At 70.2% G+C, this 56,159-nt stretch carries 52 protein-coding genes, 1 tRNA gene and 2 pseudogenes (1 of these 55 running past the window's edge); 31 read left to right on the top strand and 24 right to left on the bottom strand.

What is annotated here, in order from left to right; genetic code table 11:
- Window positions 1-19 carry the beginning of a TIGR03557 family F420-dependent LLM class oxidoreductase gene (locus FF096_RS06220; protein ID WP_155215474.1) on the bottom strand. It extends 944 nt beyond the left edge of the window, so the window shows 19 of its 963 coding nt (coding positions 1-19); it begins with the start codon at window positions 17-19; its stop codon lies off the left edge, out of view.
- A gap of 337 nt (window positions 20-356) precedes the next feature.
- Here FF096_RS06220 and FF096_RS06215 point away from each other — a divergent pair, with 337 nt between their 5' ends.
- Complete coding sequence (locus FF096_RS06215) at window positions 357-1,745, top strand: cellulase family glycosylhydrolase (protein WP_155215473.1); 1,389 nt, start codon at window positions 357-359, stop codon at window positions 1,743-1,745.
- A gap of 315 nt (window positions 1,746-2,060) precedes the next feature.
- Window positions 2,061-3,098, top strand: a complete 1,038-nt coding sequence (locus FF096_RS06210; protein ID WP_155215986.1) for a sporulation protein — start codon at window positions 2,061-2,063, stop codon at window positions 3,096-3,098.
- 138 nt (window positions 3,099-3,236) lie between these two features.
- Here FF096_RS06210 and FF096_RS06205 read toward each other — a convergent pair whose 3' ends face one another.
- Window positions 3,237-3,611 carry a hypothetical protein gene (locus FF096_RS06205; RefSeq protein WP_155215472.1) on the bottom strand — a complete coding sequence of 125 codons (375 nt, stop codon included), beginning with the start codon at window positions 3,609-3,611 and terminating at the stop codon, window positions 3,237-3,239.
- A gap of 477 nt (window positions 3,612-4,088) precedes the next feature.
- On the opposite strand from FF096_RS06205, the pseudogene FF096_RS06200 reads away from it, so the two are divergent.
- Window positions 4,089-4,370, top strand: a pseudogene (locus FF096_RS06200) (hypothetical protein); the annotation flags it as partial.
- An 88-nt stretch (window positions 4,371-4,458) separates the two neighbouring features.
- On the opposite strand, the gene FF096_RS06195 reads toward FF096_RS06200, so the two are convergent.
- The 3 genes from FF096_RS06195 to FF096_RS06185 all read right to left on the bottom strand — a co-directional run bounded on the left by FF096_RS06195 (window position 4,459) and on the right by FF096_RS06185 (window position 9,325).
- On the bottom strand, window positions 4,459-6,759 hold the full coding sequence (locus tag FF096_RS06195) for an ATP-binding domain-containing protein (RefSeq protein ID WP_155215471.1): 2,301 nt from the start codon (window positions 6,757-6,759) through the stop codon (window positions 4,459-4,461).
- Window positions 6,760-6,842: 83 nt separating this feature from the next.
- Window positions 6,843-8,795, bottom strand: coding sequence for a tetratricopeptide repeat protein (locus FF096_RS06190; protein WP_309222783.1), 1,953 nt, complete (start codon window positions 8,793-8,795; stop codon window positions 6,843-6,845).
- A 68-nt stretch (window positions 8,796-8,863) separates the two neighbouring features.
- On the bottom strand, window positions 8,864-9,325 hold the full coding sequence (locus tag FF096_RS06185) for a MarR family winged helix-turn-helix transcriptional regulator (protein WP_155215470.1): 462 nt from the start codon (window positions 9,323-9,325) through the stop codon (window positions 8,864-8,866).
- Window positions 9,326-9,373: 48 nt separating this feature from the next.
- On the opposite strand from FF096_RS06185, the gene FF096_RS06180 reads away from it, so the two are divergent.
- Together FF096_RS06180 and FF096_RS06175 are read left to right on the top strand one after the other, a co-directional pair.
- On the top strand, window positions 9,374-9,892 hold the full coding sequence (locus FF096_RS06180) for a VOC family protein (protein WP_155215469.1): 519 nt from the start codon (window positions 9,374-9,376) through the stop codon (window positions 9,890-9,892).
- A 90-nt stretch (window positions 9,893-9,982) separates the two neighbouring features.
- Window positions 9,983-10,837, top strand: a complete 855-nt coding sequence (locus tag FF096_RS06175) for a hypothetical protein (RefSeq protein ID WP_155215468.1) — start codon at window positions 9,983-9,985, stop codon at window positions 10,835-10,837.
- Window positions 10,838-10,960: 123 nt separating this feature from the next.
- Here FF096_RS06175 and FF096_RS06170 read toward each other — a convergent pair whose 3' ends face one another.
- Window positions 10,961-11,134 (bottom strand): DUF4236 domain-containing protein, encoded by a 174-nt coding sequence (locus FF096_RS06170; protein WP_155215467.1) that lies wholly within the window; start codon window positions 11,132-11,134, stop codon window positions 10,961-10,963.
- Between the two features lie 241 nt (window positions 11,135-11,375).
- On the opposite strand from FF096_RS06170, the gene FF096_RS27455 reads away from it, so the two are divergent.
- The 7 genes from FF096_RS27455 (at window position 11,376) to FF096_RS06140 (ending at window position 16,805) form a co-directional block, all read left to right on the top strand.
- Window positions 11,376-11,453: a putative leader peptide gene (locus FF096_RS27455; protein ID WP_373306315.1), complete on the top strand. Its 78-nt coding sequence runs from the start codon at window positions 11,376-11,378 to the stop codon at window positions 11,451-11,453.
- A gap of 136 nt (window positions 11,454-11,589) precedes the next feature.
- Entirely contained in the window at window positions 11,590-12,606 is a 1,017-nt protein-coding gene (locus FF096_RS06165; RefSeq protein WP_155215466.1) for an ABC transporter substrate-binding protein, read from the top strand.
- On the top strand, window positions 12,603-13,439 hold the full coding sequence (locus FF096_RS06160) for an ABC transporter ATP-binding protein (protein ID WP_309222782.1): 837 nt from the start codon (window positions 12,603-12,605) through the stop codon (window positions 13,437-13,439). The genes FF096_RS06165 and FF096_RS06160 overlap by 4 nt, the downstream gene beginning before the upstream one ends.
- A complete protein-coding gene (locus FF096_RS06155) occupies window positions 13,432-14,280 on the top strand; it encodes an ABC transporter permease (protein WP_155215465.1) in 849 nt (282 codons plus the stop codon). The genes FF096_RS06160 and FF096_RS06155 overlap by 8 nt, the downstream gene beginning before the upstream one ends.
- 28 nt (window positions 14,281-14,308) lie before the next feature.
- A complete protein-coding gene (locus FF096_RS06150) occupies window positions 14,309-15,643 on the top strand; it encodes an LLM class flavin-dependent oxidoreductase (RefSeq protein ID WP_155215464.1) in 1,335 nt (444 codons plus the stop codon).
- Window positions 15,640-16,203 carry a flavin reductase family protein gene (locus FF096_RS06145; RefSeq protein ID WP_155215463.1) on the top strand — a complete coding sequence of 188 codons (564 nt, stop codon included), beginning with the start codon at window positions 15,640-15,642 and terminating at the stop codon, window positions 16,201-16,203. The genes FF096_RS06150 and FF096_RS06145 overlap by 4 nt, the downstream gene beginning before the upstream one ends.
- Entirely contained in the window at window positions 16,200-16,805 is a 606-nt protein-coding gene (locus FF096_RS06140) for a malonic semialdehyde reductase (protein WP_309222781.1), read from the top strand. The genes FF096_RS06145 and FF096_RS06140 overlap by 4 nt, the downstream gene beginning before the upstream one ends.
- 21 nt (window positions 16,806-16,826) lie before the next feature.
- On the opposite strand, the gene FF096_RS06135 is transcribed toward FF096_RS06140, so the two are convergent.
- Both FF096_RS06135 and FF096_RS06130 read right to left on the bottom strand, forming a co-directional pair.
- Window positions 16,827-17,282, bottom strand: coding sequence for an Rrf2 family transcriptional regulator (locus FF096_RS06135; protein WP_309222780.1), 456 nt, complete (start codon window positions 17,280-17,282; stop codon window positions 16,827-16,829).
- 82 nt (window positions 17,283-17,364) lie between these two features.
- Window positions 17,365-18,264, bottom strand: a complete 900-nt coding sequence (locus FF096_RS06130) for an AraC family transcriptional regulator (RefSeq protein WP_155215462.1) — start codon at window positions 18,262-18,264, stop codon at window positions 17,365-17,367.
- Window positions 18,265-18,538: 274 nt separating this feature from the next.
- Between FF096_RS06130 and FF096_RS06125 the strand changes: the two genes are divergently transcribed.
- Window positions 18,539-19,315: a glucose 1-dehydrogenase gene (locus tag FF096_RS06125; RefSeq protein WP_155215461.1), complete on the top strand. Its 777-nt coding sequence runs from the start codon at window positions 18,539-18,541 to the stop codon at window positions 19,313-19,315.
- A 103-nt stretch (window positions 19,316-19,418) separates the two neighbouring features.
- Here FF096_RS06125 and FF096_RS06120 read toward each other — a convergent pair whose 3' ends face one another.
- A complete protein-coding gene (locus tag FF096_RS06120; RefSeq protein WP_007457244.1) occupies window positions 19,419-19,850 on the bottom strand; it encodes an SsgA family sporulation/cell division regulator in 432 nt (143 codons plus the stop codon).
- A 365-nt stretch (window positions 19,851-20,215) separates the two neighbouring features.
- Here FF096_RS06120 and FF096_RS06115 point away from each other — a divergent pair, with 365 nt between their 5' ends.
- Both FF096_RS06115 and FF096_RS06110 read left to right on the top strand, forming a co-directional pair.
- Window positions 20,216-20,824 (top strand): TIGR02611 family protein, encoded by a 609-nt coding sequence (locus tag FF096_RS06115; RefSeq protein WP_375335298.1) that lies wholly within the window; start codon window positions 20,216-20,218, stop codon window positions 20,822-20,824.
- 50 nt (window positions 20,825-20,874) lie between these two features.
- Window positions 20,875-20,946, top strand: a tRNA-Val gene (locus FF096_RS06110).
- 75 nt (window positions 20,947-21,021) lie between these two features.
- On the opposite strand, the pseudogene FF096_RS06105 reads toward FF096_RS06110, so the two are convergent.
- Window positions 21,022-21,282, bottom strand: a pseudogene (locus tag FF096_RS06105) (tyrosine-type recombinase/integrase); the annotation flags it as partial.
- Between the two features lie 4 nt (window positions 21,283-21,286).
- Window positions 21,287-22,366, bottom strand: coding sequence for a helix-turn-helix domain-containing protein (locus FF096_RS06100; protein ID WP_155215459.1), 1,080 nt, complete (start codon window positions 22,364-22,366; stop codon window positions 21,287-21,289).
- Window positions 22,367-22,622: 256 nt separating this feature from the next.
- Between FF096_RS06100 and FF096_RS06095 the strand changes: the two genes are divergently transcribed.
- Window positions 22,623-23,813 carry a helix-turn-helix domain-containing protein gene (locus tag FF096_RS06095; protein WP_309222779.1) on the top strand — a complete coding sequence of 397 codons (1,191 nt, stop codon included), beginning with the start codon at window positions 22,623-22,625 and terminating at the stop codon, window positions 23,811-23,813.
- Between the two features lie 567 nt (window positions 23,814-24,380).
- Here FF096_RS06095 and FF096_RS06090 read toward each other — a convergent pair.
- Entirely contained in the window at window positions 24,381-25,559 is a 1,179-nt protein-coding gene (locus FF096_RS06090; RefSeq protein ID WP_155215458.1) for a polysaccharide deacetylase family protein, read from the bottom strand.
- A 249-nt stretch (window positions 25,560-25,808) separates the two neighbouring features.
- Window positions 25,809-26,282 (bottom strand): hypothetical protein, encoded by a 474-nt coding sequence (locus tag FF096_RS06085; RefSeq protein WP_155215457.1) that lies wholly within the window; start codon window positions 26,280-26,282, stop codon window positions 25,809-25,811.
- A gap of 273 nt (window positions 26,283-26,555) precedes the next feature.
- On the opposite strand from FF096_RS06085, the gene FF096_RS06080 reads away from it, so the two are divergent.
- A complete protein-coding gene (locus FF096_RS06080) occupies window positions 26,556-28,889 on the top strand; it encodes an MMPL family transporter (RefSeq protein WP_309222778.1) in 2,334 nt (777 codons plus the stop codon).
- A gap of 236 nt (window positions 28,890-29,125) precedes the next feature.
- Window positions 29,126-29,950 carry an SDR family NAD(P)-dependent oxidoreductase gene (locus tag FF096_RS06075; RefSeq protein ID WP_309222777.1) on the top strand — a complete coding sequence of 275 codons (825 nt, stop codon included), beginning with the start codon at window positions 29,126-29,128 and terminating at the stop codon, window positions 29,948-29,950.
- 48 nt (window positions 29,951-29,998) lie between these two features.
- On the opposite strand, the gene FF096_RS06070 is transcribed toward FF096_RS06075, so the two are convergent.
- The 3 genes from FF096_RS06070 to FF096_RS06060 all read right to left on the bottom strand — a co-directional run bounded on the left by FF096_RS06070 (window position 29,999) and on the right by FF096_RS06060 (window position 32,388).
- Window positions 29,999-30,694, bottom strand: coding sequence for a proteasome protein (locus FF096_RS06070; protein WP_155215455.1), 696 nt, complete (start codon window positions 30,692-30,694; stop codon window positions 29,999-30,001).
- A 134-nt stretch (window positions 30,695-30,828) separates the two neighbouring features.
- Window positions 30,829-31,671 (bottom strand): trans-aconitate 2-methyltransferase, encoded by an 843-nt coding sequence (locus FF096_RS06065; protein ID WP_155215454.1) that lies wholly within the window; start codon window positions 31,669-31,671, stop codon window positions 30,829-30,831.
- A 135-nt stretch (window positions 31,672-31,806) separates the two neighbouring features.
- Window positions 31,807-32,388 carry a helix-turn-helix domain-containing protein gene (locus tag FF096_RS06060; RefSeq protein ID WP_155215453.1) on the bottom strand — a complete coding sequence of 194 codons (582 nt, stop codon included), beginning with the start codon at window positions 32,386-32,388 and terminating at the stop codon, window positions 31,807-31,809.
- 137 nt (window positions 32,389-32,525) lie between these two features.
- Here FF096_RS06060 and FF096_RS06055 point away from each other — a divergent pair, with 137 nt between their 5' ends.
- Window positions 32,526-33,239 carry an SDR family oxidoreductase gene (locus FF096_RS06055; protein ID WP_155215452.1) on the top strand — a complete coding sequence of 238 codons (714 nt, stop codon included), beginning with the start codon at window positions 32,526-32,528 and terminating at the stop codon, window positions 33,237-33,239.
- A gap of 242 nt (window positions 33,240-33,481) precedes the next feature.
- Here FF096_RS06055 and FF096_RS06050 read toward each other — a convergent pair whose 3' ends face one another.
- A complete protein-coding gene (locus tag FF096_RS06050) occupies window positions 33,482-34,141 on the bottom strand; it encodes an FMN-dependent NADH-azoreductase (protein ID WP_155215451.1) in 660 nt (219 codons plus the stop codon).
- A 107-nt stretch (window positions 34,142-34,248) separates the two neighbouring features.
- On the opposite strand from FF096_RS06050, the gene FF096_RS06045 reads away from it, so the two are divergent.
- The gene (locus tag FF096_RS06045; RefSeq protein ID WP_196222476.1) at window positions 34,249-34,734 is read left to right on the top strand and encodes a MarR family winged helix-turn-helix transcriptional regulator; all 486 of its coding nucleotides are present in this window, start codon (window positions 34,249-34,251) and stop codon (window positions 34,732-34,734) included.
- Here the strand turns inward: FF096_RS06045 and FF096_RS06040 are convergent.
- From FF096_RS06040 to FF096_RS06030, 3 genes are all read right to left on the bottom strand, one after another.
- Window positions 34,731-35,405 (bottom strand): GntR family transcriptional regulator, encoded by a 675-nt coding sequence (locus tag FF096_RS06040; RefSeq protein ID WP_155215450.1) that lies wholly within the window; start codon window positions 35,403-35,405, stop codon window positions 34,731-34,733. The two genes, FF096_RS06045 and FF096_RS06040, sit on opposite strands and share 4 nt — an antisense overlap.
- Before the next feature lie 42 nt (window positions 35,406-35,447).
- Window positions 35,448-37,421: an acyl-CoA dehydrogenase gene (locus tag FF096_RS06035; RefSeq protein ID WP_155215449.1), complete on the bottom strand. Its 1,974-nt coding sequence runs from the start codon at window positions 37,419-37,421 to the stop codon at window positions 35,448-35,450.
- 171 nt (window positions 37,422-37,592) lie between these two features.
- The gene (locus tag FF096_RS06030) at window positions 37,593-39,662 is read right to left on the bottom strand and encodes a UvrD-helicase domain-containing protein (RefSeq protein WP_309222776.1); all 2,070 of its coding nucleotides are present in this window, start codon (window positions 39,660-39,662) and stop codon (window positions 37,593-37,595) included.
- 363 nt (window positions 39,663-40,025) lie between these two features.
- Here FF096_RS06030 and FF096_RS06025 point away from each other — a divergent pair, with 363 nt between their 5' ends.
- Genes FF096_RS06025 through FF096_RS06015 form a run of 4 tightly spaced genes read left to right on the top strand, consistent with a single transcriptional unit; the run spans window position 40,026 to window position 43,921 of the window.
- The gene (locus FF096_RS06025) at window positions 40,026-41,267 is read left to right on the top strand and encodes a glycosyltransferase 87 family protein (protein ID WP_309222775.1); all 1,242 of its coding nucleotides are present in this window, start codon (window positions 40,026-40,028) and stop codon (window positions 41,265-41,267) included.
- Window positions 41,264-42,301, top strand: coding sequence for a glycosyltransferase (locus FF096_RS26300; RefSeq protein WP_196222493.1), 1,038 nt, complete (start codon window positions 41,264-41,266; stop codon window positions 42,299-42,301). The genes FF096_RS06025 and FF096_RS26300 overlap by 4 nt, the downstream gene beginning before the upstream one ends.
- A complete protein-coding gene (locus tag FF096_RS26295; RefSeq protein WP_196222492.1) occupies window positions 42,298-43,263 on the top strand; it encodes a lysylphosphatidylglycerol synthase domain-containing protein in 966 nt (321 codons plus the stop codon). Before FF096_RS26300 ends, FF096_RS26295 begins: the two co-directional genes overlap by 4 nt.
- A 28-nt stretch (window positions 43,264-43,291) precedes the next feature.
- Entirely contained in the window at window positions 43,292-43,921 is a 630-nt protein-coding gene (locus FF096_RS06015) for a trans-aconitate 2-methyltransferase (protein ID WP_155215447.1), read from the top strand.
- Window positions 43,922-44,047: 126 nt separating this feature from the next.
- Here FF096_RS06015 and FF096_RS06010 read toward each other — a convergent pair whose 3' ends face one another.
- From FF096_RS06010 to FF096_RS06000, 3 genes are all read right to left on the bottom strand, one after another.
- Complete coding sequence (locus tag FF096_RS06010) at window positions 44,048-44,854, bottom strand: BTAD domain-containing putative transcriptional regulator (RefSeq protein ID WP_196222475.1); 807 nt, start codon at window positions 44,852-44,854, stop codon at window positions 44,048-44,050.
- A gap of 190 nt (window positions 44,855-45,044) precedes the next feature.
- Window positions 45,045-45,761, bottom strand: coding sequence for a polysaccharide deacetylase family protein (locus FF096_RS06005; protein ID WP_230462344.1), 717 nt, complete (start codon window positions 45,759-45,761; stop codon window positions 45,045-45,047).
- On the bottom strand, window positions 45,758-46,768 hold the full coding sequence (locus FF096_RS06000) for a glycosyltransferase (RefSeq protein ID WP_375335308.1): 1,011 nt from the start codon (window positions 46,766-46,768) through the stop codon (window positions 45,758-45,760). The genes FF096_RS06005 and FF096_RS06000 overlap by 4 nt, the downstream gene beginning before the upstream one ends.
- A 266-nt stretch (window positions 46,769-47,034) precedes the next feature.
- Here FF096_RS06000 and FF096_RS05995 point away from each other — a divergent pair, with 266 nt between their 5' ends.
- From FF096_RS05995 to FF096_RS27225, 6 genes are read left to right on the top strand one after another with little or no spacing between them, the layout of a single operon-like run.
- The gene (locus FF096_RS05995; RefSeq protein WP_230462356.1) at window positions 47,035-48,345 is read left to right on the top strand and encodes an aspartate aminotransferase family protein; all 1,311 of its coding nucleotides are present in this window, start codon (window positions 47,035-47,037) and stop codon (window positions 48,343-48,345) included.
- Complete coding sequence (locus tag FF096_RS05990) at window positions 48,339-49,358, top strand: NAD-dependent epimerase/dehydratase family protein (RefSeq protein WP_309222774.1); 1,020 nt, start codon at window positions 48,339-48,341, stop codon at window positions 49,356-49,358. Before FF096_RS05995 ends, FF096_RS05990 begins: the two co-directional genes overlap by 7 nt.
- Window positions 49,359-49,371: 13 nt before the next feature.
- On the top strand, window positions 49,372-50,340 hold the full coding sequence (locus tag FF096_RS05985) for a UbiA prenyltransferase family protein (protein ID WP_155215443.1): 969 nt from the start codon (window positions 49,372-49,374) through the stop codon (window positions 50,338-50,340).
- Window positions 50,340-51,353, top strand: coding sequence for a glycosyltransferase family 2 protein (locus FF096_RS05980; RefSeq protein WP_155215442.1), 1,014 nt, complete (start codon window positions 50,340-50,342; stop codon window positions 51,351-51,353). The genes FF096_RS05985 and FF096_RS05980 overlap by 1 nt, the downstream gene beginning before the upstream one ends.
- A complete protein-coding gene (locus tag FF096_RS05975) occupies window positions 51,350-52,387 on the top strand; it encodes a glycosyltransferase family 2 protein (RefSeq protein WP_155215441.1) in 1,038 nt (345 codons plus the stop codon). Before FF096_RS05980 ends, FF096_RS05975 begins: the two co-directional genes overlap by 4 nt.
- Window positions 52,384-53,511 (top strand): endonuclease/exonuclease/phosphatase family protein, encoded by a 1,128-nt coding sequence (locus tag FF096_RS27225; RefSeq protein ID WP_155215440.1) that lies wholly within the window; start codon window positions 52,384-52,386, stop codon window positions 53,509-53,511. The genes FF096_RS05975 and FF096_RS27225 overlap by 4 nt, the downstream gene beginning before the upstream one ends.
- Before the next feature lie 26 nt (window positions 53,512-53,537).
- Here FF096_RS27225 and FF096_RS05965 read toward each other — a convergent pair whose 3' ends face one another.
- On the bottom strand, window positions 53,538-54,443 hold the full coding sequence (locus FF096_RS05965; RefSeq protein ID WP_155215439.1) for an SMP-30/gluconolactonase/LRE family protein: 906 nt from the start codon (window positions 54,441-54,443) through the stop codon (window positions 53,538-53,540).
- Between the two features lie 198 nt (window positions 54,444-54,641).
- Between FF096_RS05965 and FF096_RS05960 the strand changes: the two genes are divergently transcribed.
- Window positions 54,642-55,745, top strand: coding sequence for a glycosyl hydrolase 53 family protein (locus FF096_RS05960; RefSeq protein WP_155215438.1), 1,104 nt, complete (start codon window positions 54,642-54,644; stop codon window positions 55,743-55,745).
- Window positions 55,746-56,159: the final 414 nt, after the last annotated feature.

The raw sequence follows: 56,159 nt of genomic DNA, 5'->3' as shown, positions 1-56,159 counted from the left end.
TGTAGCCGATGTTGACCATTGACCTCTCCTCACCGGGCCTGGGCGGATCATTTCCGGATACCCCGGGCCGCACCGGTCAACCCTGCTGACCGGCTTGACGGTCTGTCCGGCCCGCGCCGACCGCTGTCTGAACCGGTTCAGGTGTCTGCGCGGTTGGCATTCTCTGGCGGGAATGTCCGCTCCCGTAGGGACTCGGTCGTTGCTGGTGGCCCGCTCACTGAACCGGTTGCTTTCGATATTCCATCGGCATACGCTGATGCCTCGTCGGGCCTGGACGCGGCTGTCGGGCTGGAGCCGCTCACCTGTCACTCACCGCACCCCCTGGGCACGGGGGAGACATCTCCTGCGAGGAATGCATGAGAAAACTGTTCGCGGCCGTTGGCGCCATCCTGTTGGCGACCGTCGCCGCAGTCTTCGCCTTCGGGCCCTCGGCTCACGCCGCCGCCGGTTTCACGGTCAGCAACGGCCGGCTCTACGACGCCAACGGCAACGAGTTCATCATGCGCGGGGTCAACCACGCGCACACCTGGTACGTGAACCAGACCAGTTCCTTCGCCGACGTCAAAGCCCTCGGCGCCAACTCCGTACGGGTCGTGCTCTCCAGCGGCGACCGGTGGACCCGCAACAGCGCCGCCGACGTGTCCAACGTGATCGGGCTCTGCAAGGCCCAACGGCTGATCTGCGTGCTGGAGGTGCACGACACCACCGGGTACGGCGAGCAGAGCGGGGCTATCACGTTGGACCGCGCGGTGGACTACTGGCTCAGCATCGCCAGCGCGCTCGACGGCCAGGAAGCGTACGTGATCGTCAACATCGGCAACGAGCCGTACGGCAACCAGAACTACTCGTCGTGGGCCACCGACACCTCGAACGCGATCCGTCGGCTGCGCGACGGCGGCATCGCGCACACCATCATGGTGGACGCTCCGAACTGGGGCCAGGACTGGTCCTTCACCATGCGCGACAACGCGCCGACGGTGTTCGACGCCGACCCGGCCCGCAACACGGTCTTCTCGGTCCACATGTACGGCGTCTTCGACACCGCCGCGGAGATCAGTGACTACCTGGGTCGCTTCCGCAGCCGGAACCTGCCCATCGTGGTCGGCGAGTTCGGGCACTACCACTCCGACGGCGACCCCGACGAGGACGCCATCCTCTCCTACACCCAGGCCAACGGGATCGGCTGGTTGGGCTGGTCGTGGAGTGGCAACAGCGGGGGGGTGGAGTACCTCGACATGGCCACCAACTTCAACCCGAACCAGCTGACCAGTTGGGGCGAGCGGTTGTTCAACGGCACCAACGGCATCCGGCAGACCTCGCGGCAGGCCAGCGTCTACGACTCGACCCCGCCGACCTCGCCGCCCCCGTCAAGCCCGCCCCCGTCAAGCCCACCCCCGTCAAGCCCACCGCCCTCCTCCCCGCCGCCGTCGAGCCCGCCGCCGAGCGCTGGGTGCACGGCGACCTACTCGATCAGCAACGAGTGGCAGGGCGGTTTCCAGGGCGAGGTCCAGGTGACCGCGGGCACCAGCGCCATCGACGGTTGGACGGTGCGCTGGACGTACGCCAACGGCCAGACGGTGACCCAGTCCTGGAACGCCACCGTCACCAGCAGCGGATCCACCGTGACCGCCCGCAACGTCGACTACAACGGCCGTCTCGGCGCCGGGGCCAGCACCACCTTCGGTTTCCTCGGCAGCTGGAACGGCACCAACCCGGCTCCCACGGTGTCCTGCACCGCGAGCTGAACCGCGCCGCCGGTGGCCGGGCCCGCACGGGCCCGGCCACACACGGCCGGCGCCGCCGTGAGCCTCCGTCGGCCTCCGGTGATCTCTTTCGGCCTCCGGCGGGCCGTCGTCGAGCCGGCTCCGGAGGTCGTCGACCGGCCGGCTCCGGCTCGGTAGGCGTGCCGGACAACCAAGACGGCAGCCGCGCGCATCCACAGCGACACGACGCCGCAACGGTGCGTTTTCAGCCACCTCACAGCCCCGCTCGATAAGGTGCATCGGTCCCCGTCCGCTCCCACAATGGAGTTCGGGCACCAGACCCCGCAGGAGTACCGAATGGTCTTCAAGAAGATGTTGAGCGCGTTGGGCGTGGGCGGTCCCAGTGTGGACACTGTCCTGGCCAACCCGAACACCAGACCCGGACTGGCACTCGACGGTCAGGTAAACCTGCTCGGCGGGGACGCCCAGGCGGACATCGAACACATCGCCATCGGTCTGGTCGCCCGGGTCGAGGTCGGTGAGCAGGCCGGTGTGATGGAGTTCCACCGGCAGGTGGTCAGTGGGCCCCTCCAGCTCGCGCCGAAGCAGGCGTTGTCGATCCCGTTCCAGCTGCCGATGCCGTGGGAGACCCCGATCACCGCGGTGTACGGCCAGCGTCTGCACGGCATGTCGCTCGGGCTGCGTACCGAGCTGGCGATCGCCCGCGCGGTCGACAAGGGCGATCTGGACGAGGTCAGCGTGCATCCGCTGCCGGTGCAGGAACGCATTCTGGAGGCGTTCCTCCAGCTCGGGTTCCGGTTCAAGAAGGCCGACCTGGAACGCGGCATGATCTACGGCGTCCAGCAGACGCTGCCGTTCTACCAGGAGATCGAGTTCTTCGCCGCACCGCAGTACGCGCAGACCATCAACGAACTCGAAGTGACCTTCGTGGCCAACCCGCACGGCGTCGACGTGGTGCTGGAGTGCGACAAGCGCGGCGGCTTCCTGACGCCCGGCCACGACGTCTTCGGGCGTTACCAGGTCCCACACACCGACGCGGAGCGCTCCGACTGGGTGCAGGTGGTCGACGGCTGGTTGCAGGAGACGATCGGCCGCTTCGGGGCCCTGCGCGCCCAGGCGTTCGGACCGCAGGGCTACGGCGCCCCGCAGGGCTACGGTGCCCCGCATGGGTTCGGCCACCCGCACCAGCGCCGGGGTGGGGTCGGCATGGGCGGGGTGGTGGCCGGTGCCGCGCTGGGCGCCGCCGGTGGCATGCTCGCCGGGCACATGATCGGTAACGCCTTCGAGGGGGCCGAGGAGGAGGTGGCCGAGGCCGCCGGTGACTTCGGTGGCGACTTCGGCGGCGATGACTTCGGCGGCTTCGAGGAATTCTAGAGCCCACCCTGCCCATCACCGGCGCAGCCGGGCACGGTGAGGCACCGTCCGGGTACGACACAACGGTGGCCCTTCGGGAGTGAGTCCCGAAGGGCCACCGTGCGTACACGGGCCGGTTGCGGCTCCGCCTAGCCGGCGTCACCGTCCTCGCCGACGCTCCTCACCGGAACGCTTCGGGCTACCGGCCTTGGCCAGACCACGGCTACCCAGGTAACCGAGGGTCAGCAGGGTGATGAACATCCATGCCTGGCCCGGGTTGTTCAGATTCAGTCCGTACGCGGTGGTGCCTCGCCAGAAGGCGGCGATGACCACGGCGGTGACGGCGGCAGCGTAGATCCAGAACTCCGTCGTCAGGAACGACTGCTTCGTCTCGGTACCCGGTGCCGGCATCTGCTCCCGGTGCCCGTCGTGCATCATCGGCATCTGACGGGTGGCCGTGTCCTGCATCGAGCGGTTCTGCACGTCCTGCGCCGGGCGGTTCGTCGGCCTGGTAGATGCAGCCTGCGTGCTCATCTGTCCTCCTCAGGATTGATGAGTCGTAACCTGCGACCCTCGCCCCGCTACCGCGTGTCGGCCACGGCACGGTTCGCGTACTTGGCGGGGGCACCCTGGGTCTACCCCCTGCCGTCAGGGCAGTAACGCCAGCCCATGCCGCGATTTTCAAACCGCCCGGGACTGGGCGCAGCCCAGGGCCGCGAGTCGGCGTGGCCCGCAGTGCCGAGACCTCCGGCGGTAACGCGGGAGGCGACATCGACACCCAGCGGGCGGGACCCGGGTCATGTGCGTCGCGAACCAGGCCCGTCTGGGTGTCGATGTCCCGACCGGCCAGGTACGTGCCGCACCGGGCCTGCTGGCCCGGATGTCCCGATCGGCCCCGGCGGGGGTACGGACGGTGCCGGGCGGCCCGATGCGCGGGTTTGCCGTGCTGGTCACCGGGCACGCAGCGAGACCGACCTTCTTGCGAGGTGATGGATCGTGCGTGAGGACGAGATGCGACGCGACGCCGCCCGTCGAGCCGAGGAGCGGATCGCCGGCGGCGTGTACGGCGAAGGCGCGCTCGACGAGGTGACCGTACCGCCGACCGATGTGGAGAGTGAGTTGCAGCGGGAGGATCCGGACGACCCGGCCGACGTGCCGATCGACCCGACCGTGCTGCGCGACGGCGGCCCGACCCGCGGTCAGGGCGCGATCACCACGACCGGCGGCACCGCCGGTCCGGCGAGTTCCCGCCGGGTGCCGCGCGACCCCGAACGCCACCCCGGCAAGGTGGCCCAGCCCCCACCCGCCCCACCCAGTTGATCAAGAAGTTTTGGTCAGAATCGAGAGATCAAAGTGTCCAAAACTTCTTGATCAACGTGGATCAGGGGGTGGGGGTGAGGGTGGTTAGGCGTTGGGTGGCTCGGGTGAGGGCCACGTAGAGGTCGCTGCGGCCTCGGGGGGACTCCGCGATGATGCGGTCGGGGTCGACCACCACGACGGAGTCGAACTCCAGGCCCTTGGCCTCCGCGACGGTCAGCACCACCACCCGGCTCTCCAGCTCCGGCTGCTCACCGACGGCCGCCTCGGGCAGGGCCCCGGTCAGCGCGGCACCGAGATCGTCGACCCGACCGGCCGGGACGATCACCCCGAGCCGCCCGTCGGTCAGCCGCGCCGCCTCGGCCGTGGTCACCGCCACCAGCTCCGGGGCGAGGGACTCGGCCGGCACCGTGCGCTGCTGCGGCGGGAAACCGCTGGAGCGTACGGCGCGGGGCGGCCGTAGCGCCGGATCGATCTCGGCCAGCACGTCGGCGGCGACCTCCATGATCTCGGCCGGGGTGCGGTAACTGACGGTCAGCTCGGTCAGCCGCCACCGATCCGCCACGTACGGTGCCAGCGCCTCCGCCCAGGACGGTGTGCCGGCCAGCGCTCCGGTCTGCGCCACGTCACCCACGATGGTCATCGACCGGCTCGGGCAGCGGCGCATCAGCAGCCGCCAGGCCATCGGCGACAACTCCTGCGCCTCGTCGACGATCACATGCCCGAAGGCCCAACCACGGTCGGCCGCCGCGCGTTGCGCGGTGGTGAGCCGGTCCGCCTCCTCCTGCCGTTCCAGCAGCCGGTCGGCGTCGAGCAGGTCGGTCACGCCGAGGATCTCGCCGCCCTCGGCCTCGTCCTCCACGTCGATCGACCGCGAACCCCGGGCGATCTCCAGCACGCCCTCCGCGTACTCGCGTTGCATGGCGCGGATCCGCTCCCGGCGGGCGGCGGCGGCCCGGTCGTCCTCACCGAGTAGCTCCGCCGCCTCGTCCAGCAGGGGCACGTCGGCCGCAGTCCAGCCGCCCGGCTCGCGGTGCAGCGCGGCCCGCTCGTCGTCGCTGAGCATCGGCGCGGCGGTGGCGATGCGCTCGGGTGCGGCGTACAGGTCGGCGAGCAGGCGCTGGGGCGTGAGCACCGGCCACAACTCGTCCAGTACCGCCCGGACCTGCGGTTCCTCGCGCAGTTCGCGGCGGATCTCGGCGCGGTCGGCCTCGTCGAGCAGGTTCTCCCCGCCCAGCGGGTCGGTGCCGATCCGGTCGGCCACCTGGTCGGCCAGCGCGTGGACGACCTCGATGTCGAAGACGGCGCGGGCCAGATTGTGCGGCCGACCGCTGCGCCGGGCCCGGTCGCGTGCCGCGTGCACGGTCGCCGGGTCGAGGGTGAGGACCTCCTGCTGCGGCAGTTCGATCTCCACCGGCACGTCGGGGACCCGCTGCCGGTCGCGTACGGCGTTGGTCAGCACCTCCACCATCGCCAGGCGGCCCTTCAGGGCGGCGGTGGTGGCGGGCTCGGTCCGGCGGGCGCTCACCCCCGGGAAGAGGTCGCCCTGGGTCCGCAGCAGCACGCCCGTCTCGGCCAGCGCGGGCAACACCTGCGAGATGTAGCGCAGGAACGTCACGTTCGGGCCGACCAGCAGCACACCACGGGTCGACAGCTCCCGTCGGTGGGTGTAGAGCAGGTACGCGGCGCGGTGCAGCGCCACCGCGGTCTTGCCGGTGCCCGGCCCGCCCTGCACCACCAGCACGCCCGGCAGGTCGGCCCGGATGATCCGGTCCTGCTCGGCCTGGATGGTCTCCACGATGTCGCGCATCCGGCCGGTCCGTCCGGCGTTGAGCGCGGCCAGCAGGGACGCCTCCCCGGTCAGCTCCTCGTGGGCGGTGGGGGAGGCGGTGGCCAGGTCGAGCACCTCGTCGTTGAGGCCGACCACCTTCCGCTGCCGGGTACGCAGGTGCCGACGCCGCCGGATGCCCTGCGGGTTGGCGGCGGTGGCGAGGTAGAAGGCGCGGGCGGCCGGGGCACGCCAGTCCATCAGCAACGGCTCGTAATCACCGTCACTGTCGAAGATGCCGATCCGACCGATGTAATGGCGTTCGCCACTGTCGGTGTCCAGGCGGCCGAAGCAGAGACCATTCTCCACCGCCGAGAACTGCTCGACCTGCTCGGCGTACATGCGTACCGAGCTGTCGCGCTGTGACCGGGCCTGCAACGTGCCACCGGTCGCCCGCAGCTGCTCGGTCAACCGAATCTGTGCCTGGTCACGCAGGTCGTCGAGGCGCTGGTAGAGCATCGAGACGTACTCCTGCTCGCGGCCGATCTCGTCGTCGGACGGCGAACCGCCGGAGTGCCTTGACAATCCGTCTCCCATTTAGCTGGAATTCGCATTCAGGACGGCTTTCGAGCCGTTCTTTTTTCATGCCTGAACTGCCAAAGATAGCGCGTGTTCGACGGTCAGCGCCGCTTGGTGCAGACCTCGTCGGAGCGGGCGATGGTGTCGGCGGACCACGCGACCGCGACCGTGAAGCAGTAGTCGAGGCTGCGGTTGAGGCCGTACACCACGAAGCTGTCGCTGCCGGCCGGCAGATCCGCGAAGGGGTTCTGCGGCTGGCCGTCCCGACCACCCGAGACGATCACCGGTCCCTCCGCCCCGGCCGGGTACGTCCACCGCAACGTCACGCTGTCCCGGTTGTCGCGCAGCGACAGCCCGGTCGGCGCCGCGCCGGGCGACGGGGGAGGAGCATCGCCGGTGGTGGCGGAGGCCGCTGGTGCGCTCGGGCCGCCGCTCGCCGTCGGGGGCGTCGGATCGCCGCCGCCCACCCGGGACACCCCGGCGATGACGGCCGCCGCGCCGAGCAGCACCACGGCGACACCGGCCGCGACGATCAGCACCAGCCGGTTCGGCTGGGCGGTCGGTGGTGCGGCGGTACGGCGTACCGGCACCGGCAGCAGGGGCGACGGCGGACCGGGCCGTTCCGGCTCGACCCGGCGCAGCCGGTACACCCCGGGTGCCTGTGGCGTGCCGGTCAGGCCGATCACGGTCGGCGGTACGGCGGCACCGGCTGCCGGTGGCACCTCGGGCTGCGGGTCCGGCGCGGCCCACCAGTCCTCGGGCGGTCCGGCCGGGCCGTCGACCGGCTGTCGAGGCGTGGGTACCGGCGACGTGCCCCCGGCCGCCGACGAGTCGGCGGGATACCCGTGGCTCGGGTGGTAGCCCTCGGCCGGATGCTCCTGCGGGTCGGTCGGGTGGGACGAGGACCACGGCTGATCGTCCTGCTGCGGCTCCGCCGCCCAGGACGGCTCGCCGCGTGGCGGTTCCTCCGCTGCCGTGGCCCACGCCGGGGGCCAACCGTCCGGCGGTGGCGTGGCCGCTCCCGTCTCGGGGGTCGTCCACTCCGACGCTGCCGCTTGCGTACCGGCCGTGGCCGCCTCCGGCCAGCCGGCCGAAGGGCCGGTGGCGGCGGTCTCGGGCCAGGCGGGGGTGGCGCTCGCGCCGGTGTCGGGCCAGGGGGTCGGATCCGCCCCGGTCGCGGGATCGGGTGTCCCGGCCGATGCGTCGGGCAGGTCCGTCACAGCGGGCGGGGGCGTGGCCGTCGGGTCGTCGTCGGGCACGCGCGGGTGCGGCCAGGACGGCGCGGGTGGGGTGGTGCCGGTCGACGGGGTACGGGCGGACGGTACGACCGGGTCCTGCGTGCTGACCGGTGGGTTGTCGGCGCAGACGTGATCGGGGTTGGCCGCCGCCCGAGCCAGCGCCGTCACCTGGGCGGCCAGCGGATCGTCCGGAGACAGGTGCTGGCGGGCCAGTTCACGGGCCAGGGCCAGGTTGTCCTGCGCCTCGGCGAACTGACCGCAGTCACGCTGCATCGAGCCGAGTCGGGCCAGCATCTTGATTCCGCTGGGGTGCCCGTCACCGTAGACCTCGCGGTGCAGCTCCCAGGTGTCCTGGAGCCGGTCGCGGGCGACCTGACACTGGCCTCGGGCGTACTCCACGGTGGCCAGATCGGCGTGCACGGCGAGTACCCGCTGCGACTCCGGTCCGTCGGACGCGGTCAGCTCGATGATCACTTCCTGGTACAGCCGTGCCGCCCGCGACCAACTGCCCACCCGGTGCAGCACCGCCGCCAAGGTGGCCGCGGCGGCCACCGTACGCGGATCGGAGCGGCCGTAGAGCCGGGAGCTGGCGGCGTACGCGTAGGCGGCCCAGCCCCGCGCCGAGTGCGGCTCGCCGAGTGCGAACAGCACCCGGGCGTGCAGGCTGGCCGCCTCGGCCAACTCGGACGTGGCGTTGGCCGGGCGCGGGTCGGCGCCGGTCAGCGCGTCGGCGAGTAGCCGTTGGGCACCGGCGAGATCGCCGGCGGAGACCAGGTCGTGCGCCTGATCAGTCAGTTCACCGAAGCCGGAAGGCACGCCCCATCGTGCTCATTCGACGACGTTTAGTACAAGACCCGCGCCGGAGTGGTTCGGTCAGGATCTGGTCAGGCTCGGTTCAGTCGTTCGGCCAGCACCTCGCTGATCTGGCGTAACTGCTCCACCTGAGCCGGGCTGAGCGCGTCGAACAGGTGCCGGCGTACGCCCTCGACATGGCCGGGCGCGGCGGCGGCCAGCTTCGCGAAACCCTCTTCGGTGAGCTGGGCGATCTGGCCGCGCCGGTCGGTGGGGCAGTCCTCGCGACGCACCCAGCCGGCCGCCTCCAACCGGGCCACCGCGTGCGAGAGGCGGCTGCGTGAGGAGCCGCTGGCCTCGGCCAACTCGCTCATCCGCAGGCGACGGTCGGGTGCCTCGGAGAGGCGTACCAGGATCTCGTAGTAGGCGTGCGGGATGCCGGCGTCACGTTGCAGCTCGCGGTCGAGGGTGTCCATCAGCGCTCGGGAGGCGGTCAGGAACGCCCGCCAGGTGCGCTGTTCGTCCGTGGTCAGCCAGCGGGTCATGACCAGCATCATAGCGGTTTAGTTGAACGCTCAACTAAACCGGGCTACGCTTGGCCCATGGGAATCCACCGTCTCAACCACGCCGTCCTGTACGTCAGTGACCTCGACCGCAGCGTCGCGTTCTACCGCGACGTGCTCGGCTTCCGCCGGGTGTCGATGACCCCGGAAGGCTTCCGAGCCGCCTTCCTCCAGGCGCCCGGCTCCACCAACGACCACGACCTCGGCCTCTTCGAGATCGGTGCCTCCGCCGGTCGGTCGACCGCCGGTCGGCAGACCGTCGGCCTCTACCACCTGGCCTGGGAGGTGGACACCCTCGACGAGCTGGCCGCCACCGCCCGCCGGCTGACCGGGGCGGGGGCGCTGGTCGGCACCTCCGACCACGGCACCACGAAAAGCCTCTACGGCCAGGACCCGGACGGGCTGGAGTTCGAGGTGGTCTGGCTGGTCCCCGCCGACCGGCTCGACGACAACGCCCTCGCCGCCCGGACCAGGATCGGGCGGCTCGACCTGGCTGCCGAGATCGAGCGCTACGGCGGGGACACCCGAGGCGGTGTCGGCGTGTCGATCCCGGTCTGAGCGCGTTCTCGAGGAGGCCGCGCTGCCTCGACCACGCGCTGAAGTACCGTCCGGGCCGGTCGGCGTGACCGGTTGCGGTAGAACGACAGGATGCCGACTGACGCCGTAGGGCCCGCCTCGTTCCTCCGACACCTGGACCGGTGGGTGCCGGCCGCGCTGCGCCGCGCCCGCCGGGCCACCGTCGCCCTGGGGTACGACGGCAGCGACCCGCAGCTGGCCGAGCAGACCGTACGGGTGGCCGGCGGGTACGCGGCGCGGATGCCCGGCTGCCGACTCACCGTCCTGGTGCTCGCCGACGGGACGGAGGAACTGCCCGCCCGACTCGGTGCCGCCGAGGCCGAACTGCCGGCCGAGGTCGCCGTACACCTGATGCCCGGCCCGCCGGCCCGACTGCCGGTGGCTCTGCGCGCGGCAGGTGCCCTGGGCGGGCCGGTGCTGTCCTACCTGGAGACGGATGATCCGGTGGCGCTGACCGCCGCTGCGGTCGGCCGGACCGCCGAGGCCCTGGTGGTCGCCGGGTCGGCGACACCCCTGCGGGAGGCGCTGGTCGACGCCGGATTCGCGCTGGCCACCGAGGTCGAGCTGATCGACGCCGACCGACGGATCGGCTTCGGCACCGGATCGGACCGCAGCCTGGAGGAGATGAAGGAGAACCTCTGGGAGAGTGGGGCGCGGTTCCGCGACCCGTACGGTGATCCGCTGTCACCCGCCGCGCCGGGGGAGTCGGCGCCGCTGGGCCGGGCGCTGCTGGAGGAACTGACCCGGCAGGGTCCGCGTACGGTCACCGAACTGCGCCGGTACGCGGTGACGCGGACCGCCTACCGGGCGGTGGACGCGACCCGGGCGTTGTCCGACCTGCTCGCCGCCGGCCAGGTGACCCGTAGCCCGCAGGACGGTCGGCTCGGCGGGGACGTGGTGGTCAGCGCGGTGCGGCCGGGGCCCTGACCATCGGGCGTGGGTCGCCTGGTCGTCGGCGTGATCGGGGACCACTGCGAGGTGAACACCCCGGACATGGTGCCGGGGCGCCGGGAGTGCCGACGCCCCGCTGATCTGTGCGGTGGGTGGGGATCAGGACTTGTCCTGCTTCCAGTGCAGCGGCCCCGGCAGGTCGACGCGGTGCGACCTGGCCCGCGAGTTCCAGGACCAGCGACCGAGCTTGATGCTCCAGGACGAGAAGCCGTTCTGCGTGAAGTGCAGGATCAGCGGCCCGAACTTCTTGCGCTTGCGCAACATCACACCCATTGTGGGCTCCCTTCGAGACTTCCCGTGCGGGCAGGAATGTGCCCGGAACGTCGATTCGTGAAACCCGATCGCTGCACAGTGGAAGCCCGGCCCGAGTGACGGGATGCATATCCCATCTAACAGGTGGGTCTTGTTCTAGCAACATCCCTGCTGTAGATCGCCTCTCAAGGCGTAACGCGAGTGGATCCCATCAAGTGGAAGGCCATTGACCAGGCTGATCGGCGGCGGGCAGCATGGCCTCATGTCACAGCGGGCCGAGCTTCTCCTCACCGCTCGTGTGCACGTCGACCTCGTCCGGCACGCGAGCGCGCTCTGTTGAGCTGACGCCGAGTCGCACCGCTTTCTCCCTCACCCGACACAGCAGTCATCCCCCGGGCCACCGCCCAGCGCCGTGGCGTCGCCGACCCCCGCCCGGGACTCGCACCACCGCAACGTGGACAGATCAGGAGACCCTCATGTCCCCACCCCGTCGCACCCTCGCCGCCGTCACCGCGTTGGCCCTCCTGGCCACCACCGTCGCCTGCGGCGCCGACGGTGGCACCGAGCAGACCAAGGAACTGCGCTACCAGGGCTCCGTCGGGCAGGTGACCCTGCCCGAACTCGCCGCCGACCTCGGCTACCTCGGTGACGTCAAACTCACCTGGATCGGCAACGTCACCGGCGGCCCGCAGGACATCCAGGCCACCGCCACCGGGCAGAGCGACTTCGGTGGCGCGTTCAACGGCGCGATCGTCAAACTCGCCGCCGCGAACGCCCCGATCACCGCCGTCGTCAGCTACTACGGCTCCGACGCGGAAACCTTCCAGGGCTACTACGTGCTCGACGACAGCCCGATCCACGGCCCCCGGGACCTGATCGGCAAACGGGTCGGCATGAACACCCTCGGTGCCCACGCCGAGGCGGTGCTGAAGACCTGGCTCGCCCGGGGTGGACTCGACGACCGGGAGATCGCACAGGTCGAGCTCGTCGCCCTACCTCCGGTCAACACCGAACAGTCGCTGCGCCAGAAGCAGATCGACGTGGCCGTCCTCGGTGGCGTGATCCGCGACAAGGCCGTCGCGGCCGGTGGGATCCGGACGGTCTTCACCGACTACGAACTGCTCGGGGCGTTCAGCGCCGGAGCGTACGTCTTCCGGGACGACTTCATCCGACGTAACCCGCAGACGGTACGGACCTTCGTGACCGGCGTCGGCAAGGCCATCGAGTGGGCCCGCACCGAACCCCGGGAAACGGTGCTGGCCCGGCTGACGTCCATCATCGACCGGCGCGGCCGAAACGAGGACACCTCGCTGGTGGCGTACTGGAAGAGCACCGGAGTCGCCGGCACCGGCGGGGTCATCGCCGAGCAGGAGTTCGCCACCTGGATCGACTGGCTGGCCGACGAGGGTGAACTCGACGGCGCGAAACCCAGCCCGGGAGACATCTACACCAACGAGTTCAACCCCTACGCGTCCGCCGGCGGTGCGCCGTGAGCGGGGACAAGGTCCGCTTCGACCGGGTGAGCAAGACCTTCGAGACCCGCACCGGCCGGCGTACCACCGCGGTCACCGCGCTGGACCGGCTCACCCTCGGCGTACGCCCCGGGGAGTTCCTGGTCGTCGTGGGCCCCAGCGGATGCGGCAAGTCCACCCTGCTCGACCTGGTCGGCGGGCTCTCCAAACCGACCGCCGGGCAGGTGCTGGTCGACGGCCGACCGGTGACCGGCCCCGGCCTCGACCGGGGCATCGTCTTCCAGCAGTACGCCCTCCTGCCGTGGCGCACCGCTGCGGGCAACGTCGCGTTCGGGCTGGAGGCCAAGGGGGTGCCCGCCGCCGACCGGGCCGACCTCGTCGCACGGCACCTGGACCTGGTCGGGCTCGGCGCCTTCGCCGGCCACTACCCGCACCAGCTCTCCGGTGGCATGAAACAGCGGGTGGCCATCGCCCGCAGCCTCGCCTACGACCCGGACATCCTGCTGATGGACGAGCCCTTCGCCGCCCTCGACGCGCAGACCCGCGACTCGCTTCAGGACGAACTCGTCCGGATCTGGGAGCGCACCGGCAAGACCGTCATCTTCATCACCCACGCCATCGACGAGGCGGTGTACCTGGGCCAACGGGTCGCCGTGATGACCTCCCGCCCCGGTCGGATCAAGGAGGTCATCGACGTGGAACTGGGCGACCGGGACGCGGCCGAGGACGTCCGCTCCTCCGACGCCTTTCGGCACCACCGCCACCAGATCTGGACCCTGCTGCGCGACGAGGTACGCGCGGCGCAGGCCGCCGAGCGCCCGACGCTCCGACGACAGGAGGCCCCCGTTGGTTGACCTCGCCGAACGACCCACCCGACTGGCGGCTCCGGTCACCGCCGCGCCCGCGAACCCCGGCTGGCCGGGCCGGCTGCTGGGGTACGCGGGCCGACTCGCCCACCGCAGCGTCGCGGTGCTGGCCCTGGCCGCCGTCTGGGAACTCGCGCCCCGGGCCGGGCTCGTGGACCGGGTGTTCCTGCCACCGCTGTCGGAGGTGCTGGTGACCTGGTTCGAGCTGCTGCGCAACGGTCAACTCGCCGAACACGTCGCGGCCAGCCTGACCCGGTCGGTGGCCGGGCTCGCGCTGGCCGTCGTCCTGGCCATCCCGCTCGGCCTGCTCATCGGCTGGTACCGGCCGCTGGCGGACCTGCTCAGCCCGTTGCTCGAGGTGTTCCGCAACACGGCGGCCCTGGCACTGTTGCCGGTCTTCGTGCTCATCCTCGGCCTGGGGGAGACGTCGAAGATCGCCCTGGTGCTCTACGCCTGCTCGTGGCCAATCCTGCTGAACACCATCGCCGGGGTGAAGGGCGTGGACCCGCTGCTGGTGCGTTCGGCCCGTTCGATGGGCCTGAACCACCTGCGACTGTTCCAGAAGGTGATCCTGCCGGCGGCGGTGCCGACCATCTTCACCGGTGTCCGGCTGGCCGGCGCCTACTCGATCCTGGTGCTCGTCGCCGCCGAGATGGTCGGCGCCAAAGCCGGCCTCGGCTACCTCATCAACTACGCGCAGTACAACTTCGCCATCACCGACATGTACTCCGGGATCATCACGATCTCCGCCATCGGCCTACTGGTCAACCAGCTCCTCGTCGCCGGGGAACGTCGCTTCTCCACCTGGCGAGTCGACGTCACGGCCTGAGCCGACCTCACGTCGGAAAGGACCTCTCATGCCCCGAACCCTGCACCTCAACGCCTTCCTGATGGGAGTCGGCCACCACGAGGCCGCCTGGCGGCACCCCCGCACCGAACCGCAGCGGGTGGCCGACGTACGCCACTTCGTCGAGCTGGCCCGGACCGCCGAGCGTGGCACCCTCGACTCCGTCTTCCTCGCCGACGGTCTCGCCGTCGGGCCGAACGTGCGGCACAACATCCAAGCCGTCTTCGAGCCGCTGACCCTGCTCGCCGCGCTGGCGACCGCGACCGACCACATCGGTCTGATCGCCACCGTGTCCACCACCTACAACGAGCCGTTCAACGTCGCCCGCAAGTTCGCCTCGCTGGACCACCTCAGCGGGGGACGGGCCGGTTGGAACATCGTCACCTCGGCCCAGCCCCGGGAGGCGTGGAACTTCAGCCTCGCCGAGCACCCGGCACACGCCGACCGGTACCGGCGGGCCGCCGAGTTCGTCGACGTGGCGATCAAGCTCTGGGACAGCTGGGAGGACGACGCTCTCGTGCTGGACGCCGCGGCGGGCGTCTTCGCCGACACCGACCGGGTGCACGAGATCGCCCACACCGGGGAGACGTTCGCCGTACGCGGGCCGTTGAACACCCCACGACCGCCGCAGGGCCGGCCCCTGCTGGTCCAGGCCGGCTCCTCCGCCGACGGGATCGCCTTCGCCGCCCGGTACGCCGAGGCCGTCTTCACCGCGCAGCAGACCCTCGCCGACGGGCAGGCGTTCTACGCCCGACTCAAGCAGGCCACGACCGCCGCCGGTCGGGACGCCGACCTGGTCAAGGTGCTGCCCGGGATCGCACCGGTCATCGGCGGCACGGAGGCGGAGGCGCGGGCGCTGGCCGACGAACTGGAGGCGTTGATCGTGCCCGAGCACGCCATCGCCCAGCTCTCCGCGATGACCGGCGTCGACCTCAGCGGCCTGCCGCTGGACGGGCCGCTGCCCGACCTGCCCGACGCGTCCGCAGTCCAGGCCCACCAGAGTCGCTACCAGCTCGTGGTCGACCTGGCCAGAAGGGAGAAACTGACCGTGCGTCAACTGATCGGTCGGCTCGGCGGCGGCCGAGGACACCGGGTGGTGGCGGGCACCCCGGAACAGATCGCCGACGAGATCGAGCTGTGGTTCACCGAGGGGGCGGCCGACGGCTTCAACGTGATGCCACCGCTGCTGCCCAGCGGGCTGGAGGCGTTCGTCGACCACGTGGTGCCACTGCTGCGCGCCCGTGGCCTGTTCCGGCACGAGTACACCGGCCGGACACTGCGCGAGCACTACGGCCTGCCCCGGCCGGCCAGCCGGTACGCCGAACGTGAGTTGGTGACGGCATGACCACCGTGGCCCAGCCCCACGCCGAGCAGTTGCGGCCGGTGGACCCGGACCTGTTCCGTACGCTGCTGCGCCAGCAGGCCAGCACCGTCACCGTGGTGACCGCCGTGGCCCGGGGCACCCGCCCGGCCTGCCTCGGCGACCTCGGTGAGCCGCTGCGGGCCGGATTCACCGCCACGTCGTTCACGTCGGTGTCGCTCGACCCGCCGCTGGTGTCGTTCTGCCTCGACGTCTCCTCGTCGAGCTGGCCGGTGCTGGCCCGCGCCGAGCACGTAGCGGTGCACCTGCTCGCGGCCAACCAGACCGAGGCCGCCCGGGTCTTCGCCACCAGCGGCATCGACCGGTTCGCCGCGTACCCGGGGTGGACCTCCGGCCCGTTCGGCGTGCCGCTGCTGAGCGGGGTGCTGGCCCGGCTGCTCTGCCGGGTGACGCACCGGGTGCCGGCCGGCGACCACAGTGTGGTGATCGCCGAGCCGCTCGCCCTCGGTGAAGGAGTGGACGGTGCGCCGCTGATCCACCACCGTGGCGGCTTCACCACCACGCTGGGTACGGTGACCGCGTGACCACCGCAGTCGACCTGTTCACGCTGGACCGGGCCGGTCAGGACCTGCTGTTCCGGGCGGCCCGGACAGCCAACACCTTCGCCGACGAACCGGTCACCGACGCCCAGATCGCGGCGATCCACGATCTGGTGCGGTACGGCCCGACCGCGTTCAACGGCCAACCCCTGCGGATGCTGCTGCTGCGCTCGGCGGCGGCCCGGGCGCGCCTGGTGCCGTACCTGTCGGAGGGCAACCGGGCCAAGACCGTCGCCGCGCCACTGACCGCGGTGCTCGCCGCCGACGTGGATTTCCACCAGCGGCTGCCGGAGCTGTTCCCGCACCGCCCGCAGGCCCGGGAGTGGCTCGCGGATCCGGTGGACCGTGCCGCGCAGGCGCGGTTGAACGCCACCCTCCAGATCGGCTACCTGCTGGTCGGGGTCCGCGCCGCCGGGTTGGCCGCAGGCCCGATGGCCGGGTTCGACACCGACGGTGTGCGGCGTGAGTTCTTCCCCGACGGTCGGCACGAGGTGCTCCTGTTGATGAACCTCGGCCGACCCGGCCCCGAGGAACCGCCGCAGCGGTTGCCGCGCCTGTCGACCGACGAGGTGGTCCAGGTGCTCTGACCGGCCGGAATGGGCACCGGCTCAGCGGGGCTCCCAGGCGTCCGGCAGCGTGGTCAGGCGCCGCACATGGGCGGGGAGCCGGCCGTCCACCAGGTCGGCCAGGCTCACCTCGTCGACCACCCGGCGCAGGGCGGCACGGACCGCGACCCAGAACTGCGGCAGGTTCGCGGCGGCCCCTTCGTACTGTGTCTCCTCCGGTCGCATGCCACGGACGCCGGCCAGCGGGCCCTCTGCCGCACGCAGCACCGCGCCGACGGTCACCTCCCGGGGCGGTCGGGCCAGGGCGTAACCGCCCTCCGCGCCCCGCTGAGCCCGGATGATGCCGGCCCGGCGCAGGTCGGCGAGGACGGCCTCGAGGAACTTGCGGGGCATGTCCTGCTCCGCGGAGATGGTCTGAGTGGACAGCAGCGACGGGTACGCGGCGGCGAGGCTCAGTGCCGCCCGTACCGCGTAGTCGCCACGCGCGGAGATCTGCACCCCGCCATCATGCCCAATGCCCGGCGGCCCGGCCGCACGCGTTGGGCCTAACCGCCCTGGCGGACTGCTCGCCGTGGCGCTGTCACGCCCGACGGACGTCGAAGCGCGCGTCCACCGGCAGACGCGGGCGCACCATCGGTGCCGGCGCTGGCCGCTCGCGGGCGGCCCGGAACGCGCCCGGGCTCATGCCGACCTCGCGGGTGAAGAACCGGCCGAAGTTGGTCGGCTCGGTGAAGCCGAGCTGCCGGCCGATCCGGGCGATCGGCTCGTCGGTGGCCGCCAGCAACCGGCTGGCCTGGAGCGCGACCCGCTCGTCCACCACCTGCTTGGCGCTGTGCCCGGTGACCGCCAGGCAGGCCCGGGTGAGGGTACGCACCGAACAGCCCAGCCGATCGGCGTAGTCCTCGACCCGGCGGGTGGCCTGGTAGCCGCGCTCCACCTCGCGGCACAGCCGCCGGAAGGTCTCCTCCTCCGGGCGAGCCGACCGCGTGGTGCCGGACGGCAGCATGCTCAACCGCAGCAGCAGCACGCTCAGTTGATGGCGCAACAGGCTGCGGGCGGCCTGGGTGTCCCGGTGTCGGCTGGCGTCCACGGTCAGCTGGCTGACCTCGTTGATGATCGCGTCCTCGTCCTCGCCGGCCAACTGCACCCAACCGGGCATGTGGTCGGCGTCGAGGTCGAGCCCGTGCAGGGCATCCGGGTGCCAGCGGACCACGGTCGCGTCCAACTGGGGCAGCGCACAACGCAGCACCTGACCGGGACGAATGCGCAGCAGCGTGCCGGGACGACACGGCAGGGCACGAAAGTCAACCTCGGCGAGCCCGTGACCACTGGTGGTCAGGACGATCAACTCACGGTCCACCAGGACCGGTCGCCGCCACCCTGGGTCGAGTGCCAGATCACCGAGGGTGGTTGTATCGATATCGATCGGGCTGACGGCAGCATTGGTTGGTGCCGTGGTGCGGTGACCGGAAGGGACCATTACCTGCGACGTTAGCCCGAGCCCGGCCGGAGTGCATCTCTCGCCACCCCCCGATCGTGGGCTGGCGGGCATCGCTCCAGGACGGATGTCGGTTTGCTCCGGCAGGGTTCCCGGGCGGGTTCTCGGGCGGGTTGTTCCGGCGGGGTTGTTCCGGATGCGGCGGGACGATTAGGTTACTGATCGGTAGTGATCTGGTCGTCGTGGCGCCCCGAGCGGTCCGTGGCGGCGGCCCCCGACACCGGCTGCCCCCAGCCGGACACCGCAAGGGGATGGCATGAAGGATCTGTTCTCCGTCGACGGCAAGACCGTCCTGGTCACCGGTGGCTCGCGGGGCATCGGCCTGATGATCGCCCGGGGGTTCGTCGCCGCCGGGGCGCACGTCATCATCTCGTCCCGCAAGGCCGAGGTCTGCGAGGCCGTGGCCAAGGAGTTGGCCGCGCACGGACGCTGCGAGGCGATCCCCGCCGACCTGGGCCGGGACGAGGGGGCGCAGCAGCTGGCCGCCGCCGTCCAGGACCGGGTCGACAAACTCGACGTCCTGGTCAACAACGCCGGGGCCACCTGGGGCGCGCCGTTGGAGAGCTACCCGGAGAGCGCGTTCGACAAGCTGTGGGCGGTGAACGTCAAGGCCGTCTTCCGGCTGACCACCGCACTGCTGCCGACCCTGCGCGCGGCGGCCGCCCCCGACGACCCGGCACGCGTGATCAACATCGGCTCGATCGACGGCATCCGGGTGCCGCTCATGGAGGTGTACGCGTACTCGGCGACCAAGGCGGCGGTGCACATGCTGACCCGCAGCCTGGCCCACCAACTGGCCGGTGAGCAGATCACCGTCAACGCGATCGCCCCCGGGCCCTTCGAGAGCAAGATGATGGCGTTCGCGCTCGAAGACCCCGAATCCCGGGCCGCCATCGAGTCCCACGTGCCGCTGGGCCGCATCGGCCGACCCGAGGACATGGCCGGTGCCGCGATCTACCTCGCGTCACGGGCCGGTGCCTACCTGACCGGCGCGGTCATCCCCGTCGACGGCGGCATCACCACCCACGGCTGACGCCTCCAGCTCCGCTGCTGGCGTCCTGCGCCCGGGGGCGTCGGGTGGGGATAGACGAGGGCCGCGCGAACTCGGCAGATTCGCGCGGCCCGACTTGCGTCTGTCAGCGACCGGCGAGCAGCCGGTTCACTGCGGTGTCGACGTCCAGGTGCTCGGCCTCACGGCCGCGCGGGACGACGACGTAGGTCCGCCGCAGGAAGCGCACCAGCACGCTGCGCGGCACCTCGAACAGGGCGTTGCCGTCCGGCGACGACAGCGCCAGCGCGACGAAATCGCCGCGCGGGGTGGCCCAGGGCCAGACCCGTACGTCCCCGATGCCCGCCGGCTCGTCCAGTCCCGTGACCAGCAGTTCGCGGGCGAAGGACCAGCTCACCGCCTCGCCACCAGCCGATTCGGCATGGAACAGGACGTGGACCGCATACGGGTCAGCAGGGTCGTAGCGCAGACTGGCGCGCACCGGCAAGGCGGTGGCGTCAGGTGCGACGAGCCTTAGCGACGTCTCGACCTCTACGGTCGTCGGTCGGATGACACTCATGAACGTTCTCCCCCCGGCACCGCTGCGGAACGCGCGTGTCCCGCTTTTCCCATACTCAGCCGCTACTCCTGGCTACGCTCCGCCATGCGCTGACTTCACCCAGTGGTGGGAAGGGGTCCGGAAGGGCCTCGTGAATGTGAAAATTCATGTAGGATTTCCGATTCTGCCCAGTGGGATCATCCTGCCCGGCATCGGGTTTGTTGAGTCGTCGACTTACTCCGGTAACGTCCAGTCGGCGGTTGCAGTGACGGGCCCGCGCGACACTGGGGCGTGAAATGGTCGCGGACGACATCCTCAGTGGATGTCGCGACCACCGGACGCCCGTCGAACGTCGCAGTCCACACAGCCGAACAGCGGGGGTGCGGGTGTCGAAGAAGCGGAGGAGCCGGCACGGTCGGTCAGTGATCGATCACGGTCGGACAGGTCGGCGTGGCGGAGCGGCGGTCCGGGTACGAAACGGCCGGGTCTCTCAGGCCGGAAGCCGGGATAGATCAATCGGGAAGGGGCATCGTGGGGAGATGGCCGGGGGTGTGAAGCAAAAGGGGGGTGGTGTCGCCGTGGTCGAGCGGCGCTCGCCGCCTCCGTGGCGGCAGCGCATATCCACCACCCTCGCACTGGTCCGGAGCAATCCCACCGGCCGAATCGCACTCAAGATTATCTTCGGAGTGCTCGGCGCCCTCGTGGTCGCCATCGGCATCGTGCTCATCCCACTGCCCGGCCCCGGCTGGCTGCTGGTGATCGCCGGCCTCGGCATCTGGGCTGTGGAGTTCCACTGGGCCAAGCGCCTGCTCGCCTTCACCCGCCGCCACGTCCACGGCTGGACAGCCTGGGTGAAGCGACAGTCACTCTTCGTACGCATCGTGATCGGCTCGGTCGGCCTGGTCTTCGTCGGCACCGTCGCCCTGATGTCGATCAAGTACAGCCTCGGCATCGACGTGATCGCCCAGGTGTTGCACTACCTCGCGACGCACTGACCCCGGGTTCGCAGTCCGCGCGCCTGATCGGGTAGAGTCATGCGCGCTGAGGGCGATTAGCTCAGCGGGAGAGCGCTTCGTTCACACCGAAGAGGTCACTGGTTCGATCCCAGTATCGCCCACGCAGCTCAGGCCACTTCCCGGCTCCGGGAGGTGGCCTTTCTGCTGCCCGTACAGCAGCTTTGTACAGCAGTTCGTCATTGCGTCAGGGATTCGCCGAGGCGTTTGAGGGCGTCTCTCGTCGCCTGCGACGAAGCCTGCGTGTAGATCTCCATCGTTACGGAGCAGCGGGCGTGCCGGAGGATCTGCATGGCGACCCCTGTGTGGACGTCGAGGTCGGCCAGGAGGGTGGCGCAGGTGCGCCGCGCGTCGTGGACGGTGATCGGCTTCGTTTCGGCCTTGTCGCAGCGGGTCTGCCAGGAGCGTTGGAAGTTGCGCGGCTCGATGGGCGTGCCGTAGGTTTCAGCGCCGCTGGCGGGCGGCCCTTTCGACCTCGCGTAGAACGAGTCCGAGAGTTTGTGAGCGGCGGTCTGCTGGTAGGGCTGTCCAGGCTTGTCGGGCGTAGGCCAGTCCTGCGGTCCGGTCGCCGGCCTTGGCCATCATGAGGGCGCGGTGCAGTTCGATGTGGGTCGCGAAGCGGGTCAGTGACGGCGGTCGGAGTCGGTCGGCATCTGCCTGGGCCTGTTCGCCGGGGCGGACGATGCCGAGTCGGGCGTAGAGCATGGAGCGAAAGGTGGCCATGCGCCAGGCGGGTACGGCGGCGTCGGAGATCTCGTTGTCGGGTGAGGCGGTCTGGTCGAAGACGCGTTGTGCGTCCTGGTCGGCGGCGATGGCTGCGGCGGTGTCGCCGCGGCCTGCGGCGACGTGTGCGCGGGCCATCAGGGCTTGCAGTCGGCCCAGCGAGGGGCGGTCGGACAGGGCGATTGCCTCGTCGGCGTATCGCTGGGCGACGGGTAGGGCAGCGCCTTCGTAGGCCAGGGCGATGGCGGCTCGGCCCCGCACCCAGACTCGGACGGCCAGGTCGTCGGAGCGGTCGGCGGCGATGCGGGCGGTATCGTACCAGCCGATAGCTTCGGTGGGGTCTTTGGTGGTCTTGCCGTAGGTGGTCAACGCGCGGGCGGCGGTGGCCCACATGGTGGGGCTGTCGAGCTGTTGCTGCATGATCACGAGGTCGCTGGCGAGCCTGGTTTGCAGGGATTCCGCGCCGACCTCCATGTAGTCGCGGCCGTACTGGCCGACGCGGTCACGCCAGCGGTCGGCGCTGTCACGGTGGCCAGCCAGCGCGGCGGTGAAGCCGTTACGGATGAGTTCGTTTGCGGCGATCGGGCCGATGGTGGCGGCGGCGAGGAGGTTTCTGCGTCTCACGTCCGCGTCTCCCAACGCTCGCGCGTAGGCGAGCACGATGTCCGGCGTCGCGGTCCGTCGTCCCGCTTCGACGTTGCTCAGGTGCGAGGCCGAGTAGCAGGTACGTGCCGCGATGGAGGCCAGCGTCACGCCAGCCTCAATCCGAGCTTGCCTCAACTGTGCACCGAGGTCATCCATCAGATCCCCTGGGAAAGGTCCTGAAAGCATCGAGGTGCTTCCGAGCGTAGTCGCGCGGTCACCAGAGTAGATCCCACATCGAGCAGGAGCGGAAGCACTGCGGAGGTAGGGATGAGCGACGACGCTGGTAGCACGGGTGACCGAACCCAGGCGGCGGAGCAGGAGGCCGCGAAACAGCGGATTCTGGCGTAGGCCGAAGCAGAGCGGATACCCGTCGAGGAAACGACTCGGGCGATGCCGGATCGGCGGTGGCGTCGTGAACGGTGATTCTCTGCCGATCGGTCGGCGGGTCGCGTACCTGCGGGCCCGGCGAAAGCTGTCGCAGCAGTCGTTCGCGGATCGGTTGGGTAAGTCGAAGAGCTGGGTAGACAAGGTCGAGCGCGGTGCCCGGCGCTTGGAGCGGGTATCGACCATCCGCGACATCGCGACTGTACTGCGAGTCGATGCCGCGACCCTGCTCGGAGGTGATGCTCAGCCGGTCGAGGTAGCCGAGCGCAGCGAGGGTGTGGCGCGGATCCGGGGGGCCCTGTCGACGTACGAGATGGCACTCGGTCGCCCGTCCGGCCACCGCCCGGTGATGGTGCCGGATCGGCTGGCCCGGGAGGTCGAGCACGCGTGGATCACCTACCAGCACGCCCGGTACCCGCACCTGGCTGAGTTGCTGCCGAAGCTGTTGACCGAGGTCCACCGCGCCCACGCCCAAGACCCGGAGGCTAGCCGTCTGGCGCTGGTGGAGGCGTACCGCGTCACGGCGGCGCTGCTGGTCAAGCTGGACGAGACAAGCCTTGCGTGGCTGGCTGCTGATCGGGCGATGTCGGCCGCGACCGGTGACCGGGTGATGCTGGCGTGCGCGGCGGTGCAACTCGGCCAGGTCCTCCGGGCGTTGGGGCGGGCGAGGTCGGTGATGCTGGCCGCCGCCTACCAGATCGCTCCACCTGACCTCGGTGCAGGCGCACCGCAGGAGTTGTCGCTGTGCGGATCGCTGCTCGTGCAAGCGGCCCTGACAGCGGCCGGAGAAGGCAACGATCGCGCGGCCGGTGACTTGCTGGACGAGGCCGCCGAAATGGCTCCCAGGATCGGCGATGGACACGACTATTTCCGGACCGCGTTCGGGCCCACGGCTGTCGAGCTGGCCCGGGTCGCCGCCGCCGTCGAACTGGGTGACGGGTCGGAGGCAATAGCCCGGCACGAGAAGGCGATCCGGCGTGACGGATGGCGGTGGCTGCCGGCCGAGCACCGCGCCGCGCACCTCGTCGACACCGCTCGTGCGTACCTTCACGTAGACGACGCCGCGAACGCGGCCCGGATGCTGATGCAGGCCGACAGCATCGCGTCGGCCGAGGTCCGGCACCGGCCAGCGGTACGGGAGGTGGTCGCCCAGGTCGCCCGCGACCAGCACGCTCCCGCGACGATCGTTCAGCTCGCCATCGGTCTGGGGCTGGTCTGAGCGTGACCGCGCCATTCCTGTCCCTGGCTCAGATCCGCAACCGCCTGATCCTCACCGCCCGGCGAAACCTGCGCGACCAAAGGCGGCAGGAACGCCGGTGCCCCGTGTGTGGAGCGCCAGCGGCGGATTCCGGCCGAGCGCCCGGTGAAGTACAGCAGCGAAGTACAGCAACCGTGCCACCCGCACCCGACCGGAACGAGCGTCAACAGGCCCGATGACCTCGTATCAAGCCCGTTCCGGCCGGTCTGCCGTGAGTTCACACCGAAGAGGTCACTGCTCTTGTCTTCTTGACGACGGACCCGAGTCCGGACGAGACCCAGGACGTCTGCTCTCGCCCCCCGTCCGACGTCAGCGGTACTTCCGCCAGAGGCCGGCAACCGGAGCAGAGCCGGTCGCACTGGCGGCCGGCACCCTTTGGCTGCTTGTCGAAGGTCGTACGACCTTCGGCGCCGACCGGGCGGGCTCGACGTGAGGTCGAGCCCGCCCGGTTTCGGTCCGGTTCTCCGGTGTTGGCCTAGCCGGTCAGGCTGTCGGGCTGGCTGCCGGAGAACAGTGGATCAGCGATGGTCATCGTGCGACGAGGCTGAATCGCTGGTTGGTGCCGCCGTGGCAGTCGTAGAGCTGGATCTGTGCTCCGTTGGCGGTGCTCCAGGCGTCCAGGCAGCGTCCGGACTGGACGCCGCTGATGGTGCCGTTGGAGTTGACGTTCCATTGCTGGTTTGGTTGGCCGTGGCAGGCGTAGATCTGGACGGCGGCGCCGTTTCCGGAGCCTGCTGCGTCGAGGCACATGTTGCCGTAGACCCGTAGTTGTTTGTCTGCCGTGTAGGTCCAGGCCTGGTTGGACTGTCCGTGGCAGTCGTAGAGCTGAACCCGGGTGCCGTTGTTCTGTGAGGCGTTGGGTACGTCGATGCATCGACCCGACTGGCTAGCGACGATCTGGCTGGCGGAGCCGGGCGGAGGCGTGGTCGGCGGCGGGGTGGTCGGCGGCGGCGGGGTGGTGGGCGGAGGAGTGGTAGGCGGCGGAGTGCCGTCCGGGGCCACCGCTCGCCCGGTGCTCGGTGAAATCATGCCCGGGCAGAGGTTGCGGCTGCTCAGGTTTGCCATGATCTGCGGAATCGCGTCGCGGGTGTTCTGAATGCCGTCGTGCATCAGGATCACCTGGCCGTCCTGGAGACGGCTGGCGTTGGAGACGATCTGGCTCACGCTGGCGCCGTTCCAGTCCTGGGAGTCGACGTCCCAGATCACCTGGCGCAGGCCAAGCGACGCGGCGACGGACTGGAGGGTCGAGTTGGTCTGCCCGTAGGGCGGGCGGAACAGCTGCGGCCGGACGCCGGTGGCTGACTGGATCGCGTTGTTGGTCTGGTTGAGGTCCGACTGCATCTGGCTCTGGTTCATCGAGGTCATGTACGAGTGGTTCCAACTGTGGTTGGCCACCCACATGCCCGCGTCGACCTGGGCCCGCGCGGCGGACGGGTTGCTCTGCACGTTCTGCCCGACGTTGAACATGGTCGCCCGTACGCCGTTCGCGCGAAGCACGGACAGCAGTGCGTTGGTACTGCCGGTCGGCCCGTCATCGAAGGTGATGCCGACGTACCCGTTGCAGACGGCGGCGCTGGATGGAGTGGCGGCGACCGCGAGACCGGTGGCCGTCAGCGCCGCGGTGGAGGCGAGCACGGCCAACCGGGCGGTGAGACGCGATTTTCGGGGGGCGGACGGGCGGCGGGAGCCACCGATACTGGCGTACATGTGCAGGTCCTCCTTGGGACGGATGGCACCTGACGACTCATGGCCTTGATTCGACAGGAGTTGATGCCATCGCGATCGGAGTATTGCAACGGCATTTCAAACACGTCAATTACTTCCGGAAGGTTTCCGGAAGGATGGCCGGTCGACCGCGACCGCCCAGGCGCAGGTGCGACATAGGGCTGATGGCGCCGGGTTTATGCCGCTTGTACCCCTGTCGGGATTCGGTCTGGGCTCCCTGAGTTAGCGGTGTCAGTCGTCGTACAGCCCACCCGCGATTGACGCGCGCCGGTACGCATCCGGGAAGGCGGCGATGGCGGCCTGCAGGTCGGTCATGGGGCCGCCGTCGATCGGTGTGCGGGCTGTCAGCAACCGCTCGGTGCCGCGCCAGACCGCTATCGCGTAGTCAGCCTCGGAGGTGCTGCAGAGCAGCCTGCCGGCGGGTGTGCGCAGCTGCAATCCATGACGGCGGGTACGGCGTAGGGCGAAACTCCACGCGCTGGAGGTGCCGGTGAACAGGTAACTGGCGTCGGGATGCGCCAGCAGGGTCGTCACGCCGTTGAGCATGTCCGCGGCGGCGAGGTACACCATCAGCAACCCGCGGGACCCGAGCTGGCGGGAACTGTAGGCTCCACCGTTCCAGCCTAGGCTGACGTGTCCCAACTCGAACCCGGTGACCTGCAGTGGCGCATCATCAACGGGTGCGTCGAACTCCACGACGATCATTCCGTCATGATCACACGCACGGTCACGGACCCAGCTTGCCAATCGTGCCTTCGGCAGACACCCGTCAACCAGGTGGTGGCAGGCGCTGCACAGCCGAGCCGCGATCGTTGTGGCGCACACGATCGCCCCGGTGTGGGTGGTGCCGACCTCCACTGCTTCGGCATGTGGTCACGGTACGGCGGAAAGCAGCAACTTCTCTCTCGGCCCCGGCGGCGTCGAGCGATGGTGACCACGACCGGCCCGGGGTGACTCCTGCCCGGCGGATGTGTGGCCGTGTACCGCGTGCGCGGTATTCGCGCGGCGGCTGCCGCGTCTGCGGCAGTCGGCTACGCCATGGGCTGCACCGCGAAGTGCATCCATCTGCGGGACGACCAGCGGCGCGTCCGGCGACATGATCGGCGGCAGCCAACCATCGAGGAGAAGATGATGAGAACCCAGGCTCCCCGCACGGACGGGGCGCTGGCGGGCCTGGCCCGATTCTGTTACCGGCGCCGCCGCCTGGTCCTGTTGGTCTGGATCGTCGGCGTGATCGCCGTGGGGTTCATCGGCTTCAGCTTCGGAGCCGCCGCCGACAACGACTTCTCCGGCGGAGACTCGCCATCCGCCAGGGCGCAGCAGCTGATCGAGAAACATTTCCCCGAGCAGCGAGGGGACACGCTGACCCTCGCGATCAGGGCAGCAGGGGGAATCGACGAGCCCGCCGCCCGGCAGAAGATCGAGAAGGTCATCGCCGAACTCGCCAGCTCGCCTGTCACCGGGCCGGTGATCTCGCCATATCAGGACCAGAACCTGGTGACGGGCGATCGTCGTGTCGCCCGTACGACCATCCCGCTGAACGACACGGATGTGACCAGAACAGAGGTCAAGCCTCTGGTGGACGCCGTCAAGGCCGCCTCCGATGACGAAGTCGAGCTGGGGCTGGGCGGGTACATGGCGGAGAAGGCCGAGACGCCCCTGCAAGGTGCGGCCGAGAGCGTGGGCCTCCTGGCAGCAGCAGTGATCTTGTTCATCGCGTTCGGATCGCTGGTGGCGATGGGCCTGCCGATCGTGACCGCCCTCCTGGCGATTGTCGGCGGCCTCGCGCTGATGAAACTGGTCGGGCACGTTGTTCCCGCGCCGGATTTCTCTTCGATCTTCGCCGCGATGATCGGGCTCGGCGTCGGTATCGACTACGCGTTGTTCATCGTGACCCGCTACAAGGACGGCCTGCAGGATGGCGATGACCCCGAGAGTGCCACGGTCAACGCCATCACCACCGCCGGTCGCGCGGTGCTGTTCGCCGGTACGACCGTCGTGATCGCCTTGCTGGGCCTGGTCGTCATGGAGCAGCGGCTGATGACCGGGGTGGCCGTCGCCACGTCGGTGATCGTGCTGGTGACGATGGTCGCCGCAGTGACGCTGTTGCCCGCGTTCCTGGGCTTCATCGGTCACAAGATCAACTCACTGCGCCTGCCCCGTCGCACGTCTCGCCGGAGCCGGTCCGCGACTGCCCCGTCCCAGCGGCGCCCTACGCTCGCCGAGCGTTGGGCCGGGGTGGTGCAGCGCAAACCGGTGGTCGCCGCGATCCTGGCCAGCGTGATCTTGCTGGTGCTGGCCGCGCCCACGCTGTCGATGCGGCTGAGCCAGCCCGACGCCAGCGTCCAACCCCGTGACAGGAGCAGCTACATCTCGTACGAGATCCTCGCCGATGGTTTCGGTCCCGGCTACGGAGCACCCCTGATCTTCGTCACCGAGACCGACTCCAGGGACGCCGAACTGCGTCCCGTCGTCGAAGCGATCAGCAACACTGAGGGCGTCGCCTACGTCACGCCACCCCGGGTCAGTACGGACGGGCAGGCCGTCAGCTTCGCCGCCTTCCCCACGACCGGGTACCAGGACGAGAAGACGGCGGACCTGGTGCACGAGCTGCGCGACAACGTGCTGCCCAACGCGCCCGGCGGCCTACAGGTCCACCTCGGCGGACCGAACGCCGGCACCATCGATCTCGCCGAGGAGTCCGGCTCGCGCCTGCCTCTGATGATCGCGGTCGTCATCGCGATCTCCATGCTGCTGCTGATCGCGATGGTCCGGTCCGTCGTCATCGCGCTACAGGCCGCTGTGATGAACCTGCTGTCGATCGGCGCCGCCTACGGGGTGATAGTCGCGGTCGTCCAGTGGGGATGGTTCGGTCCGGCCCTCGGATTCCCCACCGCCATGCCGGTCACGACCTGGGTCCCGATGATGATGTTTCCGGTGCTGTTCGGCCTGTCCATGGACTACCAGGTCTTCCTGACCTCACGGATCCGCGAGGAGTACGAGCGCACCGGAGACACCCGCACGGCCGTTGCTCAGGGGTTGGCGCGGACTGCCAAGGTCATCACGGCTGCGGCCGCCATCATGATCGCCGTCTTCACCACCTCCCTGCTCGGCCCCGACGTCGCGGTCAAGCAGGGCGGACTCGGCATGGCCGTTGCCGTGCTCATCGACGCCACCATCGTCCGGCTGGTCCTCGTCCCTGCGGTGATGGAGATGTGCGGCAAGGCCAACTGGTGGATGCCGGGACGCCGGGCACCGAAAGCGACTCTGGCCGCGCCGACCAGGAGGGTCGCGGAGGAGGCCGGCGTCTGACCCTCTCCAACAACCGCGCAGCCGTACGCCTCATGGAGCGAGCGAACTGACCTGCGTCAGCCACGCCCCGCGCCTCGTCCGCCGCCAGGCAGACCACGACGTACTGGTCGTGCAACTGGCGGCGGATGAACGCGCCCGCGATCCCGCGGGTCGCGCGAGCCGGGCAGAGTCCGGGGACGCCGCGTAGATGGTCGGTCTTCGGGGCATCACGTCTGGTGGTCTGGCAGGCTGGGTGCGTGATTGACCTCGCCGGACAAGTGGTCGTCGTGACTGGTGCCGGGCGCGGCCTGGGCGAGGCTTACGCTCGGCTGCTGGCGGCCAGGGGCGCGCACGTCGCCGTACACGATGGGGGAGTTGACCGCGACGGCAGCGGTAGTGATGCGGGCCCCGCCCAGGCCGTGGCTGGCGCGATAGCCGACGCCGGGGGACGGGCCAGCGTGCATGTGCAGAATCTGGCGACGCGCCATGGTTGCGAGGAACTGATCGCTGAGGTGCTCACCGAGCACGGGCGCATCGACGCGCTGGTCCACAACGCGGGCATCGTCCGCTACCACGGCATCAGCGAAGCGACTGCCGACGAGTACAACGCGACCATGGCCATCAACGCCGACGCGGCATGGTGGCTTTGCTCGGCGGTGTGGCCGCTGATGCGGACCCAGCGCTACGACAGGATCGTCCTGACCACATCGGACTTCGGACTACGTGCCATCGACGGTGCCGACGTCGCCGCGTACAGCGTCAGCAAGGGAGCCCAGTTCGGCCTCATGAACGCTCTCGCCGGGGAAGGCCGGTCATACGGGATTCTGGTGAACGCCATCTGCCCAGTTGCGGCCACCCGCATCTTCCGCCGAACCGTGCAGCCGCAGGAACTCACCCCCGCATCGGTGGCCCCGGGGGTAGCCATGCTTGTCTCCCGCGAGTGCCCCTTCACTGGAAAGGTCCTCAGGGCCGCTGGCGGCGAGTGGAAGATCTACCAGGTCACCGCAGTGCGGCAAGGTGACCTCGGCTCCGATGCGTCACCCGAAGACGTGCTCGCCTGGGCGACCCGCCCTCCTGCGTGAGCAGCCGTGCCACCAGAGCGATCAGCGCGACCCCGACGCCATCCGGCGTCAGTCGAACAGCCGGTCGAGCGCTTCCTGTTCGAGTTCGCGTAGGCGCTGGGCGTCCTTCAGCGCCTTGGCGATCTCCTTCTCGTCGAGGTGGTGGGCGCCCTCCTCGCGGATGGCCGCGACGCTGAACGGCCCGCCGACCGACGGTGACGTCCGATCCAGCGCCTCCAGCACTCGTACGATGCTCACCACGCCGTACTCGACAGACCGTTTGATCATCCGGAAGTGGGACAGCAGCGCACCGGCCTGCTGGGCCATGGGTGCGCCGGAGCCGATGGCGTGGAAGCCCACGTCCTCGTAGCGGCCGATGAGCCCGTTGGGGTTGATCTCCACGATCCACGGCTTGTCCTGGCTGTAGCCGGCTGCGAGCAGGTACGCCGACACCCCGCCGCCGTCGTCCTCGCCGGGCACGTTGGGGATGTACTTCTCGTAGTGCTTCTTGAAGACGGGCAGGACGCGGTCCTGCAACTCGTCGCCGATGTCGGGTGCTTCGAGGATGGCGGTTGCTGAGTCCTCGAGGAGGGGGCGCAGATCGTTGAGTACGCCCCGGGCGCCGCTGCCGCCCCAGGCGGCGTGGGAGCCCAGCGGGTGCAGCTTCCGGGCGGGGAAGCTCAGACCACGGGCGCTGTCGGTGATCTGGGAGTCCGCGCCGATCACCACCCCGTCGCTGCAGACAACGGCGAGTACGACGGTCATGGTTTCCTCCAGGGCAGGGGGTACGGGGGTTGGGCGCGAGGTACCCGACATGCCGCCCGCCTACACCCCGACAGGTGTCGGCCCGCTCACTGCGCCGGGCGAGTGTTCCCTGGGCGCGGCGAGTGGCCGTGCGTTCAGGCGGTGCGGCGGGCGGCCCAGACGGTGCGTTCGGTCCGGACGCTCAGGTCGCTGCGGCGCAGAACGTTGTGCGGGCTGTCGGGGTCGAGTAGTCGGTCGAGCGCGGCGAGGTCCTCCGGGGCGAGGGCGTCGGCGACGCTGTGCCGGATGCGCTGGAGGCTGCGGAGGGCGTAGGCACCGACGGCCGGTTTGGTCGCCGCCTCGATGTTCACGGTGATTCGGCGCTGGGCTTCGACGGTGAATCCAGCGGCGGTGAGCAGCGGTCCCCAGCCGGTGCCCCGATGGGTCAGGTGCCCGGCGTGGACGTGGTCGCTGGCGGCGTGGCAGCGCTCCTCAAGGCCCGGCCGGTCTTCCGGGGCGTTCTCGGGGAGGAACCGCGGGAAGTCGGCCAGTTCCACGACGGCGAACAGCCCGCCTGTGGGCAGCAGGTCGTGGACCGCCCGCAGGGCCTGTTCGGGGTGGGCCATGTGGTGCATCGAGGCAGACGCCCACGCCAGGTCCGGGGTGCCGAGGTCGGGCCAGTCGGGCTCGTCGAGGTCGGTCCGTACGGTGCGGACCCGGGCTGCCGCTCCCCGGGCGTACGCCTTCTCCCGCAGACGGTGAAGGTGTCCGGCCGAGGAGTCGACCGCGGTGACGTGAGCGTCGGGGAAGCGGTCCAGCAGGGCGAAGGTTCCCGCTCCGGTGCCACTGCCGAGGTCCACGATCTGTCGCGGGGGTACGGCGAGGGGGAGCCATGCCGTGATCTCGGCAAGCTGCGCCGCGAGGACGTCAGCGTCGAGGTCGAGGATCTCCGCCTGCCCGGCGTCGTGGTGGTCGGCGTGGTGGGTTGCGTGGGTCATGCCGCGACGTTACGGCGGTCATGCGGCTGCGGCACGATCACTTGCCGACTACGCAAGACGATGGGCGACCAGGATGCCCGCCGGGCAAGAGGATCTTGTGGGCGTCGGCGGTGCCGTTCGTACGAGCCGCCGCAGTCACGGTTTCGAACTCTTGCTATCGCGTTGCTGGTGTCCCCGGCGGGCGTCGCGGTCGAAGATGCCCAGGATCTCGCAGGGGCGGCCGTCGGTGCCGATGGCGTGGGGCAGCATGGTGGGGAACTCGGCCGCCTGGTTGGTCTCCAGGCGGAAGCGGCGCTGGCCCAGCAGCAACACCGCCGTGCCGGACAGGACCACGAGCCATTCCCGCCCGGGGTGGGCGCGCATGCGCGCGGGATCGTCCGGCGGTGGCTCGGTCAGGCGCTGACGGACGACGGACATGCCCGGTTCGGCCTTGACGGGCCAGCGCATCAGCCCGTGCGCGCCGTCGATCATCGGGCTGGTGACGACGTCGTCGGGGGCGGTTTCCACGAGTTGGTCCAGGGCGGTGTCCAGGGCTCGGGCCAGGGTGACGAGTTGGTCCAGGGCGAGGCGACGCTGGCCGTTCTCGATGCGGCTGAGCGAGGACGGGCTGAGCCGGGCACGGCTGGCCAGTTCGTCCAGTGACCAGCCCTGTGCGACGCGCAGGGCGCGGATCCGTTTGCGTACGAGACCGTCCAGGTCGCCGTCGTCTTGCGTCATGAGCAATACGTTATGCCTTGCCCGCAACCAACGACACGCGTTGCCGGGGCCCGGACCGAGAGTGGCCCGGGGCTGATGGGGGAGGTCAGGGCGAGTCGTTTGACCTCGACCGCAGTTGAGGTGCTTCAGTGTCGGTCATGGATCATGACGGTTTGCGGGTCGCCATCACCGGCGCGGCACGGGGCACGGGTCGACGTCTGGCCGAGGCGTTCGCCGAACGTGGCGCGCAGGTATTCCTCTCCGCCCGCGACCTGGCGGCGGCTCGGCGGGTTGCGGAGGCGATCAACCGGCGGGGGGCGGGTAGGGCTGAGGCGTACTCCTGTGACCTCGCCGTACCTGATTCGGTGCGTGGGTTCGCCGCGACCTTGGCCGACCGGACGAGCCACCTCGACGTGCTGGTCAACAACGGTGCCGCATACGTCGAAGGTGACGACCTGGCGGACGTCTCGGACGACGTGATCGAGAACGTGATGGCTGCGGGTGGGACCGGCACCGTACTGCTGACCAAACACCTGTTGTCGCTGCTGCGCGCGTCGTCGCGGCCCGACGTGGTCAACATGATCTCCGCCTGCGGCGAGGTGGGGCACCGCCGGTCCGGCGCGCATCCCGCGTTCTACGCGGCCAAGCACGCCCACGCCGGGTTCGCGGAGATCCTGTCGCACCGGCTCCGACCTGAAGGAATCCGGGTGATCTCCCTCTTTCCCCCGGACTTCGTCCAGGACGGGCCACGGCGGGCCGATGCCGACCTCGCCGCGCAGTCGGTGGTCGACTGCGTGGTGTTCGCGGTGGGTCAACCCCGAGACTGCTTCATCCGCGAGTTCCACTTCGAGCAGGTACGCACACACTCCTGAACGCCCTCCGCGAGAGGGCGCGGCGCTCGACCACACGGTCACTCTGGCTAGAGCGTTGGGTGCGCTCGTCGGTCTCGGCGACATCGTCGAGGCGTTCCAGTTCGGCGGGCTCTCCGACCCTCTGACCATCCTGCGATCCCCGCGATCGGCCTGCGCAGCCGTGGCGACCGCGAGCGGGCCGTACCCCGAGGGTGCTGCCCGGCCCGCTCGCGGGTCCGCTTCCGGCGGCGAGCGCCGCCGTCTCAGGCCGGGATCGGTACGCCGCCGAGCGCGCGCCCGGCCTCCCGGGCGGCCTGTAGGGCGCTGGCGTGCATCGCCGCGGCCTGGTCGGTGAACGGGTCGAGGGTGGGGTCGACGCCGACGAGGGTGAACTCGCGCTCGATGACGGTGAGGTCGGCGCCCCACCAGTCGGCGATGATGCGACGCAGGTACGGCGTCGAGTGGTCCCAACCCGCCCGGGGGGTGCCGTCGCCGTAGGCTCCGCCCCGAACCGTGACCAGCGCTACCCGCTTGCCCTTCAGGAACGGCTTGGCGAATGCCCGCTGGTCCGTGTTGACCAGGTCGATGTACGTCTTGAAGTGCTGCGACACGCCGAAGTTGTACAGCGGCACGGCGAACAGGATGGCCTCGGCGGCGAGCAGCTCGTCGACCAGTGTCGTGGCGAGGGCGACGGCCGCACGCTGCTCGGCGGTCTGCTCCTGGGGAGGGGTCGTCCCGGCGGTGACCGCCGCCGCCCAGGCGGTCGCGGGCAGGACGTCGACGCCGATGTGGCGCCGCTGGACCGTGTCGCCGCTGTGCGTGGCGAGCCACTCCTCCTCGACGATGTCCGCGATCTCGCGGCTCGCCGAGCCGTGGGTACGGATGCTGGCATCCAGCCGGAACAGGGTCACGACAACTCCCATGCTGTGAGGTTCAATCTTGAAGTGACGATAGCCTTCCGAGGTTCAAGCTTGAACCGAATGCGAGATGCCTCACCTCCGCAGTCAGGTCGACGACTAGGCTGGGCGACATGCCGGAGGAACCCCGGTGGTTGGACGAGTGTGAGCGCGAGGCGTGGCTCGCCTTGGCCAGCCTCATGTTCAAGCTGCCCGGCGCGCTCGACGCGCAGCTGCTACGTGACAACGACCTCACGCTGTTCGACTACTTCGTGCTCAGTGGGCTGTCCATGGCACCCGGGCGTACGCTGCGGCTCAGCGCCCTGGCCAGCCAGGTGAGCAGCTCGCTGTCCCGGTTGTCGAACGTGCTCAAGCGCCTCGAACAGCGTGGGCTGCTGCGCCGCGAGCCGGACCCGGACAACCCCCGCTACAACCGGGCGGTGCTGACCGAGGCGGGATGGGACCTCGTGGTGGCCGCGGCACCCGGGCACGTGGCCGCGGTGCGCAGATTCGTCATCGACGGGCTCACCCCGGAGCAGATCACCGCTCTGCGTGAGGTCGCCTGTCGGGTGACGCAGCAGGTCAACGAGGCAGCGGAGGACTCCCGGCGCGGCTGCTAGGTCTCGTCCTCGTCGACCGCGGTCTGCAGCAGGGGCGTCAGGGTCTGCCAGTTGACGCGGGTGGCGGCGACCGCGCCGTCGACGTCGCCGGCTTCACACAACTCGATGATCCGCTCGTGCTGGGCGACCGAACCACGGCCGCTGAGCGAGGCGAAGCGGAGCCGTTCCAGCCGCCGCAACGCGGGCGTGAACTGGTCGAGCACCGACCGTAGTGCCGCGTTCGCCGAGGCGGCCACCAGGACGCCGTGGAACTCGTCGTCGGCCGCGATGGCCGCGTCGACGTCGTCGGCGCGTAGCGCCTGGGCGAAACGGGTGTTGGCGGCGCGCATCGCGTCGAGTTCGGCGGTGGACAGGTTGGGTAGCGCCTCGCGTACCGCCAGCTCGTGCAGGGCGGTCGTCACCGACTGGGCGCCGCGCAGCGCCCGCAGGTCGAGTGGGCTGACCATCGTGTAGCGGCCGGGCTTGGTGCGGACCAGGCCGGCCTCCTCAAGCCGGGTCAGCGCCTCGCGCACCGGGGTGCGGCTGACGCCGAGCCACTGGGCGAGTTCGGCGTCGTTGAGCCGCTCACCAGGGGCCAGCGTGCCGTTCACGATCGCGTCGCGGATCGCCCGGAAGGCGTCGTCGCGCAGCAGGGACCGGGAGACGGCACCCACGCCTGCAGGGATCGGCATGCAACATTTTGCACATTTCGGCGACCGCTGTGTCAACCGCCCTCACGCGTCGGCGGTGTCGTGGTCGGTCATGACCTCCTGACGGCCCGGTTCCTCCCGCAGGATGGCGGCGTGCAACCAGGTGTCCGGGATGGCGAAGCCGTCCACCAGCGTCCGCATCTGCGGACGCAACTCCTTGAGCAGGCCGTTCACCACGGCGGTGATCGCCTTCGAGCGGCCCGGCGTGAGCCGACCGTGCTCCAGCAGCCAGCCCTTGTGCGACTCGATGACGCTCAGGGCGTACAGGTCGCAGACCCGGGAGAGCAGCGCCCGGACCGCCGGGTCGGAAGCCTCCTCGATGCCGGCGACGAACGCCTCCAGGGTGACCCGGTCGATGTGCGCGGCGGCGACGGCGAGGACGTGGTCCTGGACGTCGTTGAAGATGTCGAAGGGGCGGTCCTGCTTGCTGGACGCGCCGTTGCGCAGGCGGCGGATCGCACCTTCGAGCAGGTGCTTCTCGCGGTCCTCGAAGATCTTGAGCTGCCACCCCCGGTCGGTGACGGCGACCTCCTCGTCGCGGCCGGGCACGGCGCTGATCAGTCGCTGGATCACCGACCGGGCGGCGGTGCGTTCGAGCACCATCTCTCGCACCTGCTCGGCGACGAAGGAGGCGCGCCCCCAGCCGTCCAGCGAGCCGAACTCGTCCCGGTAGCCGGTGAGCAGCCCCTTGGCGACCAGTTGCAGCAGGACCGTGTTGTCGCCCTCGAAGGTGGTGAAGACGTCGGTGTCGGCCCGCAGCCCCGGCAACCGGTTCTCAGCCAGGTAGCCGGCGCCGCCGCACGCCTCGCGGCACAGCTGGATGGTGCGGCTGGCGTGCCAGGTCTGGGCGGCCTTGAGCCCGGCGGCGCGCGACTCCAGTTCCCGCTGCCGGTGCTCGTCCACCGGGCCGTCGCCGCCCTGCACCTCGTGCACCGCGGCGATCAGCTCGGCCTGGGCGAAGTGGAGCGCGTACGTGGTGGCCAGCGCGGGCAGCAGCTTCCGCTGGTGAGCCAGGTAGTCGTTGAGCAGCACCTCGCGATCGGCGTCGGGGGCGCTGAACTGACGGCGGGTGTCGCCGTAGCGGACCGCGATGGTCAACGCCACCTTGGCGGCGGCCGACGCCGCACCGCCCACACTGACCCGGCCCCGGACCAGCGTGCCGAGCATGGTGAAGAAGCGCCGCGAGTCGTTCTCGATCGGGCTGGAGTACGTACCGTCCGGCGCGACCTGGCCGTACCGGTCCAGCAGCATGTCCCGGGGCACCGTCACGTGGTCGAAGCTCAGTCGCCCGTTGTCCACCCCGTGCAGACCGGCCTTGGGACCGGCGTCGCCGATGGTCACCCCGGGCAGGGGACTGCCCTGCTCGTCGCGGATGGGCACCAGCCACGCGTGGACGCCGTGCCGCTGCCCATTACTGATCAACTGCGCGAAGACCACCGCCATCCGCCCGTCCCGGGCCGCGTTGCCGATGTAGTCCTTGCGGGCCGCCTCGTACGGCGTGTGCAGGTCGAAGGTCTGCGTCCGGGGGTCGTACTCGCAGGTGGTGCGCAGCTGTTGGACGTCGGAGCCGTGCCCGGTCTCGGTCATCGCGAAGCAGCCCAGGAGCCGGCCGGAGATGATGTCCCGGAGGTAGGCGTCGTGGTGACGTCGGGTGCCCAGGGCGGCCACCGCGCCGCCGAACAGCCCCCACTGCACGCCGGCCTTCACCATCAGCGACAGGTCGACCTGCGCCAGCATCTCCGTGGCGATGATCGAGGCACCGACGTCGGACCCACCGCCGTACTGGGTGGGAAAGGCCGAGGCGATACCCAGCTTGACGGGAAGCTCGCCGAGCAGCCGGGTGACCCGCTCACGCGCCTGGTCGCCGGTCTCGCCGTACACCGGGAGGAAACGCTCGTCGAGGTGCCTGCGGTGGGCGTTACGGACCTCGGCCCACGGGCCGTCGAGCAGGTCCTGAAGGCGGGCGAGGTCGACGGGGCCGGGTGCTTCATCGGGCATGGCTACCTCGCAGGACGCTGGTTGGGTACAGCTCGTTCCTACCCAACAGTACCGAGATCGACTCCCGCCCCGCCCGGATGTGGCGCGGGTCGCCGAGTCGGTGCGGTGGCCGCCGTCAACCTCCGACCTGCGCGGTCGTGACCGACGATCATGCGCGGTCGCGACCGACGATCATGAACTGAGCGCCTCCGGCAGCGGCTTGGTGTGCAGGATGACCAGTTCGGCGACGGCCCGGGTCAACGCGACGTAGAGCCGGTTCATGCCCCGGGGCTCGGCGGCGACGATGTCGGCCGGCTCCACCAGCACCACCCGGTCGTACTCCAGTCCTTTGACCTGGGTGACCGGGATCGCCCCCAGCGAGTCGGCGATCGCGTCCGGCGCGATGATCGCACCGGTTTCCGCCGCGAGGGCGGCGCGCAGGTCGTCCACCTGGCGGATCGTGAGGCTCCCACCGGGCCGGAACGAGCGGGTCGGCGCGATCCCGGGCGCCAACGCCCGAGCGGCGAAGTCGGCGATGACCTGCGGTACCCGGTAACCGGTGGGCAGGTCGAGCATCCTGGCCCCGCGTTTGCCCAGCTGCCGCACCAACTCCGGCCAGCTGCCGGCGGCCAGCGGATGGGTGGCCTGACCGAGGTCACCCACGATCGTCATCGAGGCGTGGGCGGCTCGGCGGGCGATCATGCGGCACTCCATCGGCGACAGGTCCTGGGCCTCGTCCAGGATGACGTGCAGGTACGCGTCCTCGACCGGCTCGGGGACCGCGGCGACCGGCAGCGGCTCGGCCAGCTCCGGTACGTACCCCTCCTCGCCGTACGGGTCGAAGCCGTCTGCCCAGCCCACCACCGTGTGGCCCTCCCGCAGGATGATCGCCGCCGCCCAGCGCTGCGCCGACCAGGTGTCGGAGCTGTCGAGTGACTGACCGGAGACGGCGATCGGCGTGGACAGTCCGGGTGCGAAGAGTTGCCAGCCGTCGTTGAGGCTCAGGCTGAGCACGAACTCCTCCGCCAGACGCGGACCGCTGCTCAACTCCCGTACCTGCCACCGGCTCCTGGTCGGCGTCGGCGTTACCGGCTCGCCCAGGATCTCGGCGAGTTCGTCGAGCAGCGGGACGTCGTCGACCGACCACTGCCCGTCCTGTGCGGGCAGCACGTCCTGCGGGGTGAGCGTGGGCCACCACGCGTGCAGGAAGGACGCCGGGATCTCCCGGCCGTTGAGCAGTTCCGAGAGCACCTTCGCCGCCTCGGCGCGGGCACCGTTGGGCTTGATGCCCCGGGCCTCACACCGCCGTCGGATGTCGAGGCGGGCCTTGGCCAGGTCGTCGGCGTCGAGCCTGCCCAGGCGTCGCGGCGCGTTCGGTGGGGTGTCCCAGGCCAGTTCGGTGAGCACCCGCACCATCTTCAGGTCGCCCTTCGACCTGGCGACCTCGGCGCGGTCCCGGCGGGTCGCCACGACACCGTCGTACAACTCGCCGATCGCCCGCAGGTGGACGCTGTCCTCGCCGAGACCGGGTAACACCTTGCCGATGTACTCGGTGAACACCGTCGACGGACCGACCACCAGCACCCGGCCGTCGGCGAACTTCCCCCGGTCGGTGTAGAGCAGGTAGGCGGCACGGTGCAGGGCCACCTGGGTCTTGCCGGTCCCCGGACCACCGGTGATCACGGTGACACCGGTCGCCGGTGCCCGGATCGCCTCGTCCTGCTCGCGCTGGATGGTGCTGACGATGTCGCGCATGTGCGGGCCGCGTGCCCGGGTGAGCGACGCGAGCAGGGCGCCTTCGCCCACCACCCCGTCGACGTCACCGCTCGACAGCACCTCGTCGTCGACACCGACGACCCGGGGGCCCGCACAGGTGATGATCCGGCGGCGGAGCACGCCCAGTGGCTCACCGGGGGTGGCCCGGTAGAACGGCGCGGCGGCGGGCGCACGCCAGTCCACCACCAGTGGTTCCCGGTTCTCGTCGCGTACGCCCAACCGGCCGACGCGGTAGGTGTCGCCGTCGTCGAAATCCAACCGGCCGAAGACCAGCCCCTCCTCCTGGCCGTCGAGGTCGGACAGTCTGGTCGCGGCGCGCAGCACCATCGCGTCGCGCTCGACCAAACCGGTCGACGGCCCGGCCGAGGCGCGGCCGCGACCTTTCGACTCCAGCTCTCGCGCCTGGGCGCGCATGACCTCCAGGCGCGCGTAGACCCTGTCGACCACCTGCTGCTCGATGGCGAGCTGCCGCTCTGTTTCGGACACGCCGCTCCCTGGTCTGCCGGATGCCGCCACACGGGACCGGACGAGAATATGTACCGGCCAGACCCAGAAAATCGACATCCAGGACGATTCGCACGACTTGACCGATAGATATGCTGGAAGTGGCCGCAGAGATCAGCCCACGCAGAGATCAGCCCGCCTCGCGGGCCAGGGCCTCAGGTGATCTCGACACCACCTCCCTTCGGGACCCTCGGTAATCCAGATCGGTTACAGGATCCGTTGATGGATCGATTGCTACCGTTCCTGCGCCGACGCCTGAAGGGGGAGACGGTGATGGCCCTTTCTCCGGCACCAGCCCTCCGGCCGGGCGTGAGACGGTGGCTGGCAGCACACCGGACAGCCCTGGTGCTGCTACCGATACTGCTGGCCGTTGCGGCTGCCGCCGTGCACCGGACGACCGGCCTGTTCTGGGGTGACTTCGCCGTCTACCAGGCGGGCGCCGCCGCGGCCACACGCGGCGACGGTCACCTCTACGAGGTCACCCACCAGGGCACCGACGGCATCGTGCTGGGCTTCACCTACCCGCCGTTCGCCGCCTTCCTGTTGCAACCGATCGCGTACGTCGACCCCTCGGTGGGCGTCGGAATCTGGCTGCTGGTCTCGGTCGTCGCGTTGTCGGCCGTGGTCGGCGTGACACTGCGCGCCCTCGGGGTGGCCGCCTCCGCCGGCGCGGTGCTGACCGGCACGGTCGCGCTGCTGCCGGTATTCCCCGTGGCCGGTCATCTCCAGGTCGGCCAGGTGGGTCTGTTCCTGATGCTGATCGTGTTGGTGGACCTGCTGCGCGGTCCCGGCCGACGCTGGCACGGTCTCGGTGTCGGCATCGCCGCCGGGGTGAAGCTGACCCCGCTGATCTTCGTGGCGTACCTGGTGTTCACCGGTCGCTGGCGGGCCGCGGGCGTGGCGCTGGCCGGCTTCGCCGCCACCATCGGGATCGGGTTCGCCTGGCGACCGCAGGACTCGGCCCGATTCTGGGGCGGTGGCCTGCTCGACACCGACCGGGTCACCGGAGATCCCCGCACGGTGCTGAACCAGTCGCTGCACGGCGCGCTGGCCCGGCTGGGCGACACCGCCGACGTACGGGCCGTCTGGCTGCCGCTGGCGGCGGCGGTAGCGGTGGCCGGGCTGGTGATCGCGGCCCGGTGCGCCCGCGCCGGTGAGCCGCTGCTCGGTGTGCTCGCCTGCGCCGTCACCGGGCTACTCGTGTCGCCGGTCTCCTGGCACCACCACTGGGTGTGGTGTGCGCCCGCCCTGACGCTGCTGGTGGTACGCGGACGACGGGCCGGGCACCGGATCGCGGTGCTGCTCGGCGTGGCGCTCTGGGCCGTGCTCGTGCTCAGCGCCGGGTGGACGGTCATCGGCCTACGCGGGACGGACCTGCACTTCCAGGGCTGGGAACTGCTGCACACCAACACGTACGTGCTCGTCGGGACGGCCGCACTGGGCTGGCTGGCGCTGCGTCCGGGCGGCTCGTCCGTCGACGCGGCGGCCACCCAGCCGGAACCGGCGGCCACTCCCGCCGCGCAACCGGAGGGAAGGGACGAAACCACGGTGAACCGCGCCGACACCATCGAGGGCGGGATCCGGTGAGGGTCTCGGTGGTCGTACCCAACTTCAACAAGGAACGGACCCTGCGCGACTGCCTGTCGGCGGTGTACGCGCAGACCCTGCCGCCCGCCGAGGTGATCGTCGTCGACGACGCGAGCACCGACCGGTCGCGGCAGATCGCGGCCGGTTTCGGGTGCACGCTGGTGGCCTTCCCCACCAACCGGGGCGTGTCGGCGGCCCGTAACGCCGGTGCCGCGCGGGCCACCGGTGACGTGTTGTTCTTCGTCGACTCCGACATCGCGCTGGCCCCCGACGCGCTGGCCGCTGCGGTACGCGTGCTGGAGGCGCACCCTGACTGTGGCGTGGTGCAGGGCATCTACGACCTGCGTCCGCTCTACGACGACGGCCCGGTCGAGGCGTACAAGACGTTGTTCGAGCACTACTGGCGGCGTCGGGCGACCGGGGTGACGACGAGCACCATGTTCGCGCTCACGGCCGTGCCGAAAGCCGTGTTCGAGCTGGTGGGCGGCTTCGACGAGCGGCTGCGGGACGCCGAGGACGTGGAGTTCGGCACTCGGCTGCCCCGGCGGTACGAGATCCGGGTCAGCGACGAGATCGTCGGCCGACACGACGACGTGGACCGGCTGTGGCCGTACCTGTCGGAGCTGTTCCGCCGCGCGGTGACCTACGCCGACGCGGTGGTGGCGGCCCGCTGGCGGAGATCGCCCGTCGAGACCGAAGCCGAGGAGCGGCAGCCGCATCCGGTCGACCTGGGCTCCGTGGTCGGGATGGGCGCCACCGGACTGGCGGTGGCGGCCATGCCGCTGGTCTTCGTCACCCCCTGGCTGGGGTTGCTGCCGGTGGCCCTGCTCACCGCCGCCGTGGTGGCCGACCGTGACCTGCTGGCGTTCGCCCTGCGGCACCGGGGCCCCTGGTTCCTGGTCTACGCGACGTGGTTGCGGTTGATGACCCACCTGACCGAGTTCGTCGGGATGGGACTGGGAGTGTGCGCCGCGCTGGTGCGGCGGGTCCGCGCCGACCGGTCCCGACCGGTGAGCCTGGTGTCCCGCCGGTGAACGGCCGGTGGTGGCGGCTGGCCAATCATGTGTTCACCGCCGTGTTCGTGGTGGCCCTGACCGTCGGTCTGGTGCTGTTCGTGCGGTCCCAGGACTGGGCGCCGGTGGCGACGCTGGCCAGCCAACTGGATCCGTTGCGGGTGACGGCGGCACTGATCGCGGCCCTGCTGATCAACGCCGCCGGACTGCTGTTGGGCATGGCGTCGTGGCGGGCGCTCTTCATCGACCTCGGCGCGCCGGTCGACCGGTGGACCGCGTACCGGCTGTTCTTCGTGGGTTTCCTGGCCAAGTTCGTCCCCGGTCGCTTCGTCGCCCTGCCGGTGCTGTTGCGGATGGGCAAGGAGATCGAGGTGGGCCCGGTCCGGCTGGCCGGGGTCTTCCTGCTCAGCTGGGCGGTGGTGGCGATGACCGGGATGACGGTCGCCCTCGCGGCGGGGCCGGCGTTGCTGTCGGGGGCGGCCGGGTGGCTGCTGGTCGCCACGGTGCCGCTGGTGGTGCTGGTGGCCCGCCCGGACCTGCTGAACCGGGGGCTGGCAGCGGCGGCCCGGCTGTTTCGGCGACCGCCACCGCAGGTCGCCGCCTCTCCCGGCGGTGTGCGTCGGGCGGTCACCGCGCAGTCGCTGTCCTGGCTGGTCTCCGGGCATCACCTGTGGCTGCTCGCGGTGGTCGCCGGAGCACCGCCGGCCCGGTCGTACCTGATCTGCGTGGCCGGCTTCGCCGCCGCGACGGTGGCCGGCCTGTCGGTGATGATCGCCCCGGACGGCCTCGGGGTACGCGAGGCGGTGCTGATGATCGGCCTGGCCACCGTGCTGCCGGTCGCCGTGGCGACCCCGGTGGTGCTGGTCAGTCGGCTGGTCTGCGCCCTCAGCGAGGTGGCGGTCGGCGGCGGCGGTCTGCTGCTGGCCCAGTACATGCACCGGCGTCGCCGAGACCCGGTCCAGCAGGTCGCGCCCGTCGGCTGACGGCCATCCCTACCTGTCGGAGGAGATCATGGGTAACACGCCACTTCGGACGATGGCCCGACTGGTCGGCGCGCCGGTTCGGGCGTTGGTGCGGCGCAGCCCTCGGCTGACGGCCATGCTCTGGGACACCCAGTACGCGTTGGGGTTCTGGGGCTACCTGGACGACACCGGCGGTGGGGAGGTGCCGCTGACGCTGATCGAGACCTGGGCACCCCGCCCGACGATCCTCGACCTGGGCTGCGGCACCAGCGCCAATCTGCCACTGGCCGAGGGTCGGCACCGGCACTACCACGGGGTGGACATCAGCCGACGGGCGATCGAGGTGGCCCGGTCACTCGACCGTCCGAACGCGTCGTTCGAGGTGGCCGACATCCGGACGTACGACACCACGCAGCGGTTCGACGCGATCCTGCTGCGCGAGGTCATCTACTACCTGTCCGTGCCGGAGGCGACCCAGCTGTTGCGCCGGCTGCCCAGCCTGCTCACCGAGCGCGGGCGGATCCTCGTGCAGATCTACGACGTGCAGCGGTCGCGGGAGTTCGTGGAGGTGTTCCGCGAGTGTGCGCTCGACGTGGCCACCGAACTGCCCACGGACTCCGACGGCGGCGGCGCAGGAGCCTTCTTCGTGCTGACGCCGGCCGCCGCGCCGAGCTCCTGACCGTCTGCCCGCGCCGAGTTCCTGACCGTCTGCCCGCGCCGAGTTCCTGAGCGGCCGCCCGGGGCCCCGGGTCGGTCCGGGGGCCTGGCCCGCCGCACCTGAGCCCTGGGGCCGCCGGGCGCCGGGTCAGACCGGAACCCGCCGCTCCCACCACGGGCGTACCGTCACGGGTTCGCTGCGCAGCAGGCGGCGGTGCAGGTCCTGAAGTCGATGCCCCGGCTCCACGCCGAGCCGGTCGGCGAGGGTGGCGCGGGCGTCCTGGAAGGCGGTGAGCGCCTCCGCGCGCCGGGAGGTCTGCCCGAGGGCGACCAGCAGCAACTCCCAGAGCCGTTCCCGCATCGGATGCTCGACCAGCATCCAGCGCAACTCGGCCACCACGTCCTCCACGTCCCCCAGGAGCAGGCGCAATCCGGTCACCTCCTCCAGTACGTCCTGACGCAGCTCGGTCAGCCGGATCCGTTCGGCCTCGGCCAGTGGGCCGGTCGCCTCGTGCAGCGCCTGGCCGGACCAGTGCGCCAGGCCGCGCTGGAAGAGGTAGAGCGCGTGCGGCAGGTCGGCCCGGGAGCGGGCGGCGCGGGCCGCCCGGACGTCCCGTTCGAAACGTACGATGTCCACCGCGTCCGGCGGCACGTCCAGGGTGTACCCGGGACGGGTGGAGCGCAGCACCCGGGCGAGGGCCGGACGTCGGCCCGGCGGCTCCAGCACCCGGCGCAGCCGACCGATGTAGGTGTGCACCATGTTCTCCACCGAATCGGGTCGGCGACCCACCCAGATGGCGTCGACGATCTGGGCCACGGACAGCACCATGCCGCTGCGCATCGCCAGCACCGCGAGGACTTCGCGTTGTCGTGGTGTGCCCAGGTACAGGCGGGTGTCCGCTCGCCGGGCCTGGATCGGGCCGAGCAGCAGTATGGACAGGTCATCGTGCGACATCAGAGTTTCTCCCCCACCCATTCGAGCCGGGTGTCACGACCCGGCTCCGGCGCTTGTGCGGTGTCGACGGTTCCGGCCGGTTGCGGGGCACCCGCTGCTTCGCGGGGCGGATGGGCACCGGCAGGTGCGTCGACGGGTTGACGTGGACTGGTGGTCATCCGCTGCGGAACGGGGTTCGCGCATTCCCCACCTACCGGTCGTCCGCGACCGTGACGAAGCGGAGCCCCTGGCCGATGAGTCTCGGGATGACCTCGGTCAGGGCGGCGATGGTTTGCGACCGGTCACCGCCACCGTCGTGGCAGAGCATGATCTGCCCGGGACGGGTACGGGACAGCGACCGGGTGATCCGGTCGACGCCCGGACTGCGCCAGTCGCTGGGGTTGACCGTCCAGTCGACCGGGGTGAGGCCGAGGTCGACAGTGGTCCGGAGAACAGTGGGCGACCAGTTGCCGCCGGGTGCGCGGAACAACCGGGGGCTGACCCCGGTGGCGTCCTCGATCTCCCGCTGGGTCCGGTCGATCTCCGCCCGCACCATCGGGCGGGACAGTGCGGCGAACGGTTGTGGGTGCGTCATGGAGTGGTTGCCGATCACGTGACCGGCGGCCAGCACCCGGCGGGCGAGTTCGGGATGCTCGCGTACCCGGTCGCCGATGAGGAAGAAGGTGGCGCGTACGCCGTGGGCGTCGAGCAGGTCGAGCATCGGCGGGGTCCACGTCGGGTGCGGCCCGTCGTCGATGGTGAGCGCGACGTCGTCACCCGGTACGCCGAACGTGGGCCACTGTGGACCGCCGAGGGTCGGACGGCGACGCAGGAGTTGTCGGCCACGGTAGGCGAACATCAGGTAGTGCAGTGCCTGCGCGCAGAGCTGAGCGGGGATCCGGGCGAGCGTCCCGTGGCCGGTGTTCATCGGGACGTTTTCGCGGCGGGCACCCGGGTCGGCCCGAAGCTGCGGTCGGTGAGGTGACGCAGCCCGCCCACCACGGCACCGGCGACGACGGCCAGTTGGACTGTCAGGTGTACGGCGAAGAAGAAGGCGGCGAAGGCGGGGCCCCGCTGACGCAGGACGAAGCGCAGCAGGGCGGGCTCGGCGACGGTGAACAGCACGAAACCCAGCAGGGTCGCCAGCGGCCAGCCAGCGGTGAACGGCGCCAGCAGCAGGGAGGTCGGCACCAGGGCGGCGGTGAGCAGGCCCGCCGGGGTGTTTGCCCGGATGCCGGCCGGGCCGCGTTCGGCGAGGGCCACCGGGATCAGCAGCTGCGAGCGACGGAACTGCTTGCGCAGCAGCGCGCCGAGCTGGCTGTCGTCGTCGTGACGGCAGACGACCGTGTCGGTGAGGACGATGCCGTGGCGGTCGCCCATCCGGTCGCCGATCTCGACGTCCTCGGAGGCCCGCAGGTTCTCGTCGAACAGGCCGACGGCGTCGAAGACCTCCCGCCGGATGAGGCAGATCGCGAAGAGGGTGGTGCGTACCCGACCGACGTTGCGCAGCCGCCAGTAGTGCCCGTGCAGCAGGCGGTACGCCTCGACGGGCCCGTCGTCGAACAGCGGTGTGAGCGCGTAGATGCCGTGGACGCAGGCGACGTCGGGTTGCTCGCGCAGGATCGCCAGGGCGTTGCTCAGCGCGTCCGGCTCGGGTGCGCAGTCGGAGTCCAGGAAGAACAGCAGATCGCCGGTGCTGGCCTGGATGCCACGGTTGCGGGCGGCGGCCGGGCCGGCGTTGCGGTCGGTGACCAACAGTCGGCACGGGAAACGTCGGGCGATGTCCCGGGTGTCGTCGGTGCTGGCATCGTCGACGACGATGACCTCGGTCACCGGGTGGTCTTGCCGACGAACCGCCTCGAGACAGGCACCCAGGGTCTTCGAGCTGTTGTGGGTGGGGATGATGACCGAGACCGTCGGCGGCATGTTCAACACCTTCGGGACGTAGGGCAATGCGCTAAGGAAATTGACGAAGAAAATTCTCTGTACTGCGACCAAGTTAACGATCGGCCAGCGCTGCCGCAAGGGTTGCCTTGCGTAGTCAAGGTTGCATCCAGCAACGGTCCAGGAAAGATCTCGGGGCAATGGATAGCGTCCCGGCCATGCCCAATCTGGTCAGCGTCGAGGAATGCGAACGTCTCACCATTCGGGAGGTGCACGACCTCTATCGGCGGTACGTGAACGCAAGCCAGGTCAATCTGATGACCTCGTTCGGGTTCGGCCGAGAATTGGTCGAGCGGGCTGAGGGCGCCTACCTGACATTACGTGACGGCCGCCGGATCCTCGATCTGACCGGCGGGGTGGGGGTGCTCAACCACGGGCACAACCACCCACGGATCATCGAGGCTCGCCGCCGCTTTGCCGAGCGCCAGCGGATGGAGGTCCACAAGACGTACTTTTCGCCCTACCTTGCGGCGCTAGGTCATAATCTCGCGGAGCTGCTTCCCGGCGACCTCTCGATGTCCTTCCTGCCCAACTCGGGGGCGGAGGCGGTGGAGGGGGCGGTGAAGCTGGCCTACAAGTACCACGGTGGCCGGCGTGGGACCATCCTGCGCGCGGACTGCGCTTTCCACGGAAAGCTGCTGGCCTCCGGCGGTCTCACCGGGCAGCCGCACTTCAACTTTCCGACAATTCCGGGAATCGTCCCTTTCGCCTACGGGGATCTAGATTCTGTACGGTCGGCCATCGACGCCCATCCGGACGATGTCTACGCCCTCATCATCGAGCCGTTCAGCGCCTCTACCATTCAGTGGTGTGACGAATCGTTCCTCCGTGGGGTGCGAGAACTGTGTGACCAGCATGACATTGTGTTGATCTTCGATGAGATCTATACCGGCTGGGGTAAGACGGGTAGCCTCTTCTACTTCATGCGCTACCCAGGGTTGATACCGGATGTGCTAACCACGAGCAAATCCTTCGGTGGCGGCAAGTCGTCGATTTCGGCCTTCGTGGCCCGTAAACCGGTGTTCCGCAGGGCGTACGACAATCTGACCGACGCGCTGCTGCAGAGCACCAGCACCACGTACTACGGGATGGGGGAGGAGTGTGTCACCGCCCTCGAAGCGATCAACGTGGTGGTGGAGGACGACTACCCGGCGCGGGCCCGCGAACTGGAACGTGTCCTCGAACCGGGACTGAACCGGCTGGCCAAGGAGTACCCGGACGCCGTCGGCCGGGTGGCCGGTGCCGGGGCGCTCTGGGGTGTCCAGATCGAGGGCGGCCCGAAGGTCCTCGACCTGGTGGCCCGACTCGCCCCGAGCGGCGTGGCCAAGGATCCTCGGTTCAAGGCCAAGCTGGTGACCTCCGCCGTGGTCAACGCCCTGTACCGCGACCACGACATCTTCACCTACTACGCCCTCAACGGACGCAACCCGCTGATCATCGCACCGTCCCTGGTCACCGAGCCCGCCGACGTGCAACGCGGCATCGACGCCCTCGGCGAGGTGCTCGACCAGGGGCTGACCCGGTTGGTCACCCGCTTCGTCGCGCAGAAGGTGGGATCGCTGTGGTGATCACGGTCACCGGCGCCGCCGGCATGCTCGGCTCCCGTCTGGTGGAACGGCTCACCGCCGACAACCATCAGGTACGCGGCGTCGACCTACGCGACGAGAGCACCGTCACCGACGTCGGCGACATTCGTGACGCACGGTTACTGGATCGCGCCTTCGCCGGCAGCAGCCTGGTCATCCACTGCGCGGCGGCCCTGCCCAGCTACCCCGACGACCAGATCAAGTCGGTCATCGTCGACGGCACGCGCAGCGTGTTCGCCGCCGCGCAGCGGGCCCAGGTCACCCGGGTGGTGCACGTGTCGTCGACGGCCGTGTACGGACTGCCCAAGCAGGTGCCCACCCCCGAGGAGCACCCGCGTACCCCGGTCGACACCTACAGCGCGGCCAAGGCGGCAGCGGAGGAGATCGCCGAGGAGCACCGCGCCCGGGGACTGCCGGTGGCGGTGCTGCGCCCCAAGACCTTCCTCGGCCCCGGCCGCATGGGTCTGTTCGCGATGCTCTTCGAATGGGCCGAGGAGGGGCGCAACTTCCCCGTGCTGGGCCGCGGCGACGTGCGGATCCAGATGTTCGCCGTCGACGACCTGGTCGACGCGGTGGTCACCGTCCACAACGCCCCGGACGACGTCTTCAACGACACCTACAACCTCGGCGCCGACCGCTTCGGCACCCTCCGCGAGGACTTCCAGGCGGTCCTGGACGCCGCCGGCCACGGCCGCCGGGTGGTCTCGCTGCCCGCCCGGCCCGCACTGGCCGCCCTCAGCCTGCTCGAACGCAGCAAGCTGTCCCCGGTCTACGGCCGCCTGCTGCACAAACTGATGGCCGACTCGTACGTCAGCACCGAGAAGGCCCGCCAACGCCTGGGCTTCCAACCCAAGCTGTCCAACCAGGACGCCATTCTGCGCACCTACGAGTGGTGGCGCGCCGAACAGCAGCGGGCCCGCCCCGCCCGGCAGGGACGGACGAGTCGCGACCCCTGGAAGCAGGGTGCCCTGGCCGCCGCGAAGATCTTCTTCTGACAGGGGTGCCGCGATGACGTCCGTCGAAACCGCGGTGGAGCCGCCCGCCCCGGTGGTCACCCGGCGCAGCACCCGCCTACCCACGCCGCTGCGACCCCTGGTGGCGCTGGCCCGCCCCGGCCACGCCGTGAAGAACCTGCTCGCCGTGCCGCTCGCGCTGGCCGACACCCCGGTGTGGACCGGCGCGACCCTGTGGCGATGCCTCTGGGCGGTCATCGCGTTCACGCTGGCCTCCTCGGTGATCTACGTGGTCAACGACATCGCCGACCGTGACCGCGACCGGGAACACCCGGGCAAACGCAACCGCCCGATCGCCGCGGGCCGCGTCTCGGTCGCGGTGGCCTGGGTGTACGCGGGCGTGCTCGGTGTCGCGCTGGTCGCGGTGATCGTCGCCGGACCGGCCGTGAACTGGTGGCCGCTGCTGACCTACCTGGTGCTGACCACCGCCTACAGCAGGTGGCTCAAACACGTGCCACTGCTGGACGTCTGTGTGGTCTCCGCCGGCTTCGTGCTGCGGGTGTTGCAGGGGTACGCGGCCACCGGCGCGGAGGTCTCCAGCCTGCTGCTCACCGCCGTGTTCAGCGGGTGCCTGGTGCTCATCCTCGGCAAGCGCCGCCACGAGCTGGCTGCCCTGGGGACACCCCACCGACCGGCGTTGGACGGCTACAACCTGCTGCTCACCGACCACCTGCTCGGGCTCACCGCCTCGCTGGCCGGCACCACCTTCCTGCTGTACCTGCACATCGACGCGCCGGTCGACGCGTACCCGCCGCTCGCACTGGCCATCGTCGTACCGCTGGGTCTGCTCGCCGCCTTCCGCTATCTCCAGGCCGTCCTGGTGCTGCGCGGTGGCGGCGACCCGATCCGGATCCTGCTGAGGGACCGGACCATCGTCGTGTGCGCCGCGCTGGCCGGTGTCACGTTGGCGCTGGCCCAGATCATCGCCCGTTACCCCAACCTGCTGACCTGGACGGACAGTTGATGAAGCAACCCCTGGTGTCGGTCATCGTGCCGAACTACAACTACGCCCGTGCGCTGCACCTCTGCCTGGACTCGCTGCGCGCGCAGACATATCCCCACCTGGAGATCATCGTGGTGGACGACTGCAGTACCGACGACTCGGTCGCGGTCGCCGAGGCACACGGGGCGCAGGTGCTGCGTACCCCGCGAAACGGAGGGCCGGCGGCGGCGCGCAACCTGGGCGCGGCGGCTGCGGCGGGGGAGATCCTGTTCTTCATCGACTCGGACGTGGCCGCCCGGCCCGACGCGGTGGCCAACGCGGTCGAACTGCTCACCGCCGACCCGACGATCGGGGCGGTCTGCGGCAACTACGACCCGGTGCCGCTGATCCGGGACAGCCTGTTGGAGGAGTACCGCTGCCTGCAACAGTCCTACTGGTTGATCGCCGACGAGGGCCAGATCATGACGCTGTACACCGCGTTGCTGGCCATCCCGGCGCGGGTCTTCAACGAGGTGGGACCGTTCAACCCGGAGCTGCGGGAGACCGAGAACGCCGACTACGGGATGCGGCTCGCGCAGCGCTACCGGATCCTGCTCTCCCCCCGGGTACGCGGTGTGCACGACCACGACCACGAACTCGGTGTGCTGGTGCGCAAGGTGTTCACCCGTACCGCCCTGCACATTCCGCTCTACGCCCGAAAGCCGGAGTTCCCCGGCGGCCTGCGCAGCGGCCCCCGGGCCTGGGTGAGCATCGCCGCCCCGCTGGCGCTGCTGACCACCGTGCTGCCGCTGCTGTTCGGCCCGCTGTTCCTCCTGGTGCCGATCGCCGCGCTGATCGCGTTCATCGCCGGCGACGCGCCCATGTACCGGTTCGTGTGGGCTGAACGCGGCGCCCTGTTTCTGATCTACTTCATCGCGATGCACTTCTTCCTCAACCTAGTCATCGCCGTCGCCGCGGCGTGCGGTGTGGCCGCCTGGCTGGCCTCGGCCCGGTTCCGCCGGCTCTACGACCGTCCGGAGGTCGCGACCCGATGAACGAGCTGCCGCTGGTCTCGATAATCGTGCCGAACTACAACTACGCCGAGTCACTGGATCTGTGCCTGCGGTCCATTCTCGACCAGACGTACCCGAACATCGAGTTGCTGATGGTCGACGACTGCAGCACCGACCAGTCCGTCGCGGTGGCCGCCGCCCTCGGTGTGAACGTGGTCAGCACCGGCGTCAACGGTGGCTGCGGTACCGCCCGCAACGTGGGCGCCGCACACACCCGAGGCGAGCTGATCTGCTATGTGGACTCCGACCTGGCCCTGGCACCGGACGCGGTGGCCACCGCGGTGCGGATCCTCACCGAGGACCCGACCATCGGGGCGGTCTGCGGCATCCAGGACGCCGAGCCGCTGCTCCACGACACCCTCGTCTCGCGCTACCGGGGCCTGCAGTACCACTACTGGTCGATCAGCTCCGAGGGCGACATATCGTTCCTCTTCCCGGCGATGTGCGTCATCCGCCGCAGCGTCTACGACGAGGTCGGGCCGTTCAACCCGGCCCTGCGGCAGACCGAGGAGGTCGACTACGGCTACCGGCTGACCCGTCGGCACCGGATGGTGCTCACCTCCGAGGTACGCGGCCGGCACGACCACGATCACGAACTGGTCGGGTTGCTCCGCAAGCTGTTCCACCGGGGACGGCTGCGGATCCCGCTGTACGCGCGGGCCCGGCGATTCAGCAAGGGCTTCGAGACGGCCTCCCGTGCCGGAGGCAGCCTCGCCGCCTTCGCCGCGCTGCCGGCGCTGGCCGTACCGCTGGTGCTGGGCCCCGTCGGTGCCGTCGTCCCGGTCGCCCTGCTCGCCACGTCGCTGGCCTGCGACGCGGGGATGTACCGGTTCGTGCTGCGCCGGCACGGACTGCTGGCCCTGCTCGGCTTCGCCGCGCTGCACTTCGTGGTCAACGTGACCATCAGCGCCGGGGTGGCGACCGGTGCCGTGCAGTGGGTGTTGTCCCGGCCCTTCCGGCAGCTGTACGACGCCTCCTTCCCGATCGACAGCACCCCCCGGTGGGAGTCGGCGTGACGACGGCCGCGCCGGTGGCCGTGGCCGGCACCGAACCGGACGCGTCCACCCGCGCGGCACCACGTCGCCTGCCCGCGGCGTTCCTGGTCGTCGCCGCCGCGCTGTGGCTCGCGTTCACCGTCACGCACCTGGTGATCAGCGGGCGGTGGTGGTTGTGGCTCGCGGTGGACGCCGTGCCGCCGCTGACCTTCGTCCTCATTCCCCTCACCCTGGGCGTCGGCGCGGCGGTGCTGCGCCGACGGCGGCGCACGGTGGCGCTGCTCGCCGCCGTCGCGCTGCTGCTCGGCGCGGGCCAGTCCGGCGTCAACATCCGTCGGTGGCAGGGCGGTGACGGTGTCGCGCCGCCCGACGCGGTACGGGTCTTCGTGTGGAACACCGACTACTGGGACGAGGGCGACCAGACCGAGACGATGTACCGGATGCTGCGGGAGGCCGACGCCGACGTCTACCTGTTGCAGGAGTACTGGTACGCGCGGACCGCCGGGCCGACGGAGACGGACCTGGAGCGGCTGCGCGCCGAGTTCCCCGGTTTCCACGTGGTGGCCGTCGGTGAACTGGTGACCGTCTCGCGCCTGCCGGTGCTGCGGCAGGAGCCGCTGCTGGCCGACGATCTGCCGCCGGAGGTCGCCGGGGCGGGTGACGGGTGGCGCTACAAGACCCTGCGTACCGACCTGGACGTCGGTGGCGGTCGGGTATTGTCGATGTACAACCTGCACCTGCCCGTGCAGCTGTCACCCGACCACAGTCTGTTCGACCGGGCCTTCTACCGGGTGCTGCGCGAGCAGTACGCGCAGCGCGAACCGCAGTGGCGGGTCCTGGCCGCGGACGTGGCCGCCAACCCGCATCCGAAGCTGCTCGCCGGTGACCTGAACACCAGCCCTGCCATGGGTGACCTGCGCAAGCTGCCCGACGGCCTGCGCGACGCCGCCTACGCGATGCCGTCGCTGTACCCGGCGAGCTGGGCGGACAGCCCCGGCTGGCCGCAGTGGTGGCGGTTGGACTGGGCGTTCGTGTCGGCCGACGTGCGGGTGCACTCCTACCGGTTCGGTACCGGGCACCCGGTGTCCGACCACCGTCCCCAGGAGCTGGTGGTCTCCCTGCCCGGCGGCTCACCGGCGGGGTGAGCGGGACGCCGCTGTCGCGGCCCGGCCTAACGACCGGTCGGGCCCGCGCCGGTGACGTTGAGCGCGAGCGAGTAGACCGAGGTCGTGGCGGTCACGAACAGCTGGTTGCGCTTGCGACCGCCGAAGGTGAGGTTCGAGCAGATCTCCGGCAGCCGGAGCTTGCCGAGCAGCGTGCCCTGCTGGTCGAAGCAGTGCAGACCGTCGTGGGCGGCGACCCACAACCTGCCCTCCCGGTCGAGCCGGATCCCGTCGAACGATCCGGCGTCGCACTCGGCGAGTACGCCCCGGTCGCGCAGTCTCCCGTCCGGGTCCACGTCGAAGTGACGCAGGTGGCGACGCCTGGTGTCGACGATGAACAGGCGGCGCTCGTCGGCGGAGAACGCGAGGCCGTTGGGGCGTAGGAAGTCGTCGGCGACCCGCTCCACCCGGCCGTCCGGCGAGCAGCGGTAGACGTGGCAGCCGTCGAGTTCCGGCTCGGCCCGGTGCCCCTCGTAGTCGCTGTCGATGCCGTAGCTCGGGTCGGTGAACCACAACGCGCCGTCCGAGGTCTCGACGATGTCGTTCGGGCTGTTGAACCGCTTGCCCTGCCACCGGTCCGCCACCACGGTCAGCGATCCGTCGGGCTCGGTCCGGGTGACCCGCCGGTTGCCGTGCTCGCAGGTCACCACGCGGCCGAGACGGTCGATGGTCCGGCCGTTGGGGTAGCCCGCGGACGCCTGGAAGACGTCGCAGCGGCCGGTGATCTCGTCCCACCGCAACACCCGGTCGTTCGGGATGTCACTGAACAGCAGGCAACGCCAGGCCGCCGAGTACGCGGGCCCTTCCAACCACCGCCCGCCGTCGAACAGCCGCCGCACCACGCGGTCACCGCCCACCGCCGCGAACCGCTCGTCCAGGATGTCCCACCGCGTGGGTATGCGCTCCTCCGTCATGTACCGGATGCTATGCGGCGCACCGCGCGGCCCTTACGAGACTGGGGGCTGGCGTCGAGGGCCGGCATGGGTCACGCTGACTGTCGACCCAAGCCATCGACACATGTCACCACCTTGCCTGGTGTCGAGCCGTCCGGCGGCACACCGGACACGCCCGAACCTCTCGGGCATCCGCATCCCTGGATGTGAAGGAGCGCCATGAAACCGTCCCTCCGGGCCTTGGCGGCGGTGGTCGTCCTCGCGGCCCCGCTGGCCCTGACCGCCCCCGCGCAGGCGGCCAACACGCTCACCATGCGCGGCGCCGACGTCTCCTCGCTGCAACGCAGCCTCGACCTCGGCGCGCGCTACTACGACGCCTCCGGCGCGCAGGCCGATCCCTACGACATCCTCGCCTCGAAGGGCGTCAACTATCTGCGGCTGCGCGTCTGGAACAATCCGGCCAGCGGCTACAACAACAAGGCCCGGGTGCTCCAGCAGGCCAGGGCGATCAAGGCCAAGGGCTTCAAGCTGCTGATCGACTTTCACTACTCGGACACCTGGGCCGACCCGGGCAAGCAGTACCCGCCGGCGGCCTGGGCCGACCACTCGCTGAGTCGGTTGCAGGAGGACGTCTACGCCTACACCTACGACGTCTGCACCGCGCTGAGGGCGCAGGGCACCACGCCGGACGCGGTGCAGATCGGCAATGAGATCAACGTCGGCATGCTGTGGCCCGCCGGGCGGGTGGTCAACAACGACTTCGCCCCACTGGCGAGTCTGCTCAAGCAGGGTTACCGGGCCACCAAGGCGTGCCACGGCGGCACCCAGGTGTGGATCCACACGGCGAACGCGGACAGCAACGCCAACGCCCGCTGGTTCTACGACGGGATCAGGGCGCAGGGGGTCACCTGGGACGTCACCGCCCTGTCCTACTACTGCCACTGGCACGGCACGTTGGCCAATCTGTACAACGTGATCGCCGACGTGCGGTCCCGCTACGGCAAGCCGGTGGTGATCGCCGAGACGGCGTACCCGTTCACCACGGCCGACGCCGACCAACAGCCGAACGTCATCTCCGGCACCGCGCGCTGTGACGACATCCCGGCCACCTGGTCGGGGCAGGCGCAGCAGTTCAGTTGGGTGCAGAACACCGCGCGCAACGCCGGCGCGGTCGGCGTCTTCTACTGGGAGCCGACCTGGTACGCGATCCGGGGCAACGGATGGGACCCGGCGGACATCAACGGAACCGGTAACGGCTGGGACAACATGGCCGTCTTCGACTGGTTCGGGCGGGTCAACCCGAACCTGTCCTGGACTCCGTGACCGTCGGACCGGGCCCGGCGAAGCCGATCAAGGCATAGACCTCTGTCGTTTGACGTATGACGACGTTAACGCTAACTTCGCTGTCACGGATGGGGTTTCGTGGCTGCCGGGAGCCGGATTCCCCACCGTGGTCGCACGCCGGCCAGCCTCGACCTGGGCACGTCGTCACGCTGGTCGGCCATTCAGGCGACCCGATCGCATGACACCACGTGCTGACGCCACCACCCGACGCCGGCACATCCGCACGGCATCCACGGACTGCACGTGTGGCCCTAATCGAAGGAGCGGACCATGAAGTCCCTCGGTGAGGTTCGTCCCACCTCCCCACCCCGACGCGGTTGGCGGTCGGGGTTGGCTGCGGCTGCTGCCGTGGTCCTGGTGGCCGGTGGCCTGGTGACGGTGAACGCGGCGCCT

It is taken from the genome of Micromonospora sp. CP22, assembly GCF_009712475.1.
Classification (GTDB): Bacteria; Actinomycetota; Actinomycetes; order Mycobacteriales; family Micromonosporaceae; genus Micromonospora.
This window is presented reverse-complemented; position numbering and strand designations above follow the sequence as displayed.

Coding starts and splice junctions, on each gene's coding strand:
- FF096_RS06165 (WP_155215466.1), top strand. CDS start 11,590: ATGTCCCCACCCCGTCGCACCCTCGCCGCCGTCACCGCGTTGGCCCTC.
- FF096_RS06215 (WP_155215473.1), top strand. CDS start 357: ATGAGAAAACTGTTCGCGGCCGTTGGCGCCATCCTGTTGGCGACCGTC.
- FF096_RS05980 (WP_155215442.1), top strand. CDS start 50,340: ATGAAGCAACCCCTGGTGTCGGTCATCGTGCCGAACTACAACTACGCC.
- FF096_RS06040 (WP_155215450.1), bottom strand. CDS start 35,405: ATGCCGATCCCTGCAGGCGTGGGTGCCGTCTCCCGGTCCCTGCTGCGC.
- FF096_RS05965 (WP_155215439.1), bottom strand. CDS start 54,443: ATGACGGAGGAGCGCATACCCACGCGGTGGGACATCCTGGACGAGCGG.
- FF096_RS06130 (WP_155215462.1), bottom strand. CDS start 18,264: ATGGTCCCTTCCGGTCACCGCACCACGGCACCAACCAATGCTGCCGTC.
- FF096_RS05975 (WP_155215441.1), top strand. CDS start 51,350: ATGAACGAGCTGCCGCTGGTCTCGATAATCGTGCCGAACTACAACTAC.
- FF096_RS06070 (WP_155215455.1), bottom strand. CDS start 30,694: ATGACCGTCGTACTCGCCGTTGTCTGCAGCGACGGGGTGGTGATCGGC.
- FF096_RS06145 (WP_155215463.1), top strand. CDS start 15,640: ATGACCACCGTGGCCCAGCCCCACGCCGAGCAGTTGCGGCCGGTGGAC.
- FF096_RS05985 (WP_155215443.1), top strand. CDS start 49,372: ATGACGTCCGTCGAAACCGCGGTGGAGCCGCCCGCCCCGGTGGTCACC.
- FF096_RS06060 (WP_155215453.1), bottom strand. CDS start 32,388: ATGACGCAAGACGACGGCGACCTGGACGGTCTCGTACGCAAACGGATC.
- FF096_RS06210 (WP_155215986.1), top strand. CDS start 2,061: ATGGTCTTCAAGAAGATGTTGAGCGCGTTGGGCGTGGGCGGTCCCAGT.
- FF096_RS06050 (WP_155215451.1), bottom strand. CDS start 34,141: ATGGGAGTTGTCGTGACCCTGTTCCGGCTGGATGCCAGCATCCGTACC.
- FF096_RS06085 (WP_155215457.1), bottom strand. CDS start 26,282: ATGATCGTCGTGGAGTTCGACGCACCCGTTGATGATGCGCCACTGCAG.
- FF096_RS27455 (WP_373306315.1), top strand. CDS start 11,376: ATGTCACAGCGGGCCGAGCTTCTCCTCACCGCTCGTGTGCACGTCGAC.
- FF096_RS06100 (WP_155215459.1), bottom strand. CDS start 22,366: ATGGATGACCTCGGTGCACAGTTGAGGCAAGCTCGGATTGAGGCTGGC.
- FF096_RS06125 (WP_155215461.1), top strand. CDS start 18,539: ATGAAGGATCTGTTCTCCGTCGACGGCAAGACCGTCCTGGTCACCGGT.
- FF096_RS06195 (WP_155215471.1), bottom strand. CDS start 6,759: ATGGGAGACGGATTGTCAAGGCACTCCGGCGGTTCGCCGTCCGACGAC.
- FF096_RS06185 (WP_155215470.1), bottom strand. CDS start 9,325: ATGCTGGTCATGACCCGCTGGCTGACCACGGACGAACAGCGCACCTGG.
- FF096_RS06180 (WP_155215469.1), top strand. CDS start 9,374: ATGGGAATCCACCGTCTCAACCACGCCGTCCTGTACGTCAGTGACCTC.
- FF096_RS06170 (WP_155215467.1), bottom strand. CDS start 11,134: ATGGGTGTGATGTTGCGCAAGCGCAAGAAGTTCGGGCCGCTGATCCTG.
- FF096_RS06090 (WP_155215458.1), bottom strand. CDS start 25,559: ATGTACGCCAGTATCGGTGGCTCCCGCCGCCCGTCCGCCCCCCGAAAA.
- FF096_RS06065 (WP_155215454.1), bottom strand. CDS start 31,671: ATGACCCACGCAACCCACCACGCCGACCACCACGACGCCGGGCAGGCG.
- FF096_RS06045 (WP_196222476.1), top strand. CDS start 34,249: ATGCCGGAGGAACCCCGGTGGTTGGACGAGTGTGAGCGCGAGGCGTGG.
- FF096_RS06175 (WP_155215468.1), top strand. CDS start 9,983: ATGCCGACTGACGCCGTAGGGCCCGCCTCGTTCCTCCGACACCTGGAC.
- FF096_RS05960 (WP_155215438.1), top strand. CDS start 54,642: ATGAAACCGTCCCTCCGGGCCTTGGCGGCGGTGGTCGTCCTCGCGGCC.
- FF096_RS06150 (WP_155215464.1), top strand. CDS start 14,309: ATGCCCCGAACCCTGCACCTCAACGCCTTCCTGATGGGAGTCGGCCAC.
- FF096_RS06120 (WP_007457244.1), bottom strand. CDS start 19,850: ATGAGTGTCATCCGACCGACGACCGTAGAGGTCGAGACGTCGCTAAGG.
- FF096_RS06010 (WP_196222475.1), bottom strand. CDS start 44,854: ATGTCGCACGATGACCTGTCCATACTGCTGCTCGGCCCGATCCAGGCC.
- FF096_RS05995 (WP_230462356.1), top strand. CDS start 47,035: ATGACCTCGTTCGGGTTCGGCCGAGAATTGGTCGAGCGGGCTGAGGGC.
- FF096_RS06205 (WP_155215472.1), bottom strand. CDS start 3,611: ATGAGCACGCAGGCTGCATCTACCAGGCCGACGAACCGCCCGGCGCAG.
- FF096_RS06005 (WP_230462344.1), bottom strand. CDS start 45,761: ATGAACACCGGCCACGGGACGCTCGCCCGGATCCCCGCTCAGCTCTGC.
- FF096_RS06055 (WP_155215452.1), top strand. CDS start 32,526: ATGGATCATGACGGTTTGCGGGTCGCCATCACCGGCGCGGCACGGGGC.
- FF096_RS06015 (WP_155215447.1), top strand. CDS start 43,292: ATGGGTAACACGCCACTTCGGACGATGGCCCGACTGGTCGGCGCGCCG.
- FF096_RS06035 (WP_155215449.1), bottom strand. CDS start 37,421: ATGCCCGATGAAGCACCCGGCCCCGTCGACCTCGCCCGCCTTCAGGAC.